51 protein-coding genes and 4 pseudogenes (2 of these 55 cut by a window edge) are annotated in these 57,671 nt (G+C 38.4%); 24 read left to right on the top strand and 31 right to left on the bottom strand.

What is annotated here, in order from left to right; translation table 11 throughout:
• The 5 genes from panD to ACM03V_RS00725 form a co-directional block, all read right to left on the bottom strand.
• Positions 1–133, bottom strand: the 5' portion of a protein-coding gene (gene panD / locus ACM03V_RS00745; RefSeq protein ID WP_414618828.1) for an aspartate 1-decarboxylase. 257 nt of this gene lie to the left of the window's left edge; the window shows 133 of its 390 coding nt (coding positions 1–133); the start codon lies at positions 131–133; its stop codon lies off the left edge, out of view.
• 69 nt (positions 134–202) lie between these two features.
• Positions 203–712, bottom strand: a complete 510-nt coding sequence (locus ACM03V_RS00740; protein WP_414618827.1) for an inorganic diphosphatase — start codon at positions 710–712, stop codon at positions 203–205.
• A 530-nt stretch (positions 713–1,242) separates the two neighbouring features.
• Positions 1,243–1,509: a hypothetical protein gene (locus ACM03V_RS00735; RefSeq protein WP_414618826.1), complete on the bottom strand. Its 267-nt coding sequence runs from the start codon at positions 1,507–1,509 to the stop codon at positions 1,243–1,245.
• A gap of 921 nt (positions 1,510–2,430) precedes the next feature.
• The gene (locus tag ACM03V_RS00730; RefSeq protein ID WP_414618825.1) at positions 2,431–3,402 is read right to left on the bottom strand and encodes a DUF362 domain-containing protein; all 972 of its coding nucleotides are present in this window, start codon (positions 3,400–3,402) and stop codon (positions 2,431–2,433) included.
• Between the two features lie 172 nt (positions 3,403–3,574).
• Entirely contained in the window at positions 3,575–4,981 is a 1,407-nt protein-coding gene (locus ACM03V_RS00725) for an aspartate ammonia-lyase (protein WP_414618824.1), read from the bottom strand.
• Between the two features lie 177 nt (positions 4,982–5,158).
• Here ACM03V_RS00725 and pgsA point away from each other — a divergent pair, with 177 nt between their 5' ends.
• Positions 5,159–5,692, top strand: coding sequence for a CDP-diacylglycerol--glycerol-3-phosphate 3-phosphatidyltransferase (pgsA, locus tag ACM03V_RS00720; RefSeq protein WP_414618823.1), 534 nt, complete (start codon positions 5,159–5,161; stop codon positions 5,690–5,692).
• 633 nt (positions 5,693–6,325) lie between these two features.
• Here pgsA and ACM03V_RS00715 read toward each other — a convergent pair.
• Complete coding sequence (locus ACM03V_RS00715) at positions 6,326–7,540, bottom strand: FAD-dependent monooxygenase (RefSeq protein WP_414618822.1); 1,215 nt, start codon at positions 7,538–7,540, stop codon at positions 6,326–6,328.
• Positions 7,541–7,716: 176 nt separating this feature from the next.
• Positions 7,717–8,655 carry an NAD-dependent epimerase/dehydratase family protein gene (locus tag ACM03V_RS00710; RefSeq protein WP_414618821.1) on the bottom strand — a complete coding sequence of 313 codons (939 nt, stop codon included), beginning with the start codon at positions 8,653–8,655 and terminating at the stop codon, positions 7,717–7,719.
• A gap of 507 nt (positions 8,656–9,162) precedes the next feature.
• On the opposite strand from ACM03V_RS00710, the gene ACM03V_RS00705 reads away from it, so the two are divergent.
• The 4 genes from ACM03V_RS00705 to ACM03V_RS00690 all read left to right on the top strand — a co-directional run bounded on the left by ACM03V_RS00705 (position 9,163) and on the right by ACM03V_RS00690 (position 13,955).
• Entirely contained in the window at positions 9,163–10,314 is a 1,152-nt protein-coding gene (locus ACM03V_RS00705) for a glycosyltransferase (protein ID WP_414618975.1), read from the top strand.
• 111 nt (positions 10,315–10,425) lie between these two features.
• The gene (locus tag ACM03V_RS00700; RefSeq protein WP_414618974.1) at positions 10,426–11,157 is read left to right on the top strand and encodes a sugar transferase; all 732 of its coding nucleotides are present in this window, start codon (positions 10,426–10,428) and stop codon (positions 11,155–11,157) included.
• A 666-nt stretch (positions 11,158–11,823) separates the two neighbouring features.
• The gene (gene gmd, locus ACM03V_RS00695) at positions 11,824–12,903 is read left to right on the top strand and encodes a GDP-mannose 4,6-dehydratase (protein WP_414618820.1); all 1,080 of its coding nucleotides are present in this window, start codon (positions 11,824–11,826) and stop codon (positions 12,901–12,903) included.
• 95 nt (positions 12,904–12,998) lie between these two features.
• Positions 12,999–13,955 carry a GDP-L-fucose synthase family protein gene (locus ACM03V_RS00690; RefSeq protein ID WP_414618819.1) on the top strand — a complete coding sequence of 319 codons (957 nt, stop codon included), beginning with the start codon at positions 12,999–13,001 and terminating at the stop codon, positions 13,953–13,955.
• A 49-nt stretch (positions 13,956–14,004) separates the two neighbouring features.
• Here ACM03V_RS00690 and ACM03V_RS00685 read toward each other — a convergent pair whose 3' ends face one another.
• From ACM03V_RS00685 to ACM03V_RS00675, 3 genes are all read right to left on the bottom strand, one after another.
• Positions 14,005–14,418, bottom strand: coding sequence for a GNAT family N-acetyltransferase (locus ACM03V_RS00685; protein ID WP_414618818.1), 414 nt, complete (start codon positions 14,416–14,418; stop codon positions 14,005–14,007).
• Between the two features lie 71 nt (positions 14,419–14,489).
• Positions 14,490–15,470 (bottom strand): Rieske 2Fe-2S domain-containing protein, encoded by a 981-nt coding sequence (locus ACM03V_RS00680; RefSeq protein ID WP_414618817.1) that lies wholly within the window; start codon positions 15,468–15,470, stop codon positions 14,490–14,492.
• Positions 15,471–15,705: 235 nt separating this feature from the next.
• Positions 15,706–16,629, bottom strand: a complete 924-nt coding sequence (locus ACM03V_RS00675) for a helix-turn-helix domain-containing protein (protein WP_414618816.1) — start codon at positions 16,627–16,629, stop codon at positions 15,706–15,708.
• A gap of 89 nt (positions 16,630–16,718) precedes the next feature.
• On the opposite strand from ACM03V_RS00675, the gene ACM03V_RS00670 reads away from it, so the two are divergent.
• Entirely contained in the window at positions 16,719–17,300 is a 582-nt protein-coding gene (locus ACM03V_RS00670; RefSeq protein WP_414618973.1) for a 5-formyltetrahydrofolate cyclo-ligase, read from the top strand.
• 375 nt (positions 17,301–17,675) lie between these two features.
• Here ACM03V_RS00670 and ACM03V_RS00665 read toward each other — a convergent pair whose 3' ends face one another.
• Positions 17,676–18,323 carry a sugar transferase gene (locus ACM03V_RS00665; protein ID WP_414618972.1) on the bottom strand — a complete coding sequence of 216 codons (648 nt, stop codon included), beginning with the start codon at positions 18,321–18,323 and terminating at the stop codon, positions 17,676–17,678.
• 354 nt (positions 18,324–18,677) lie between these two features.
• A complete protein-coding gene (locus ACM03V_RS00660) occupies positions 18,678–22,667 on the bottom strand; it encodes a hypothetical protein (protein ID WP_414618815.1) in 3,990 nt (1,329 codons plus the stop codon).
• 530 nt (positions 22,668–23,197) lie between these two features.
• Between ACM03V_RS00660 and ACM03V_RS00655 the strand changes: the two genes are divergently transcribed.
• The 3 genes from ACM03V_RS00655 to ACM03V_RS00645 all read left to right on the top strand — a co-directional run bounded on the left by ACM03V_RS00655 (position 23,198) and on the right by ACM03V_RS00645 (position 26,133).
• Positions 23,198–23,896 carry a Crp/Fnr family transcriptional regulator gene (locus ACM03V_RS00655; protein ID WP_414618814.1) on the top strand — a complete coding sequence of 233 codons (699 nt, stop codon included), beginning with the start codon at positions 23,198–23,200 and terminating at the stop codon, positions 23,894–23,896.
• Positions 23,897–23,920: 24 nt separating this feature from the next.
• Positions 23,921–24,658, top strand: coding sequence for a DUF2232 domain-containing protein (locus ACM03V_RS00650; RefSeq protein WP_414618813.1), 738 nt, complete (start codon positions 23,921–23,923; stop codon positions 24,656–24,658).
• Between the two features lie 86 nt (positions 24,659–24,744).
• Positions 24,745–26,133: a TIGR00303 family protein gene (locus ACM03V_RS00645; RefSeq protein ID WP_414618812.1), complete on the top strand. Its 1,389-nt coding sequence runs from the start codon at positions 24,745–24,747 to the stop codon at positions 26,131–26,133.
• An 81-nt stretch (positions 26,134–26,214) separates the two neighbouring features.
• Here ACM03V_RS00645 and ACM03V_RS00640 read toward each other — a convergent pair whose 3' ends face one another.
• Positions 26,215–26,595 carry a hypothetical protein gene (locus tag ACM03V_RS00640; RefSeq protein ID WP_414618811.1) on the bottom strand — a complete coding sequence of 127 codons (381 nt, stop codon included), beginning with the start codon at positions 26,593–26,595 and terminating at the stop codon, positions 26,215–26,217.
• A gap of 753 nt (positions 26,596–27,348) precedes the next feature.
• Between ACM03V_RS00640 and ACM03V_RS00635 the strand changes: the two genes are divergently transcribed.
• A complete protein-coding gene (locus tag ACM03V_RS00635) occupies positions 27,349–28,521 on the top strand; it encodes an extracellular solute-binding protein (protein WP_414618810.1) in 1,173 nt (390 codons plus the stop codon).
• A 57-nt stretch (positions 28,522–28,578) separates the two neighbouring features.
• On the opposite strand, the gene ACM03V_RS00630 is transcribed toward ACM03V_RS00635, so the two are convergent.
• The 3 genes from ACM03V_RS00630 to ACM03V_RS00620 form a co-directional block, all read right to left on the bottom strand.
• Positions 28,579–29,070, bottom strand: a complete 492-nt coding sequence (locus ACM03V_RS00630; protein WP_414618809.1) for a hypothetical protein — start codon at positions 29,068–29,070, stop codon at positions 28,579–28,581.
• Between the two features lie 133 nt (positions 29,071–29,203).
• A complete protein-coding gene (locus tag ACM03V_RS00625) occupies positions 29,204–29,959 on the bottom strand; it encodes a sulfite exporter TauE/SafE family protein (protein WP_414618808.1) in 756 nt (251 codons plus the stop codon).
• A gap of 95 nt (positions 29,960–30,054) precedes the next feature.
• Positions 30,055–30,834 (bottom strand): class I SAM-dependent methyltransferase, encoded by a 780-nt coding sequence (locus tag ACM03V_RS00620; RefSeq protein WP_414618807.1) that lies wholly within the window; start codon positions 30,832–30,834, stop codon positions 30,055–30,057.
• Between the two features lie 234 nt (positions 30,835–31,068).
• On the opposite strand from ACM03V_RS00620, the gene ACM03V_RS00615 reads away from it, so the two are divergent.
• Positions 31,069–31,935 (top strand): LysR family transcriptional regulator, encoded by an 867-nt coding sequence (locus ACM03V_RS00615; RefSeq protein WP_414618806.1) that lies wholly within the window; start codon positions 31,069–31,071, stop codon positions 31,933–31,935.
• A 41-nt stretch (positions 31,936–31,976) separates the two neighbouring features.
• Here the strand turns inward: ACM03V_RS00615 and ACM03V_RS00610 are convergent, their stop codons facing one another.
• From ACM03V_RS00610 to ACM03V_RS00600, 3 genes and pseudogenes are all read right to left on the bottom strand, one after another.
• Complete coding sequence (locus ACM03V_RS00610; RefSeq protein WP_414618805.1) at positions 31,977–32,489, bottom strand: DUF1993 domain-containing protein; 513 nt, start codon at positions 32,487–32,489, stop codon at positions 31,977–31,979.
• 136 nt (positions 32,490–32,625) lie between these two features.
• Positions 32,626–32,868: pseudogene (locus ACM03V_RS00605) on the bottom strand (transposase); the annotation flags it as partial.
• A gap of 75 nt (positions 32,869–32,943) precedes the next feature.
• Positions 32,944–33,577 (bottom strand): annotated as a pseudogene (locus ACM03V_RS00600) (peptidase U32 family protein); the annotation flags it as partial.
• 111 nt (positions 33,578–33,688) lie between these two features.
• Here ACM03V_RS00600 and ACM03V_RS00595 point away from each other — a divergent pair.
• Positions 33,689–34,216, top strand: a complete 528-nt coding sequence (locus ACM03V_RS00595) for a hypothetical protein (protein WP_414618804.1) — start codon at positions 33,689–33,691, stop codon at positions 34,214–34,216.
• Positions 34,217–34,381: 165 nt separating this feature from the next.
• Here the strand turns inward: ACM03V_RS00595 and ACM03V_RS00590 are convergent, their stop codons facing one another.
• The 4 genes and pseudogenes from ACM03V_RS00590 to ACM03V_RS00575 form a co-directional block, all read right to left on the bottom strand.
• Positions 34,382–35,221 carry a DNA cytosine methyltransferase gene (locus tag ACM03V_RS00590; protein WP_414618803.1) on the bottom strand — a complete coding sequence of 280 codons (840 nt, stop codon included), beginning with the start codon at positions 35,219–35,221 and terminating at the stop codon, positions 34,382–34,384.
• A 143-nt stretch (positions 35,222–35,364) separates the two neighbouring features.
• Positions 35,365–35,697: pseudogene (locus ACM03V_RS00585) on the bottom strand (Uma2 family endonuclease); the annotation flags it as partial.
• A 64-nt stretch (positions 35,698–35,761) separates the two neighbouring features.
• The gene (locus ACM03V_RS00580) at positions 35,762–36,889 is read right to left on the bottom strand and encodes an aldo/keto reductase (protein ID WP_414618802.1); all 1,128 of its coding nucleotides are present in this window, start codon (positions 36,887–36,889) and stop codon (positions 35,762–35,764) included.
• 177 nt (positions 36,890–37,066) lie between these two features.
• Positions 37,067–37,570 (bottom strand): bifunctional nuclease family protein, encoded by a 504-nt coding sequence (locus ACM03V_RS00575; protein WP_414618801.1) that lies wholly within the window; start codon positions 37,568–37,570, stop codon positions 37,067–37,069.
• Positions 37,571–37,911: 341 nt separating this feature from the next.
• Between ACM03V_RS00575 and ACM03V_RS00570 the strand changes: the two genes are divergently transcribed.
• Positions 37,912–38,592: a riboflavin synthase gene (locus tag ACM03V_RS00570; protein ID WP_414618800.1), complete on the top strand. Its 681-nt coding sequence runs from the start codon at positions 37,912–37,914 to the stop codon at positions 38,590–38,592.
• Positions 38,593–38,729: 137 nt separating this feature from the next.
• Here the strand turns inward: ACM03V_RS00570 and ACM03V_RS00565 are convergent, their stop codons facing one another.
• Positions 38,730–40,472: a peptidoglycan DD-metalloendopeptidase family protein gene (locus tag ACM03V_RS00565; RefSeq protein ID WP_414618799.1), complete on the bottom strand. Its 1,743-nt coding sequence runs from the start codon at positions 40,470–40,472 to the stop codon at positions 38,730–38,732.
• Between the two features lie 95 nt (positions 40,473–40,567).
• On the bottom strand, positions 40,568–41,383 hold the full coding sequence (locus ACM03V_RS00560; protein ID WP_414618798.1) for a biotin--[acetyl-CoA-carboxylase] ligase: 816 nt from the start codon (positions 41,381–41,383) through the stop codon (positions 40,568–40,570).
• A gap of 88 nt (positions 41,384–41,471) precedes the next feature.
• On the opposite strand from ACM03V_RS00560, the gene pgeF reads away from it, so the two are divergent.
• From pgeF to ACM03V_RS00545, 3 genes are all read left to right on the top strand, one after another.
• Positions 41,472–42,281 (top strand): peptidoglycan editing factor PgeF, encoded by an 810-nt coding sequence (gene pgeF / locus ACM03V_RS00555; RefSeq protein WP_414618797.1) that lies wholly within the window; start codon positions 41,472–41,474, stop codon positions 42,279–42,281.
• A gap of 61 nt (positions 42,282–42,342) precedes the next feature.
• Positions 42,343–42,600, top strand: coding sequence for a TIGR03643 family protein (locus ACM03V_RS00550; RefSeq protein WP_414618796.1), 258 nt, complete (start codon positions 42,343–42,345; stop codon positions 42,598–42,600).
• Positions 42,601–42,854: 254 nt separating this feature from the next.
• Positions 42,855–43,574 (top strand): rubrerythrin family protein, encoded by a 720-nt coding sequence (locus ACM03V_RS00545; protein WP_414618795.1) that lies wholly within the window; start codon positions 42,855–42,857, stop codon positions 43,572–43,574.
• 114 nt (positions 43,575–43,688) lie between these two features.
• Here ACM03V_RS00545 and ACM03V_RS00540 read toward each other — a convergent pair whose 3' ends face one another.
• The 3 genes and pseudogenes from ACM03V_RS00540 to csaB form a co-directional block, all read right to left on the bottom strand.
• Positions 43,689–43,883: a hypothetical protein gene (locus tag ACM03V_RS00540; protein WP_414618794.1), complete on the bottom strand. Its 195-nt coding sequence runs from the start codon at positions 43,881–43,883 to the stop codon at positions 43,689–43,691.
• Between the two features lie 153 nt (positions 43,884–44,036).
• Positions 44,037–44,543: pseudogene (locus tag ACM03V_RS00535) on the bottom strand (DUF6745 domain-containing protein); the annotation flags it as partial.
• A gap of 558 nt (positions 44,544–45,101) precedes the next feature.
• Positions 45,102–46,139: a polysaccharide pyruvyl transferase CsaB gene (csaB, locus tag ACM03V_RS00530; RefSeq protein WP_414618793.1), complete on the bottom strand. Its 1,038-nt coding sequence runs from the start codon at positions 46,137–46,139 to the stop codon at positions 45,102–45,104.
• A 268-nt stretch (positions 46,140–46,407) separates the two neighbouring features.
• Between csaB and ACM03V_RS00525 the strand changes: the two genes are divergently transcribed.
• The 4 genes from ACM03V_RS00525 to ACM03V_RS00510 all read left to right on the top strand — a co-directional run bounded on the left by ACM03V_RS00525 (position 46,408) and on the right by ACM03V_RS00510 (position 48,867).
• Complete coding sequence (locus ACM03V_RS00525) at positions 46,408–46,752, top strand: DUF2499 domain-containing protein (RefSeq protein ID WP_414618792.1); 345 nt, start codon at positions 46,408–46,410, stop codon at positions 46,750–46,752.
• A 141-nt stretch (positions 46,753–46,893) separates the two neighbouring features.
• On the top strand, positions 46,894–47,184 hold the full coding sequence (locus tag ACM03V_RS00520) for a DUF3593 domain-containing protein (protein ID WP_414618791.1): 291 nt from the start codon (positions 46,894–46,896) through the stop codon (positions 47,182–47,184).
• A 95-nt stretch (positions 47,185–47,279) separates the two neighbouring features.
• On the top strand, positions 47,280–48,050 hold the full coding sequence (hisA, locus tag ACM03V_RS00515) for a 1-(5-phosphoribosyl)-5-[(5-phosphoribosylamino)methylideneamino]imidazole-4-carboxamide isomerase (RefSeq protein ID WP_414618790.1): 771 nt from the start codon (positions 47,280–47,282) through the stop codon (positions 48,048–48,050).
• Between the two features lie 691 nt (positions 48,051–48,741).
• Positions 48,742–48,867, top strand: a complete 126-nt coding sequence (locus tag ACM03V_RS00510; protein WP_414618789.1) for a hypothetical protein — start codon at positions 48,742–48,744, stop codon at positions 48,865–48,867.
• A gap of 137 nt (positions 48,868–49,004) precedes the next feature.
• Here ACM03V_RS00510 and ACM03V_RS00505 read toward each other — a convergent pair whose 3' ends face one another.
• Positions 49,005–50,084 carry a hypothetical protein gene (locus ACM03V_RS00505; protein ID WP_414618788.1) on the bottom strand — a complete coding sequence of 360 codons (1,080 nt, stop codon included), beginning with the start codon at positions 50,082–50,084 and terminating at the stop codon, positions 49,005–49,007.
• 82 nt (positions 50,085–50,166) lie between these two features.
• Positions 50,167–51,144 (bottom strand): hypothetical protein, encoded by a 978-nt coding sequence (locus ACM03V_RS00500; RefSeq protein ID WP_414618787.1) that lies wholly within the window; start codon positions 51,142–51,144, stop codon positions 50,167–50,169.
• Between the two features lie 434 nt (positions 51,145–51,578).
• Between ACM03V_RS00500 and ACM03V_RS00495 the strand changes: the two genes are divergently transcribed.
• Genes ACM03V_RS00495 through phoU form a run of 3 tightly spaced genes read left to right on the top strand, consistent with a single transcriptional unit; the run spans position 51,579 to position 54,382 of the window.
• Positions 51,579–52,331, top strand: coding sequence for a response regulator transcription factor (locus tag ACM03V_RS00495; RefSeq protein ID WP_414618786.1), 753 nt, complete (start codon positions 51,579–51,581; stop codon positions 52,329–52,331).
• Positions 52,332–52,378: 47 nt separating this feature from the next.
• Positions 52,379–53,686, top strand: a complete 1,308-nt coding sequence (locus ACM03V_RS00490; RefSeq protein WP_414618785.1) for a sensor histidine kinase — start codon at positions 52,379–52,381, stop codon at positions 53,684–53,686.
• Positions 53,687–53,698: 12 nt separating this feature from the next.
• On the top strand, positions 53,699–54,382 hold the full coding sequence (gene phoU / locus ACM03V_RS00485) for a phosphate signaling complex protein PhoU (RefSeq protein ID WP_414618784.1): 684 nt from the start codon (positions 53,699–53,701) through the stop codon (positions 54,380–54,382).
• Between the two features lie 242 nt (positions 54,383–54,624).
• On the opposite strand, the gene ACM03V_RS00480 is transcribed toward phoU, so the two are convergent.
• On the bottom strand, positions 54,625–55,047 hold the full coding sequence (locus ACM03V_RS00480) for an RNA-guided endonuclease InsQ/TnpB family protein (protein ID WP_414618971.1): 423 nt from the start codon (positions 55,045–55,047) through the stop codon (positions 54,625–54,627).
• Between the two features lie 572 nt (positions 55,048–55,619).
• Here ACM03V_RS00480 and ACM03V_RS00475 point away from each other — a divergent pair.
• Positions 55,620–57,671 carry the 5' portion of a PhoX family protein gene (locus ACM03V_RS00475; RefSeq protein WP_414618783.1) on the top strand. 183 nt of this gene lie beyond the right edge of the window, so the window shows 2,052 of its 2,235 coding nt (coding positions 1–2,052); the start codon lies at positions 55,620–55,622; the stop codon falls past the right edge of the window.

Below are 57,671 nucleotides of genomic sequence, written 5' to 3'. Positions count from 1 at the left end.
GCACCTGCTCGTAAGGCAAGATACCAGCCTTCTCTAAAAGCATTTGGTCTATGGTGATACTACCCACGTAATTAGGATTAACTTCGGTGAGAGTACAATTGTGAATTTTTGCGAAAAGAAGCGTGCGGTGCATTGGGCAATTAGGTTTTGGGAGAAAAAATTTTAACTTGAATTTAATTAGTAGTCAAACTGGCGTTGTTTTCTACTTGACTGCTTTAATACATTGCTCAACTAATGGCGCAACTTTCTCAACATCTTGCCAACCAAGAATCTCGGTTACTTTTTTCTCCAGGTTTTTGTAACTCCGGAAGAATTCTGCGATTTCTTCAAGTCGATGGGGAGCTAAATCCTTAAGAGATTTTACGTGAGCATAACGCGGATCTTTATCGGCAACGCAAAGAATTTTTTCATCGCGATCGCCACCATCAATCATTTCTAACATTCCAATGGGTCGTGCTGCAATTACACAACCGGGAAATGTTGGCTCATCCATTATTACCATACCATCGAGGGGGTCGCCATCATCAGCCAAAGTATTAGGAACGAAACCATAGTCGTAAGGGTATTGTACCGATGAATAAAGCACCCTATCTAAGGTAAAAGCTTGTAAATCTTTGTCGTATTCATATTTATTTTTACTTCCGCCAGTAATTTCAATTAAAACGTTTATCAAACCGGGTTTTGGTTGGGCTGGGATAATGGATAAGTCCACAGATTTACTCCTAAAGAAGAAAGTTAATTATCGGTGAGAGTTTGTTAGCTCCCGTGTAGAATTTTAGGTCAATATGGACTTATCCCAAAGTAGTTTGTCGCAACAGTTACCAATGAGCAGTTAGGAGTTGGGGGTTAGGAGTTAGGAGTTAGGAGTGAAGAGTTGAAAATAAATATTTCCCCTTGTCTCCCCATCTCCCCCTCTCTCTTTAACAAACAATAAACAAAGATGCCCTTGAGAACAAGAGCATCTTTATATCTAAAGTGAAGCTAATTAACGCAGACTGCTTTAAAAAACTTTTGTGAACTCACATTTCAAGCAAAGCGATGAGGCTAGGAGCTTGAAAGGAATTAAAGCGTTGAAGCTGTTGCATTGTAATCGATTAGTTCAAACAACGCTGTTGTATGCGCCACAAGAAATATCTATCTTTCTCGTGCGTATCCGCATTCATATTTTCTCATACTCAACTATAGGTAGAGAGATAATATCAGTTTCATAGTAGAGAAACTTCTGTTAATCGGCACAATAAATTATTTTTTATTCAATAAGCCCGAAGCGTCTTTATTCATTTTATAAATAGAAGAAATTTCACTTTTTATTAGTTCTGCATCATTGTCAGTTTTTTGCAAATTATAGGTTAGTGGTTGCCGATTACCTTGAACACTGCCTGAAGAGTAATGACCAATTACAAACATAGGTAGCGTCAGAGTTAACATAGCAATCGCTGTTCCTACAACGTCTGCCAAACGTTGCGAAGGTAATTCCTCTGTACTGGCAGACTGACTGTTAGAATCCATATAAATTATTTAGCTCTTTACATCATTAGTTGCTACATCTCTCTTGAATGAGAGTGTTGCTATTATTTTAGCTTTTTTTCTGACCGTAAACTCTCTATTCTTTAAGAATTTAAATCAGTTTTGGAAGTTACTTTATATATTTCTTTATACCTGAAACTCTTGATACCAAGTAATAGAGAAATATCTTATTTAACTACTTGTAACTAATCTCGCTTTCTACTTGCGTATTTGCGGTTATAATTGCAGCTTCTATTCATTCAATATCATGCAATAAAACATACATATTTTTTATCCATTAATATTAACTTTAAATTAAAAGCGGGTCAATATCATCTTTCAATAGGAAGATAAATTATTATAGGGTAAGAGTTTTAAACTTTTTTCAGAGATAAATATTTTTTGTTTCATACTTAAAAGTAGTTGAGTATACTTTAAATATTTTATATCATCATCAGTGATTACACCCAAGAATTTTTATTTTCTAAATACTCTCAATAAAATACTTTGATAATAATTCTATACCGCAATAATGCAGTAAATTTAATTTGTTTTTAAGTAACAGAAAGTGACCATTATTGGTTAATAATCTTTATATTTAAATCAGTAAAAATAATTATAAATACGGTTAATATTACGGTTACGGATGTCTCAATCTTAGGCTATTAATATCCGGAAGATTTCCGAAAAATTATCAGATGGTTATGGATGATTAAATATTCTTTTAATAAAACTTAGATAAAGGTTATTCATCTTAAATGTAACAATTTATTATCATTATCCGGACTAAAAAAACCGCCACTAAAATAGGGCGGTCTGGTTAAGCAATCGGAGGGTATTTACAGATTACTCTGCTATTGCTAAAAATTGCTGTAGCTAAGTTTGCACTATAGCCGATAATTTTTGCTGCTTTGAACAATTGATTTAATTTTCGCTATGAGCGCTCATTTTTTCTTTGATAAATCGAATATAAAGATGCTTAAATGTAGATTTGATTACCCGGGGCATTCCAAAATCAATTGGCATATATTTCGAGGGCAATTGCCAATCATCTATTTGCAGTAAGTCGGGATGTAAACTGACGAATTCGATCGCATTAAGTTCCGGACAAATTCCCAATCGCATTGATGCAGCAAGGGTAGGTACTTGTTCGGGAGGAACATTTAGTATTTCTACTATCGCTCTATCTAAAGCAAATACGTCTGTTGAACAACCCAAAATCCCTAAAGGACGGGGTTCGCCACCGCTAGGGCCGTTGCCTTCATGACCGATAATGCCATCTATAATCGTTAAATTAGGGTTAATAGCCTTTGCGGTTTCTACCAACATTTCTGCAAAGCGGTTGGCATCTTTCCCCGCTTCCATATGCCACCAAGCTTTCATTTTGCCCGGTACGCAACCAAACAAATTTTTAACTCCCAAAGTTAATACCAATTGTGCGTGAGACTTAACTTTAGGTAAGTTGATGACTACATCAGCTTCCATCGTCTCCTTGGATAGCAACAAATGGTTAAACTTATCGTTTACGATTTCGTAGCGTTTACCATGAAACTCGATAACGGGAAGATTGAGTTCTTCTAAAATCCTTTCATATCCATTAGCCAAAGCTACTCCTTTAGCGCTACCAAAAGCAGGGCTGTCTCCCAAAAAAGGCTTACCACCAGCTTCAATTACCATAATCGCCACAGCGTAAACCATTTCCGGGCGCGTAGTACATTCCGCCGTTGGACGCGAACCCGTAAGCAGATTAGGTTTGAGTAAAACGCGATCGCCACTTTTAACAAATGCTGTGATTCCACCCAAAGGTTCGAGCAAGGTTTCCAAAGATTCCCTTAATGCTTCCACTTGATAAGAAGTTGCCCTAATTAAACTGACAGATGGTGTTTGAGTCTGCATTGATGTAATTTTCCCCACTGCGGTTTTATCACAGCTTAGCTTAAGAGGAGTTAGGAGTTAGGAGTTAGGAGTTATAGGAGTTAGGAGTTATGGGATTTTGGATTTTAGATTTTGGATTAAGAGTTGTGAGTTATGAGTTAGGAATTATGAGTTAGGAGTTACTGTTCACTGCTCACTGTTCACTGACAATCGTACTCATTTGCTCCAGGTTTAATACTTTGGCTAATTCTTCTTCATTCATCAACTGTTTTTCTAGTACAATTTGTCGTAGAGACTTTCCCGTCTCGATTGATTCTTTGGCTATGGCTGCTGCATTAAGGTATCCTATATGAGGGTTTAATGCCGTTACTAATGCCAAACTCGCTTCGGCATATGCCGAACAACGTTCTGGTAAAGCAGTAATTCCTTTTATGCAGCGGGAAGTCAATGCTTGAACAGTGTTGCCTAATATTTGAATGCTGTGAATAAAATCGTAGGCAATCAACGGCATCATGACATTTAATTCTAATTGCCCTGCTTGTCCGGCGTAACTAATAGCTGTGTCATAACCCATTACTTGAAAACACACCATTGATGTCATCTCAGCCATCACTGGATTGTATTTCCCAGGCATAATCGAGGAACCCGGCTGCACTGGTGGTAATTGAATTTCTTTGAAACCAGTGTTTGGTCCCGAATCCATCAAGCGCAAATCATGAGATATTTTGACTAAATCTTGAGCCAGATTTCGTAAAGCACCGGATACATTAACGAATGGTGCCATGCTTTGCATTGCAGCCATAAGATGGGTTGCCTCCTTCAAAGGAGAATTAACTAGTCCTGAAATAATTTTAATCACACTTACCCGATATCGGGGATGGGTGTTTAACCCCGTACCCGCTGCACTACCTCCTAAACCCAGCACGGCTAAATCCGCAGCAGCGCTATTAATTCTATTTCGATGATCTCTGAGAATCTGCGCCCAAGCAGCAAAAGTATCGCCTAAACGCACGGGCACTGCATCTTGTAAATGAGTCCGACCAGACTTTACAATATCTTTAAATTCCGTCGCTTTTTCTTCTAAAGCATTAATTGCATTATCTAAAGCCGGATACAACGTCTTCGATAGAGCCAATATTCCACCAATTCTAATTGCGGTGGGAATCACATCATTGGTAGACTGGCCGTAGTTAACGTGGTCGTTGGGGCTTACCCGCTTATAGTTACCTTTCTCGTCTCCTAAAATTTCTAAAGCGCGATTTGCTAGTACTTCATTGACATTCATATGATGAGAAGTACCGGCACCTGCTTGGTAAACATCCACAACAAACTGATCGCGAAACTTACCCGCTAGTACTTCATCAGCAGCTTTTACAATAGCTTGACTGACATCTTGAGGTATGCAGTCCAATTCACCATTCACAATTGCTGTAGCCTTTTTGATGATGATGCAGGCATCCACGTAAGTAGGTAAAGGCTTAATGCCGCTGATAGCGAAGTTTTCCATAGCTCGCAGCGTTTGAATACCGTAATAAGCGCTACTCGGAATTTGGCGATCGCCCATTGAATCGCTCTCAGTACGAAATTGTTGATCGGTCATAATAATCAGTTAACAGTCATCAGTTAACAGTTACCAGTTAGCGTGAATAATAGATATTAGTAATTATTAATTCTTAATTAGGGAGTAGGGAACAATTATCAATTATCAATCCCTAACTCCTAACTCCCGTCGTCTTAATTCAAAATCCAAAATCCAACATCCAAAATCCAAAATCGAATGACTCTCCCAAACTTGATTACTTTCTCTCGTCTTTTAGGAATACCGTTTATTATTTACGGTTTGCAAAATCCTACATCCCAAGCAAGATGGATCTGTTTTACGATTTTTGTAGTTGCTGCTTGTACTGACTGGTTAGATGGTTATTTAGCTAGGAAGTTAAACCAAGTCAGCGATTTAGGCAAATTTCTCGATCCATTAGTAGATAAATTGCTGGTGCTTGCTCCTCTACTTTCTTTGATTGAGTTGGGGCAAATTCCAGCGTGGGGAGTATTTCTGATATTAGGAAGGGAATTAGCGATTGCTGGTTGGCGAGTTAGTCAACCGAAAATCAGCGGTGCGAATATTTGGGGAAAACTAAAAACTGTAACTCAAATAATCGCGATCGCGCTTTTGATTGCTCCTTTATCTCCAGAATGGGAATTACCTTCTCTGGTTGCTTTTTGGGTATCTGTAGCTTTGACTTTGATTAGTGGTGCGATTTATCTTTTACCGCAAAAGACAGCAGAAGATAATCAAGTAGCTGCGGAATGAATCCGAAAACAGCAACCCGTAGCGATTGGAAAATACAGCCAATGCTAGAGTTAAAAACTCAGCTACAGGTTGAGTAAATTTTTACTTTGGAAGAATATAAATATCTGACTTGGGGATTCATTCCCGTGTCAACAATCATGATGTTGGGCTACGACACGATTAATATAGCTTTTCGTTACAAATTAAATTGATTTTCGTGTCTAACCCAACCTACTAAGGAGCATCCCAAATGTGTAAATTTATTTTTTTGTAGTGCGAGCTTCTAGCGGAGCTGCGCGTACATTAGGGAGCAAGATGCTCCACCTACTAACTATTTATATTTCATAGCAACAGATTTACTAATTCTCTTCTGAGGACTTTTGCTATGAGACAGAGAATTACATTCTCTGGCGGAATGAGGCTTTTAAAATAATATTATGATAATCATCAAATATCGTCATGATAGGTTACGCAATTTTCAATTTATCAACAACAAGATATTTTGATGTCGTAACATATATTGCTTGTTTATTCACAATCGTGATGTTGGGCTACGACACGATTAATAAAGCTTTTCGTCACAAATTAAATTGATTTTCGTGTCTAACCCAACCTACAAGCTAACTTTTTCTAATTACCAATTACCATATTTATTTAAACTTCCAATTGAACCCGAGTCACACCTTGACGCATTTTCTTCTGTCTCTGTATCCAAGATAAACGAATTGCTTTATTAACTAAACGAGCTAATCTAAAAACAATTTTTCGTAAAAATAGATTTTTGGGCAATAATTCATGTTGCCTACCTTCTTCTTTCTGAAGCTGTTGAATGCGAATAATTTCTGGTTCTCTTTCTTGCTGAATTTGTGAGAATATCCGATCAATTTCTTCGTTTTCAGCTTCTGCAAGTAAGGCGGGTACGAGATGATTTACTGCTACAATTACATCGCGTAAGGCAACATTAATCCCTTGGGCGCGAATGGGAGACATGGGGTGAGCGGCATCACCTAAAAGTAAAACTCCCGGAGTATGCCAAGATGGACAAAGACCTACTACAACTGATAGTTTGATGGGTTTTTCGATAGATTCTGCATGGTTGATAAAATGTTCTGCTAACCACGAAGGTGATATTGATGCAAACATTTGTGCCCATTCAACTTTTGTTTTATCGCTACTATTTGCAGTATTTTTACTATCAGTTAAACTCCAACCAAGATGTAATTTTCCCGCTTCTACTCCATGAAATACTGCAAATGCATTTTCACCGTCTCCAATGGCAGTAAATATATTTTCTTCTAAAAAACGAGGATTTGCAGCTAATTTAAACCAAAGCATATCCATGCTTGTTGGCTGTCGCTCTAATTTTAATCCTGCACGTTGTCTAATGATAGAATTACGCCCATCTGCACCAATTACTATGTCGGCTGCAATTTCTCTTCCGTCTGCTAATTTAACACCTGTTACGCGGTTATCAATTTTTAGTAAATCTTTAACGGCTACTCCTTGGATAAACTCAAAATGATTATATTTTTGAGCTTCTAAAATTAATGCTTCAAGTAAAGGTGGTTGAGAAACTAAAGTACACGGTTGAGTATCTGCTTCTATTGGTTCATCAACTTTAAATAACGGTTTTTTACCTAAAATAAATTCCCATGCATCGAGTTGTCGGTAAGGAATTTTTTCAAGTATTTCCGATAATCTCATTTCCGACAGAGCATTTAAACCACTTGGCATTAATCCTTCGCCACGAAACACTCGCCGGAAGTCGGAAGCTGCTTCAACTAATGTGACTGCAATACCACGCTGTACGAGCATTAAGGCAAGTGTTACACCTGTGGGGCCACCTCCTGCGATTATTACTTTTTTCATGGTTTGGAATTGGGAATGGGGAATTAGGAATAGTTAATAAGGAATAAATTCCTTACTACAAACTTTTATATTTATGATGTTGGGTTATGACACGATAATAAAGATTTTGGTGACAAATTTAATTTATATTCAATTTGGTTTTCGTGTCTAACCCAACCTACAAGTTAGTTAACCATTTAACCTACTGCTTTTAATATCTCCTCGTCAATTGAAAAATCAATTTCTTTTTTATCTCGTTCGGATGGCAAATAATCGTTTTTAAATGAGTCTTTTAATCCAGAAACTAAATCGTAATCTGGATGCCAATCTAATTCTGTCATGGCTTTGTTAACCGATGCGAAGAAGTGCTGCATTCTCATGGGGAAGGCTTTACGTTTGCCAAAATCAAACTTTTTGGGTTCGTAATGCACGATTTGAATGTCGTCGGGAGATTTACCGGCAGCTACTGCACAAGCACGGGCTAAACCGTCAAAAGTGACGTAACGATTTCCCGAAACGTTGTAAATTTGTTTGATTGCTTGAGAGTTGCCGATAATTTGAGTCATTGCTTTGGCTAAGTCTTTGACGTGCCCTAGCTGTGTAATATGTAATCCGTTACCGGGAATGGGAAGCGGACGATTGCGGGTAATTCTGTCAAAAAACCAAGCTTCTAAATCGTTATAATTTTGTGGCCCATAAATATAGGTGGGACGAATTGAGGTAAAAGGAAAGTCCCGAGCTTCAAGGAAACTTTCGGTATGATGTTTACCTTTATGACGACTTTTAGGATCTACTGCGTCTCCTTCTATGTGAGGTAGAGAGTCAGATTTAAGGTAAACTCCAGCAGAACTCATGTATACGAAATGCTGCAAGCGGTTTTGAAAAATTTCTGCTAATGGTTGAGTATCGGTAAGTTCGCGTCCGTTATTATCAAAAATGACATCAAAATTTTCGTTTTTTAACTTTTCTTTTAACTGGTTTGCGTCAGTGCGATCGCCACAGAGGTGCGTGACGTTCTTAACTGGTAAAGGACGGTTGCCGCGATTGAACAATACTACATCATGTCCCTCAGCTACCAATAGTTGAGTCAGGTAAACACCGATAAATCGAGTGCCTCCCATAATTAAAATTCGCATAGAACCCCCGCTATATCTGCTACTTGTTCGCACAATACTTGAAATATCTTCGATATCCTTATTTGAGATTATCAGGATTGGGTAACTACGGGGGAACTTTTATTGTGGAAAGATAGTCACCACAAGGGTTATTAACTTTCCGTTTAATTCAAAAAACGGGAAAATTTTATACTTGATGTTCTCACATACACTACATCTTTTGCTGCTTATGTACCATGCTTGTTCGCGCAAAGGGACGCAATATTGTCGAAAAGCAAAAATTTCGGATTGTTAAGAAAAAACCAGGAGCTAGAAGGATGTCAATCTGAAAATTTTGGGCATGGGGGTTTGAGTTATCTTCATCCGGATATGTGTGTATATACGCTTTAGATATCAAAACCCTACTTTATGTCTCAATGCTTAATTAATCTTCTTTTTTAGTAATTATTAGTTAGTTTTGTAGTCCCGTTTAATTTCAGGCATAACCTTAAACCTTTTGACCTTTGACCTAATTTATAAATGTTAGCTGTGCCTTCAAAGTATGCTTTGGTGCATGAGTGGCTTACACCCGAGGCAACAGGTGGTTCGGAACTCGTAGTTCGAGAAATTTTGAATCATATTGATGCCCAACTGTATGCTCTCATTGATTTTGAGTCTAGTAATCCGGAAAGTTATCTATATAAACGTCAAATTAGCACAACATTTCTTCAGTATTTACCTGTAGCTAAAAAAGGTGTTCAAAAATACTTACCATTACTGCCATTGGCTATTGAACAACTAGATTTACGGCAGCATGATGTGATTCTTTCTTCGTCCCATGCCGTTGCTAAAGGGATTTTAACGACTCCCGACCAATTGCATATTTGTTACTGCCACAGTCCGATGCGTTATGCTTGGGATTTAACTTTTGATTATCTTCGAGAAAGCAAACTAGGAACAGGTATGGCAGGATGGTTAACGCGCTACATACTGCATCGTTTAAGGCAATGGGATGTTGTCAGCGCCAATCGAGTCGATTATTTTATTGCCAATAGCGCTCATACCGCACGCAGAATTTGGCGATGTTATAGAAGAGACGCACAAATTATATATCCACCCGTAAATACCGAAGAGTTTCCGTTTTTATCTCAAAAAGAAGATTTTTACGTTACCGTTTCCCGGTTAGTAAGTTATAAGCAAGTAACTTTAATTGTTAAAGCCTTTAATAAATTACGAAAGCCTTTGGTAATAATTGGTATCGGACCTGATATGGATAAAATTATTAAAATAGCCGAACCTAATATCAAGATACTAGGATGGCAGCCAGACGATATGGTAAAAAAATATATGGCTAGTGCCCGAGGTTTTGTGTATGCTGCTTGTGAAGATTTTGGTATTGCCTTAGTCGAGGCACAAGCTTGCGGTACTCCGGCGATCGCCTATGGTGCTGGTGGAGCTTTGGAAACGGTGCGGGATATTCGTACTCACGGTGATACGGGAACGGGTATATTTTTCCAACAGCAAACGGAAGCATCTTTAATCGAAGCGGTGGAAACTTTTGAAGCAAAAGCTGGAAAATTTAATCCAGAATATGCTAGAAAGCACGCTGCTCAATTCTCAAAGCAAATGTTTGCTTCTCGTTATCTAAATTTTGTCCATCAGTGCGAGGAAAATAATAATAAAAGGAAAATAGTAACTTGATTTTTAACATAGGAATGAGACGATAAAGTAAATTTGCTTCCCAAGCACTTTGAAAAGCTTCTGTAAGCTTTAAGATTGGGACTATGTGTGGTGTGGATTGTAAGGAGTATGATGACGGCACAGACCTCACTCCTCTCCGGTAAAATTGCGCGTACTTTCTTTAAACGCGGTTACAAAAAACAGAAGCCAAAATTCAAACCCCTTGGTTTTTATGAAAAAGCTTTAAACGGAGAGAAAGCTAAGCGACTGTTCGATATAATCTTTTCCCTGTTAGTACTAATTCTGTTTGCTCCTGTTTATTTAATTCTGGCTTTGTTGATAGCTTTAAGCTCGCATGGGCCTATTTTTTACATTCAGGAACGAGTTGGGAAAAATTACAAGCGGTTTAATTGTATTAAATTTCGCACAATGGTGAGCAATGCCGATGAAGTTTTGATACAGATAATGGAAACATCGCCCCAATTCCAACAAGAATGGAAGAGTAATTTTAAACTGAAAAAAGACCCTAGAATTACTACTATCGGTAAGTTCTTGCGAATTACCAGTTTAGATGAATTTCCTCAGTTCTGGAATGTTCTTAAAGGGGATATGAGTGTTGTCGGACCTCGACCTTTAGTAGCAGAAGAATTACCAAAATACGGGTGTCATATCAATGAGATTTTGACTATTAAACCCGGAATAACCGGATTGTGGCAAGTTTCTGGACGCAATGACATACCTTATCCAAGGAGAGTTCAGATAGATTTGTACTATGTAAAATGTAGAAATTTTTGGCTAGATTTATGGATTATTTTGAAAACAATTGCTGTTGTTGTTATACCAACAGATAACGGAGCTTATTAAAAATAAGGCACGATTTTTGATTTTTCGGGGCAGCTTGATTGCCCCTATTTTATGATGAGCGCGATATGTCCAAGGCATCTAGCTGAATCCCAAGGGGACAAGCTGCGCGTATCACCCTCCGGGTGACGCAAGCTACAGCGCGGCACGACTCGTTAGAGTAACGCTAATCGCACTTTTATATTAGATATAATTGAGCTAGCTATTTAATTAAAAGATTATTTAATTTGCTTAGTTAATGCTATTCTAACCCGAATAAGTGCAGCTAATCCGTTACAAATAATACTTTTACAAAATTGCTACGGAGTATTTTCTTTGCATAGTAAAAATACGTATCTTGATTCGGTTTCTATTTGCACTTTGGCAAAAATGTAGATTTAATGTAGATTTAAAATCATTTATAAAAAAATAATTTAATCTTTATAAAGCTATCAAATATATGAAGCATTTATGAAGATTGAAAAAATATACTGGAAACAGAATTAATCTCTCGTTACCGTTTGAAGGGTTTACCTAAAAAAACGCAAGTCAGCATTTTTACCTAGTCTAACGAAATATTACTTAAATAAAACTCGTAGGTTTCCCATTGGGCAACTAAGTGTATTCTTGTTAGCTTATATCCGGGGTACATGTATTAATTTGACTAAAAAATATAAGGAATAGTAGAGAATGACCCAACAAAAGCGAGCGTTGATTACTGGTATTACCGGACAGGATGGTTCTTATCTAAGTGAATTTTTATTAGAACAAGGTTATGAAGTACACGGTATTATTCGCCGTACTTCTACGTTTAATACAGACCGTATCGACCACATATATGAAGATCCTCACAGAGAAGGGGTAAAGTTATTTCTTCACTACGGTGACTTGACTGATGGTACGACGCTACGCCGCATTCTCGAAGAAGTTAAACCTGTAGAAATCTACAATTTGGGCGCTCAATCCCACGTAAGAGTAAGTTTTGATTCACCTGAATACACGGTGGATGCTGTAGGAATGGGAACTCTACGTTTGTTAGAAGCAATCCGCGACTATCAGCAGCGTACTGGGATTGAAGTGCGCTTTTATCAAGCTGGTTCTTCAGAAATGTTCGGTTTGGTACAGGCAGTACCGCAAAAGGAAACAACTCCTTTTTACCCACGTAGCCCATATGCTTGTGCTAAGGTTTACAGCCATTGGCAAACCATTAATTACCGTGAATCTTATAATATGTTCGCGTGTAATGGTATTTTGTTTAACCACGAATCACCCCGGCGCGGTGAAACCTTCGTAACTCGCAAAATTACTAGAGCGGTTGCTCGGATTGTTGCTGGTAAGCAGAAGAGCATTTACATGGGTAATCTAGACTCCAAGAGAGACTGGGGTTACGCAAAAGATTACGTGCGGGCAATGTGGATGATGTTGCAGCAAGAACATCCCGACGATTATGTAATTGCAACAAACGAAACTCATTCTGTACGCGACTTCCTCGAATTAGCATTTAATTACGTAAATCTTGATTGGCAAGAGTATGTAGAATTTGACAAGCGTTATTTACGTCCTGCGGAAGTAGACTTGTTGATTGGAGATTCTACTAAAGCTAGAACAGAGTTGGGTTGGACTCCATCTGTAACTTTTGAACAATTAGTTGCTTTGATGGTAGAAGCAGATTTACAAGCTTTGGGTTTAACTTCCCCTGGTGATAAAGTAGGCGAGGCAATTAAAGATAATGCGATGATTCGTCAGGAATTGGGCGCACTACATATGTAAATTTATACAGCCAGCGATTATCTTTTATTAAAGAAGAGCTGGCTTAATTATTTTGATTGCTTAATACTTTTAATACCTTGAAGGACGAAAAAAATATGAGCGCATTAGACTTAAAGAATAAAAGAATTTTAGTTACTGGTGGTGCGGGCTTTTTAGGTCGTCAGGTAGTTTCGCAACTGATTAAAGCAGGTGCAGAACAAGATAAAATTACTGTACCTCGTTCTAAAGATTACGACTTGTGCGTGATGGAAAACTGCAAGCGTGCAGTCGATCAACAAGATATCGTAATTCACTTAGCCGCTCACGTTGGTGGTATCGGACTTAACCGTGAAAAACCTGCCGAGTTGTTTTACGACAACTTGATGATGGGAACCCAGTTGATTCATGCTGCCCATCTTGCTGGTGTGGAAAAGTTTACTTGTGTAGGCACCATTTGCGCTTATCCCAAGTTTACTCCCGTACCATTTAAGGAAGATGACATTTGGGATGGTTATCCAGAGGAAACCAACGCACCTTATGGTATTGCTAAAAAAGCTTTATTAGTCCAGTTACAGGCTTACCGTCAGCAGTACGGTTTTAACGGAATATATTTATTACCAGTAAACTTATATGGCCCGGAAGATAACTTCGATCCTAAAAGTTCTCACGTTATCCCGGCATTAATTCGTAAAGTTCAGGAAGCCCAAGAGAGAGGAGACAAAGAGATTCCTGTTTGGGGTGATGGCAGCCCTACCCGCGAGTTTTTATATTCTGAAGATGCAGCGCGGGGTATTGTAATGGGTACTCAATCTTACAATGGTTTGGAGCCAGTTAATTTAGGAACTGGTTATGAAATCTCCATTCGTGATTTGATTACTACAATTTGCGAAGTCATGGAATTTAACGGTGAAATTGTATGGCAAACTGATAAGCCAAACGGACAACCTCGCCGCTGTTTGGATACCGAAAGAGCCAAGAAAGAATTTGATTTCACCGCTCAAGTAGGCTTCAAAGAAGGTTTGAAAAATACTGTTAAATGGTGGCGTGAAAATGCAGATCAACCTGTAGCGTAGAAACCTCACCCTTTTTCCCTCCCCTTATTAAGGAGAGGGATGTATATTTCTAATTTTCTCCTTGATAAATCCACATTGCTTGCGTATCACCTGCTTTGCGAAAACCGCATTTATGATAAAAATCAACAGTTTCAGCTTCTGCAACTAATATCTGTTGATGGAATTCTTGATATTGTTTAGTAATTATTTTTAATAAATTTAAACCGATACCTTGTTTTTGGTATTTCGGTATAACTAATAAATGCGGGTAATAAACAACTAAATAACAGTCGGTAATTGAATTTACTAAGCCTACTAATTTTTCTTTATCCCAAGCTGTTACGAGTGAATGAGAATTCATTAAACCATTGTATAGTTCGTTCGGTTTTTTTGCTGACGACCAATTATTAGCGTTATAAAGATTTAAAATATCATCGATAGATAAATTGCGCGTTTGTTTGTATTCGATATTATTTTGATTCATCGATTTGACTTATAAAAATTAAAATTATCAATAGTGCGGGCATATTGCTAGCAGTACTATTTTAGGGCTGATTATTTCCAACTTTCAAAGTTACGTTTAACCCAATCCATCCCAACTTCATTATTTAACTTTATTTTTTGCGGTGCATTAGGGTAAATTTTATGTAAAATATCTGCATCTTGTTCTACTACTGTTTTACTTAAGCCTAAAAATTGCTTTTTTAATAATCTGGCTAAAGAATTGTTTAATTTCGCAAATAATAAAATATAGGTTCGAGTGTTTGTTAATGATTCTGGAACAAAAAGATGGCATTGAGCAAGTTTCCCTGCATAGTTATCACCATGAAAAATAACTAAGGAAGGAAAATAGTTTTCTAAGTGAGCTTCAATTACATCAGGAAGTAAAAATTGCTTGGGTTGCTTGAGCTTTTCCCACAAAGTTTTAGGTGCAGTAGGAGCATTGAAAAAAGCTTCGGAATGATAGCCATTATCAATAAACTTCTCAAATCTAACTTCAGTAATTTCAAATAAATCACGATGGGTACCATTTTGATGATTATAATCGTGCATATTTAACAGCATCGATAGCAAATTTGTTTTGACGCTAGTATCTGCCGTATAGCCGATAAATTCGTATTCTTGAGCAATTTTATCTAAAATATCGGGAATGGGAATTTGAGGTTTATAATCGCCATAGCTCCAAATAAAATCATCTTTAATCATTAATTCTAAAGGCTGCATTTGAGATAAGGTTTTTTTATCTGTTCCCGGTAAAATCGTACAGCCATCGCGATCAAATTTTAGGGCATGAAACGGACAAACAATTTCACTTGTGCCATCTGATTTCGCTTCACACCACCCTTCCGATAACATTGCTCCCATATGAGGACAAATATTTGGTAGAGCTTGAATATTTCCGTTGCTATCCTTCCAAATTACATAGTCTTTACCGTAAAGAGATATTTTATATGGTTTATTTCTTTGCAGCATCGATTTATGCGCCAATAGCCAAGGGGCACCTTCTAACATTTGGGTTTTGGTTTCTGTTTTCATGATTAGTGATGGATTTTAATAATTGTTTTAAGAGGATTTTTTTAAGTATCTGGCGGTTGAAACCGCGTCTAAACTTGACATTAGTCCACCTGCGTGGACTAATGTCAAGTTTAACTTCCTTAAAAGTCCTCTAATAAAAAGTATTAAAAAATGTGCCGAAATTAGCTTGTAAATTATTCCGATTTTTGGATATTCTTGCTATTTGCTATGTTTAAATTCGTTTTTATTCTATTCCCTAACTTCTATATTGTTGTGAAAAAGTCTTTGGAGTAATACCAACATATCGTTTAAAACAGCGGTGGAGATGACTTTGATCTACAAAACCCACTTCTTTTGCTATTTCGGCAATAGATAGTTTTCCCTGCTTCAATAAATCTTTAGCTCGTTCGATGCGACAATTAATTACATATTGATGGGGTGTGAATCCTGTAGTTTCTTTAAATAGTCGGGAAAAATAATGGGGACTCATTTGCACGGAAGCTGCTATTCTATTCAAGCTTAAATCGCTATCGAGACAAGCATGAATGTAATCAATTGTTTGCTGTAATTTATATTTAGGTAATGTTCCGGCTATCGGTTCAAAAGAGTTTTGACGAGTGGTTGAATAATTTTCTAATAAGTGAATGATGAGCGCATTAATTAAAGTTTCGGCATAAAGACGGCTGCTGGTACCATGTTTTAATAAAGCCGATTTAAGCGCTACTCCTATTTGGTAAACAAATGGATCTGGAGTTGCAAACTGCGGTAAAAGTTCAATTCTCTCTGGATCGACTACTTCGTAAATAGTTTGAGCAAAAACTGTAGGATCTATCGCGATAGCAACCGAAGCTCCTTCCCCATACCATGCTGCTTGATGAGTTGTGTTAGCAGGAACAATTATTAAATCTCCTTGGATATTATGTTCTTCTACGAAACGTCCATCAATTATTCTGTCTGTTTGAATGGTTGATGGGATATCGGTCAAAATTCCAATGCAATGCTGTTTTAAAGAAGTTTTGGGTAATTCGATTGCTGGCTGTCTGTCGTAGATAATACTAAGGTTATCCCAGCCTACAGATTGACTAGAAACCAAAGGAGAGCGTTGAAAAACTTTTTTATAAGCTCCTTCTTTGTCTTGATTAAAATCTATTGAAAGGGACTGTAATGAGTTATGATTCATATTAAAATTTAAAGATTAAAAGCAAAAACTAACTTTTTTATACTATAAAATTATTCAAAGCTTCGACAAATCAATTTCCTGAAAAAATGATGAATCCCACCAAAAATAAATCAGAAAAAGCAGAATTACGTCGAAATATTATAAAACAGCGTCAATCTCTCTCAGAAGAAGAATGGCGGACAAAAAGTCAAGCTATTTGTAAAAATATTTCCAATTCAAATTTATTTACCAATGCTAAAACGGTACTTGCTTATTTTAGCTTTCGACAAGAACCGGATTTAAGTTATTTATTTTTGGATGATACACTAACTAATACACAAAATTGGGGATTTCCTCGCTGCGTTGATAAATCCTTAATTTGGCATATTTGGAAGGCTAAAGATAAATTAATAACTGGTAAATATGGGATTAAGGAACCAACACCCGATGCACTAATAATTAAACCCCATAAAGTCGATTTAATTCTAGTTCCTTGCGTTGCTTGCGATTATCAGAGCTATCGTTTGGGTTACGGTGGGGGATATTATGACCGTTTGTTAAGTTCTCCAGAATGGGAATTAATTCCAACAATCGGTATTGTGTTTGCAAACGCTTATTTACCTCAAGTACCTGTAGAAGCTTGGGATAAAAAGTTGGATAATATTTGTACGGAAACTGGTTTAATAAACTGACTTTGGCATTGAGCTATAAATATCTGAAAAACTATTTTGTTACAATTTTCACCAACACAATTTATATAACCGCCGGTTTTTCTCACTAAAAATACGGCTTTATGATTTTATGAGTAATTTGGAATACATAGATTATTTTTGTTTTAACATGAGATAAGTAGGATAATCTAAAATCCAAAATCCAAAATTAAAGTGACCCCCGAATCTTCCTAATAACTAAGGAGACTAAAGGGTCAAATTTGAGCAAAATTTCATAGAAGGTGGTATAACCCTGAATATTTATAATTTTGTCGTTCTCCTTACTAACAGCACAGAAGGCAACTATTGTTTCTATCAAAGCCAAAAATAAATCACAACCATCAATACAAAACTAATTTAACAAGCACCACTTTTGTTGAACACGACCCAAATTGTTTTAAATATCAAAAATAAATCGTAAGATATAGACCACTTACGCTGATAGTCTAAATCCATTTTGACTATATCTTCAAAATCTTTGATGCCCGAACGTCCGTTAACTTGCCATTCTCCGGTCATTCCGGGCTTGACTCGCAATCTTTCCCAGTGATGTGGTTGATATTTAATTACCTCATCGGGAGTTGGTGGACGAGTTCCTACTAAACTCATTTCACCTTTTAGTACGTTCCAAAATTGAGGTAGTTCATCTAAACTGGTACGACGCAAAAATTTACCCACGCGGGTTATACGTGGATCTTCTGTACATTTGAATATATGACCGCTGGCTTCGTTCTTGACTAAATGTTTGAGTTTGTCGGCATCTTTAATCATGGAACGAAATTTCCATATACGGAAAGCCTTTCCATTATGACCGCAGCGAATTTGGCTGTAAAACACGGGGCCGGGATTATCCAATAAACTGACAATTGCGACTGGAATCGCGATCGCAGCAGTTATCATCAATCCAACAATTGCCCCTACTATGTCAATCAATCTTTTAGCGATACTTGTTTGCGAAGGATGAGTCAATTGATAACTCAAACCAAATGATTCGGGCGGACTCATTAAAACCAAGTCTAGATTCTTAGCACGTTCTGGTGCAGAAGTAATGTTGAAAACCATGTTTACGTACTATTACTTATTTTCAAGGATTCTCAGTGCTAATATAAATAACTTCTTTGCGTAAGTGTAAGTAAAAAAGCCAAATTCACACAATCTTCTAATCACATCCCATAATTATAAAATTTACGTATTTTTTATAATTTTTGTACGCAAAATATGTAAGGCAGTTAAGAGTTGGGAATTGGGAATCGGGCATGGGGCATGGGTAATTGGTAATTGGTAATTGGTAATGATTATTTATTCTCCCCCTCTAAAAAAGTTTCCTTATCTCTCCATCTCCCCCGAACCCCCGAACCCTTACTCCCTGACTCCCACGGCAAAATTAACAGTATAGGGTTCTTCCAAAGACTGATGGGCGCTGGCTTTGATTGCGTCAAGGTAATTGCGTAAATGCTGCAATTGTCGTAGGTTGGGACGGTAGGAAAGACTTCCTTGTTTGTCAAATAATGGCGATGCGCTAATTGATTTGTAGTTGGAGTTTTGTACGGAACTTTTGTTTAGCCACTGCATATCTTGACTGCTTGGTACTAAACCTGGTGGTATTTCTCCTTCTAAAAAGGCTAATAAACGTTGCTGACAACTGCGAGTGTTGATGCCACGGGATTCAAATAGCCCGATTACTTCACCGAAGGTGGTGGCTTTTTCTGGTATTAATCGCAGTAATTCGGTAAATAAGAAATAATCGGTGTATTGTTGTCTGGGAATTTCCAATACTAAAGGATGTAGCGGCAGCAGGCATAATCCTTGTGCAACGCGGGAAGTTGCGGGAGTGCCGTTTTCTCCGAGATATTTTTCTTGAATAATTTTGGCGCTGGGAAGTTTTTGCTGTAGCCAACGACTAATTGCATTTATGGATGAAACTCCACCGCTAAGAATAATTTGATTGATGGCTTCTGTGGGTATACCGCGTGCTACTAATAGTTTATTTAGTTCGCGGTTGATGCGGCGCACAAACGGGACAAATACTTGAGATTCTAAATCTCTTCGCTGCAATTCCCATCTTTGATCAGCTAGTTCGATCAGGAAAGATTCTTGGTGCTGCAAAATTAATTTTAGGGCGATCGCTGCATCTAATAGGGCTTTACCCAAAGGTGAGCTTTCGAGTCTTTGCTGTAAGCGAATGCGTTGACTGATATCCGGTTCGCCAGCACGAGGTAGTTCTAATTGTTCTAATTCTAAGCTGGAAAAACGTACTTTATCTAAGCCGGGAATATTTGGTTTCCAATGTAAGGGATTATTGTCAATATTCGGCTCTTCGGATTGAGAGTTACGAGATTTGCGCCATTTTTCGGGTAGCAGTAATTGAGTGATTATGTCTTGTTCCATTGCTTTTCCACCGCAGGTAAAGCCGTGGAGCATGAACTCATTGTGTGATAAATCTAGCAAGTCTTCAGGTATATCTACTAATGTCATTTCGGTGGCACTGGCTCCGATATTGATGACTAAAGTATTGCCTGTAAGATGGCGATCGCTCGTGATTACGGGAGCGTAATTTTCGTTTTGTACTAGTTTAACTATTTCACCGTTAGCACCTTCAAGTTCCCCTAGTAAGCTGGCTATAGCTTCCTCGACAAAAAAGACTTGCTGGGGATGTTCTACTAATTGAGAAATAAGTAATGATTCTCGGATATTAAAGCGATATTGTTCTGACCACTCGGAAGGGCAAGTACAAATTATACCGGCTATGTTATTAATGATGTTGCTAAATTGCTCTTTTTCAATACGGATTGCAGTAGCGGTTAATCCCAAAGTGGTGCTATTAGAATCAGATTTTAAAGTTAATAGCAATTTTGAAAGGGAACGTATAATCCAGACTAAGGGAACTGCGGAGAATTCGTTAAGTTGCAGTATTGGTTCCCATTTTTGACGTACTTCGCTTGAAGCCGTTTCTGAAATGCTTTTGTAAGGAAGGGAAATTGGTAAATATGGTTTTAAATATGCTGAATAAATATTTTGTTCGGCACAATCCCCTTTATCTTGGCTAATAGAAGTTTTAGGAAGATAAACTTCAGCAGGTAAACGGAAATTTCGATTTTGAGAATTTGTTTGGGATTGGTTTTCCTGTGCCCAGTAAATCGGATGTATTTCTGTTGTGGAACGATTTAACAATGCAGCGGAAATCCCGGTGGTGCCTATATCTAGTCCCAAATACCAAACGGTATGGCTGGAGTTTATGGAAGGAATTTCGGTACTGGTAACATATGAAGAATTATCTTGCGAGTTTTCTTCGTCTGGAGCAATAGTTTTTTCGGTTTGGGGGAGTGAATCTAAGGTACTAGTTTCGGTAGTCGCTTCAGTAATCGCTTCTTCATTTTTATCTGGTTGACGAAGGGAAGTAGCCCGAAGGCTAATTTCCTTTAACTGTGGTTGATCTGAAGTTGGTTGAATAACGGCTTCTGGTGTCGTAGCTTCTTGTTCTGCTGGAGCCGCAACTTCTTGCTGTACTTCGGGTGTAGCGGTTTCTTGTTCAGAGGGCGCTTCAACTGGTGTAACAATTTCTTCCGATGCTACTTCTGTTGCTGCTTCTTCTTCAAACAAAAGTTCTGTAAGTGTTGTAACTGTATCTTCACTTGCAGCTTGTGTTTTCCGTTTATAGGTTTTTGCAGCAGCTTGATTTAACTGTGGTGGATTTTGTGTAGATTCAATAGTAGATTCACTATCGGCGGCTGAATCTTTATTATCACCATTCCAAGGATCTGTTATTGGCGATCGCTCTTCTGTTGATGACTCGCGAACATATTCAAAAACTACTTCTGATGAAACAACTTCTTTTTCTTCTTCTATGGGTGTTTGTAGTAACTGCGAATCAATTTCTGTGGATGTGTCAGCAGATGTGGCAAGATTTTCCACGTCAATTGCTTGAGTTATAACTTGCTGTGGAGGTTGAGGATTGGAGGTAGTAGTCCGATCGCTATCGAATAAGCTAGCGTAAAGTTCATCAACTTCGTCTTCATTGTCTGAAAAAATATCTGCTGGTAATTCTTCCTGAGATGTTGATTTTTTCAACTCAGTCAATACTGCTTGCATTTTTTCGGGAGAATCAAAAGCATCTTCTTCGACTAGTTCTTTTTTTTCTGTTTCTTGTTTTTCTTCTCTTTCTTGTTCTCTTTTTTCTGGAAACTCTACTTCTAAATGATTGTCCGGTTCTAATAGTTGATTGCTTGCTTCACTTAACTCTTCGCTGACAGAATTATCCGGTTCTAATAGTTGATTGCTTGCTTCACTTAAATCTTCGCTGACAGAATCTTCTTCAAGTTGGGAAATAATTTTTTCTAAATCAAAGGTACTAGAAGAATCATCTGAACTCTGTTGAGCTTGAGAGAATTCAATATTATCAATAGTTTCGTCGGGAGTAACTAAATTATCGTTAGTATCTTGATTGTATTCAACATTTTTAATTTTATCGCTTTCAACAGGTTGAAAATCTTGTTTTAATTGACTATTAGTTTGATTATTAATTTGAGTTGATTCAACACTTTGAGCATCAATAGTCTCGACGGTGATGTCATCTGTTGCTTGCTTGATGAATTCCGCTGAGTTAATTTGAGCAGGTGAGAGATTAGCAACATTCTTAATAAAACTTTCTAGTAGCTGCTCTCCTTGTACTCCCTTATAATGCATTCTTGATAATGCTTGGGATAAGGAATCATGATAAGCGTGAATGTTGCGCTGTAATCCTTCAAAAACAACATTTACCGTACCATCTAAAGCGACCAAACGTTGGTCTAAATCGTTGGTTAATTTTGTTAAATTTTCTACCCGCCCAGAATCTACTCGATCGCTAGAAGCAGGGAGAGCCTTCCTAATCGTGGTATCAGCACTACCATCAAACGATGATACAGAATTTCCGACTACAATATTATCTTGCAAGCGACTTTGTAGCACCTGCATGAATTCGGAAATTATTTTCTCTTGAGAAGCCAACTGTTGCGCTAGAGAATAATCATGTAGTCGCTTTTTTTCCAAGTCACGGATTTCGCTAACCAAATTGGCTCTTTCTTCATATAAAGTTTTTAATTCTAATTTAAGCGGCTGTATTAACTCAGAAAGCAGATTATCAGTTGATTGTGGCTGTTGTAAGTCTTCACTATTGTGTCCTTCCTCCATGAATTTTGCTACCAAAGGAGGTATTTGTGCTTGTGAAGAACTATTGGCACTACCTTCGCTTTCATTTGCGAGGAAATCCCGAACCCGTTGTAAAACTTCACGTGGTTCTTCTTGAGAAGAAATCACCCCCCACAACCGCTTACCTTTGTGAGCAAGTAATTTATCAATATCTGCAATCATACTTTGGATTTGGTTTGCGCGGGGAGTCACGTTAATTTTCCTTTTTGTGAACTTTACAGGTGTAATGACGAACGTAGCACTGCAAAACGTTAGTGAATCCAATCAATTTACAACTACTAGCCCGATATGATCTATCAGGTAGGCTTTCTTGTTTGTCAAGAGAATAATACGAATATGGTTATGTTCATCTAAGTATAGTAATAACAACTAAGCTGTCGCGATATTACGCCCAAACATTTAAAAATTAAAGGTTAGCAAAAATCATTTAAGTTGAGTATTATTAACCGAGTAAGTACGCAGTAGGGGACAAGGGGATATTCTAAAAGTAGCCAGTAGCGAGTCGCGAATATTTGTTTATACCCGAAGCCTATGACAATCAATATCAAAGGTATTTTCTTAACTCCTAACTCTTAACTCCTAACTCCTAATTATTCGCTATTCCTCATTCCCCTGATTTACTTTGATAGCTTGGGCCACAAACTGATAGTTTAAAAAGTAATTTGTATTACAAATAATATAAAAATGTCCTAATGGAAGACAGGTATAGCTTGCATCCCTCCGTCAAAGATATTACACTCTCAACTCTTTTTTTTGAAGGGCTACCGAAAAATGCCATCAAATTAGCTTTGAGTAATCTTGTTAGTCGTTCTCACCCAGCCAATCAAGTAATTTTGCTGGAAAATGACTGGGGAGGTTCCGTATATTTTATTTTAGAAGGCTGGGTCAAAATTCGTACTTACAATTTAGAAGGTAAAGAATTAACGTTAAATATTCTTGGTAGAGGGGAATTATTTGGTGAAATGGCTGCATTAGATGAAGTACCTCGCTCTACCGATGTCATCACTTTAACTTCTACAGAAATCGGTAGTTTACCATCACAAGATTTTCTTAAGTTACTTAACACCGAACCTTTAGCGGGAGTTCGATTAGCACAGTTAATGGCACGCCGCTTGCGACAAGTTAACCGACGTTTGCGATTGCGCGAATCGGATTCAGCTTCTCGCGTAGCTGACACTTTGTTATTTTTAGCAGAAGGACAAGGAATACAAAATACCACGGGTGTGGAAATTCCCAATCTACCCCATCGAGAGATAAGTAGTTTGAGCGGATTGGCAAGAGAAACTGTAACTAGAGTATTAACTAAGTTAGAAAAGAAAAAATTGATCAAACGCAATGGGGAGGTTATTTGTATTCCTGATGTATCAGCGTTAGAAAAGATGATAGCTTAACGAATTACAGAGCGCGTTTTTCACATGGATATTCTTAGTTCTTCGTCAGATGATAAAGGAGGAAACAATTCTTTTAACTCCAAAAAACCCAACTCCGAATCGGACAATCCTACCCAAAACCAACATTTAGCGAAACCTCAACTTCAAACCGATGCGCCATTAAAAATGGTAGAAACGGCATTTTTGGCAAGTACCGCTAGTTTGATTTGGTTTATTAATTTTTATTTCCCTTTGGGTTTATTAAAAGTATTCTTCCCCATACCCATTGCTTTAGTCTACCTCCGCTGGAATAGCAGAGCAGCATGGATGTCAGCATTAACCTCTGGTTTGCTGCTATTGGTATTAATGGGACCTACTAGGAGTATGCTATTTGTAATGCCCTATGCTTTTATGGGAGTACTTTTAGGTGCAACATGGCACCGCCGCGTTCCCTGGATTGTTTCCATGAGTCTGGCTACCCTTCTAGGCACAATAGGTGTATTTTTTAGGTTATTCTTACTATCCTTACTCTCAGGTGAAGACCTATGGATTTACCTAATTAATCAAGTAACCAACTTTTTAGAATGGTTGTTTGTCAACTTAGGAATCCTCACAACTCCCAACCCCTTCCTAATTCAAATAGGAGCCATTGGCTTAATATTGCTCAACAACTTTATCTATTTATTCGTAGTACACATAGCAGCATGGTTATTATTAGACCGTTTAGGCAACCCCATACCCCGTCCACCCCAGTGGGTACAGGTTTTGATGGATTATGAGTAATGGGTAATGGGTAATAGGAGAGGGGGAGAGGGGGGAGAAAAAACTTGCTACTCTTACCAATTACCAATTACCAATTACCTAATACAATGCTTCGCATACATACAAACATTGCTCAAGGTGAAACTTGGGTTTCTAAGTATAAAGGTAAAAAACCTGCATTTGCTTGCGTTTTAGGTTTTACCGAAACAGCTTTGATTCCTGGAATTTCTGCGGCTGGCAGTACTCCAGAGGATCGAAAATATACGGCTTTGGCTGATGCTGAGTTTTTATACTATGGAGCAGATAAAAGAGGGCAATATCCTTTACCTCCACTGATTGCTGGTGCTTCCCCAGTGTTTATTACTCGCGCTGTAGTGGAGGAACTAAAGATTCCAGTTTACTTGTTTAATGCAGGTTTGCCCGAAGCGCCAACTGTTCCAACTATCGATCTTGAAGGTGTAGCGGCTAAATGCTTAAGTCAAGGTGCGGCGATGGATTTAGCTACGGTACGGCATTTGTTCGAGCAAGGCTTGATTTGGGGTGAAAAACTTTCTCGTAACAAGGAAAATGATTATTTAGTTATAGGTGAGTGCGTTGTTGGTGGAACTACTACTGCTCTAGCAATTCTAAGTGGTTTGGGTATTGCCGCTCAAGGCATGGTTAATAGTTCTCATCCCGTTTGCAATCACGCACAAAAATGGGAAATTGTCCAAGCAGGATTGGGGAAGATGAGGGGATGGGGAGATGGGGAGATGGGGAGATGGGGAGATGGGGGGACAAGGGGACAAGGGGACAAGGGGACAAGGAGATGGGGAGATGGTGAATCCACTTTCGTGGGTCGTCTCCCTCCGTTGAGAGAAGTGGTGTTAGCGAAGCGTCTCCGGAGGAGATACCTGAAAGGGGAGATGGGGAGACAAGAGCAAATCCAAAATCCAAAAGAAACGCATCCGTTGTTAAAATCCAAAATCCGTCTTGGAAAGTTTGCTGGGACGGAAACCGACCCCAGCAACTTTCCGCAAAATCGAATAGATCCGCTGCGGTTAGTTGCTGCTGTGGGAGATCCGATGCAGGTTGCTGTGGCTGGAATGGCGATCGCCGCAAGTCGTGATGGGGGTGTGTTACTTGCTGGCGGTACGCAAATGCTGGCTGTATTTGCTTTGGCTAGTGCAATCTGCGAATTTTATAATCTGTCGTGGCAACCGTCACAAGTAGTTGTGGGTACTACTCGCTGGGTTGCAGATGATTCTAGTGGCAAAACCGTAGAATTAGCCCAGCAGATAGGTAGAAAAGGCGCTATAGAACCTTCTCTATTTTCCACTGAGCTATCTTTTGATAATTCTCGTTATTTTCAGTTACAAGCTTACGAACAAGGTTTTGTTAAGGAGGGTATGGGTGCTGGAGGTGCTTGCATTGCTGCCTATTTAAGCGAAAATTGGCAGCAGCACCAATTATTAAAGGCAATTGAAGCCCAATTAGACCGTTATTGGCAAGCTTAATTTTTTTTTAGTTACCAAAAACAGTGTCAGCAGCAGCCGATACTAAGTTAGTTCGGGTAAGTTCTTATTTACTTAGTTTGCTTAAGAATTAATTCTTTTGAGTAATAATTGCTCTTCTAAGGCGGCAATGCGATTGTATGCTGCTGTTAATTGTGCTGTAAGCCGCTGAATCTGAATATCTGGCGTTAAATATTTATCTCCTGCTTCAAAAGTTCCATCTAGATAAACGTCATCTACTAATACATCTTTGTGTTCCAGTTCGGAATTTAAACCAATCGAATTCTTTAGTTGATATTCTCCTAAATCGCCAACTGTTTGATTCTTGTCTTGACTCTGACAAGCCGCTGCTAAATGACAATCTGTTAAAGCTTGAGAAACTTTACCATCTAGCTGCTCAACCACTTGGTAAAGTTTGTCAAGCTTACTACTCAGGCTCGACACTTGATGGTTTAACTGCTCCATTTCATACCCTCGTCTAATATGTCTCTCTATATTATTCTTTCTACGACTAAACTTAACTATACTTATGATTTATTTAACGTTCAAGCTTTTATTTTTCAACTCTATACTTAACTCATTCATGAGCAATAAATCTAAACAATCACTTATAGCAGTTACTCAAGTTAACTTGTAAAAAAATTACGATAATACTTATGACTTGATAATCTAAAATTAGGAGCAAAAAAAGATTGACTACAACCGATATACATCAATAGTTTTCAGCAAATCTAAAGAAAAGTTTAATTTAGAAGAGCTAGTAATTATAAGAGACTTTTTGCAACAGTGATTTATTTATATAAGCTAGATATATTATGGCTTTTAGCAGTTTTACCTTCGAGTTTGGTCGATTGTTTGATTGCTAATCCTAAAAAGGTAAAATTTGGTATGTACTAACGATTTTGATAACTATAATTATCCGAGAATAGAGATAAATTATTCAGAACTAAAGATAGAGCTTGATTGAGCTTACCGCGAGTAACTGGGCAAATTTTTACAGAGTATGATGTTAAAAAACCGATATAGATATAAATTTAATTTTTCAATATCTAAAGATTGTACTAACTATAAGAAAAATAAATCAATATATATAGCAGGATAGGTATTAAAAACTCACCTATGATAATTAATTCTATTGTTCCCAGCTAGCCGAACATATCAGTTACAATCGGCAAAAGCGGTTCTCACAATATACAAAAAGCACTAAAACTGATAAGTATGCACAGACGCTCATTTTTGTTCGGTACATCTACACTTTTTATTTCGCAACTGCTTGTAGGGTGTAATGCGAACATACAGCCCCAATTAACAGTACAGGTACTCAAAGGTTCTATTCCAGGAAGAATACTTAAAGGATTTGAGAATCAACTTCAGAAAAAATTGTCGCAAAAAGTACAGTTAAAATTCTCGCCAGTAGTACAGTTACAGGAATTATTCAAGCGATTGAAAAGCTTGAAGAAAAACAAAACAGCAACAAATAAACCTGAAGGCTTTGATATCAGGCGATTGTTTGGCAAATCTCAACCAAAAAATATTGATTTAGTTACTTTAGGAGATTTCTGGTTAAAAGATGCAATTGAAGGCGAGCTTATTCAACCGTTGTCTCGCGAAAAGCTAGAAAATTGGTCTAAATTATCTCCTAAATGGCAAGAATTGGTAACGCGCAATGATCGAGGTTTAGTAGATAAACAAGGGAATATTTGGGCGGCACCTTATCGTTGGGGTAGTACAGTAATAATTTATCGTCGCGATAAGTTAGAAACATTTGATTGGAAATTGCAAGATTGGAGCGATTTGTGGCGAGAGGAATTAAAAGGCAAGATTTCTTTAGTTAATCAGCCACGGGAAGTTGTTGGTTTAACGTTAAAAAAATTAGGAAAATCTTACAACACCGAGAATTTAAACCAGATTGCATCTTTAGAAGAAGAATTACAAAAGTTAAATCAGCAGGTAAAATTTTATAATTCAGCTAGCTATATCGAACCGTTAATTCTTGGGGATACCTGGTTAGCAGTAGGTTGGTCAAATGATATTGTTTCTTTACTTTCCCGTTATCCGCAACTTAGCATAATTGTTCCAAATTCCGGAACTGCACTTTGGGCAGATTTATGGGTACAGCCCAAAGGCAACGAGAAAGAAGATTTATCAAGTAAGTGGATTGATTATTGCTGGGAACCAAAGATAGCAAAACAAATCGCTTTACTTACCAAAGCTAATTCTCCTATTTCTACAGATATAACAAAAATAACAGCATCTGAAATTCCCCAACCATTACAAAATCTATTATTACCAAATCCTGATATTTTTAATAAAAGTGAATTTTTAATTCCTTTATCAAAAACAACAACCGAGCAGTATGATTCGTTTTTTAATAAAATGAAAAGTAGTTAGGTAATGGGGAATGGGGCATTAGGCATTGGATAGTTATCAATTGTTAATTGATAATTGTTACAAAAGACCTGTAGCATTCATATCTATACTGCACAAAGGTGTTTTAAGATTTAAGTTACAGGTATAAGTTGCTAAAGGTTCTTTTTCATAATTAAAAACGCGAATATTGTAACCGTAAGTTCGTGCTTCGGTGCCCAAAAGATTAACAAACTTATAACGTTCTAAATAATCTAATACGTTCCAAATTTGTTCGTTGACAATTAAATCTACTCTTCCCGCTTGAGCATTATTAGCGGGGTATGCTATCCAGTTATCTAAAAGTTTATTTTCAGATTGTTCCTGCGCCCACCATAAACTAGGAACGGTTAACTGTTTTTGATAAATAGTATCCGCAGTAATTATATTGTCTCTAGGATTAATTAACAAATCTAATTCCAAAGGTTCTTGAGAAGGTGCAGGAATCCGAGAATCTCGTGCTTGAACAAATTGAACGGGAAATATTGAAAGTGTAGTAATACAGATACTAAAAAGTATTGAAAGTTGGCGCATGATAGTTTATTAATTTGCTAATAAATAACTAAAAATATATTGACTTGCTTTTTATATTAGAGTGTTCCCTTGTAATTATAATCTTAAAATATTATTTTTACGAGTATAGGAATTAAGTTAAAATCTGATTGATTTATTGAATGAATAAGTAGCAGGTCATGCTTATACTAACGATAATGATAAAACTACGTATCCATAAGGGATGCAGTTTACGCGCTAGATAAACACTACTGTAAGCACCAATAATTGCACCTACAGCCATAATTATTGCTTCAAACCAAAAGATTTTACCAGCAAAAGTAAAGTGAATAATAGCTGCCGCATTAATACAGGTTGCTAACCAACTTTTATAAGCATTCAAAGTGTGAATATTTTGCAAACCCGTAAAATTCAAGAGAGCTAACATCAAGATTCCGCTACCACCACCAAAATAACCTCCATAAGTTGCAATTAATAACTGTAAAGGTAAAATAATCGTTAATGGTAAGCTAATTTGTCCGGGATTTTGATTGCGTTTATTTAACCATTTGATTAATGGCTGACTGAAAATAAATAAAAGCGTTGCTATCAGCATCAAATATGGAACCAAAGCGGAAAATTTAGCTTGTGATGTATGTAAAAGCAGATAAGAACCAAAAATTCCTCCCATCACGCTGACACAACTTAGTAATAGTAACAAGTGCCGTTTGCTCGAAAATTCCCGACGATAAGCCACAGTACTAGCAACAGTGCCAAACCAAAGTGCTGCTGCATTAGTAGCATTAGCATTAATAGCAGGAATTCCCGATATTAAAAGCGCGGGAAAAGCAATCAAACCGCCACCACCAGCTACACCATTCACGATTCCTGCAAGCAATGATGCGGTGAATAAGAAAAATATTGATTCCACGATCGAATTTTAGATTTTGGATTTTAGATTAAAAATTGTAGAGACGTAGCACTGCTACGTCTCTTAGGAGGGAGGCATTATCAATTCCTAATGCTCTATTTTTTAATTGCTTTAACCTGAATTCTTCGATAATCTGCAAACCAATTTCCTTCTTGATATAACTTTAGTTTTAACTGCTTCTCTACATCGTTAATTACCTGAATTATTTCTTCTTCCGATAACCCTTTAAAGAAAGCTCCACAAAACATTTTTATCCAATTTGCCAAACCAGCATCTTTGTCTTGTAATAAAGATAGACGATAAAATAACTGGCTGTAGGTAACTTCAAAGCCTTGTTTTTCTAATTTTGAAGCATATTCGCCGATGCTGGGAAAGTACCAAGGATTTAGTTTTGATGGATTATCAAAACCAATTTTTTCTAATGCTACGTACAAAGCTTTAACAATTGATTCTACGTTTCCTTTTCCACCAAATTCTGCAATAAAACGTCCGTCAATTTTAAGCGATTTATTAATACTACTAATTACAGCATCCGCTTCTGGGATCCAATGTAATGTAGCGTTGGAAAATACAGCATCTACGGATTGGGATAACTGAAAATTCTTGGCATCGGCAAGTTTAAACTGTAATTGAGGATAATTTTGTTGTGCTTGCTCAATCATTTCATCTGAGCTATCAATTCCGATTACTTCAGCACCAGCTTCTGCTATTTTCGCTGTTAATTGCCCTGTACCGCATCCTAAATCTAAAATGCGCTCGTTTGGCTGTGGGTTAAGAAATAAGAGTAAATTTTCGCCGTAATGCCAAACAAAAGCGTGTTTTTCTTGGTAGAGCGAACTATTCCAATCTTGATTGGATGTTGATGTTTGATTCATTTAGATTATATTACTTGTTTACAAATGGACGGGCAGAGATGCCCATCCCACAAGAGTGTTAGGAAATAGCCAGATATTTGATTTGAATAAATACCGCTATATTTATTACTCTAAGGAAGGCTTGAAATTATGTCCAATACATATTTGATGCACTATCAATACATCAAAAATATATATCGTAAACAGTGAAATTAAATAACCAATCTTTGACCTTTAACCTCTAACCTTTAAATAATGGAACTAAGACATTTACGTTATTTTGTAACTTTGGCTGAGGAATTGCATTTTGGCAGGGCTGCGGAAAGATTGCATATTGCTCAACCTCCGCTAAGTCAACAAATCCGTCAGTTAGAAAATGAGTTAGGTTTTGAATTATTTCACCGTACTAAACGTAAGGTGGAGTTAAGTGAAGCCGGAAAGCTTTTTCTAATTGAAGTACAGCAAATCTTCCGACAACTACAACAAGCAATTTTTTTAGGAAAACAAATTAGTCGGGGAGAAATCGGAAAGTTGATTCTTGGGTTTGTAAGTTCGGCGGCGTATAATATTTTGCCCGATTTCTTACTACACTTTCGTAATAACAATCCCAACATAAATTTAGAATTACACGAATTAACTACAGATGAACAATTACGCTGGTTGCAGTCGGGTAGAATTGATGTTGGTTTTATACGTCCGCCTGTAAATGAAAATACTTATGAATCAAAGATAATTTTTCAAGAATCGTTAATAATTGCTCTTCCTGAAAATCATCCTTTAGCAAATCAAGAAAAAGTGAGTTTACAATATTTGAAGAATGAATCCTTTATATTATTTCCTCGTTTATTAGCACCGGGACTTTACGATTTAATTATTAGCTTTTGTCAGCAAGTAGGTTTTAGTCCTCACTTGGCTCAAGAAGCAATTCAAATGCAGACAATAGTTAGTTTAGTTGCTGCCGAGATAGGCGTTGCGATCGTTCCAGAATCATTACAAAATTTGCAGCGTACAGGTGTAGTTTATAAATCGTTTGTTGAAGAAACACCGCAGGTTAGTATTGCGATGATTTGGCGGAAAGATGATATTTCGCCGATTTTGAAAAGGTTTTTGGAGGTATTTTAAGATATTGCTTTTATATACCTCCACCTATCTCAGAAATTCCTCTAAGACTCAGGTTTTCCTAGAAAGTCCATTTTACCTAGCTCTACACCGCAATGTCTGAGAATGTCATAAGCAGTGGTGACGTGAAAATAGACGTTAGGCAGAACAAAGTAAAGCAAAAAAGGCATTCCCTCAAACGTCATTGTGTCTTTACCAACTGGAAGAGAAATCGATTTTTCCTCTGTGCCATCAATGAGATTGGGTGTTAAAGTTTCTAGGTAAGAAGTGGTTTTTTGAAGACGAGCGATTAGTTCGGGAAAAGTTGTTTCATTATCTTCAATGTTTGGTGCTTCCGATTCCGCTAATCTTGCTGCACCTCTTCTAGCAATGTCTGAAGCAATTTGAACTTGCTTAACTAAAGGGAACATATCTGGATACAAACGGCTACCAATCAGTACGGAAGGATCGATTTTTTTGGCTTCAGCATGAGCAGCACCTTTTTCAAGAATCGCTGCAAGGTTATTCAGCGAGCGAACAAGCGGAGGTACTGAAGCTTGATACATGGAAATTGTCATGAATTTTATCCTAGTAAGTAAGTCGGCGGAGAAATTTACAACTATGTAACAAAAGGTTAAGAATTAGTGCTTGAGTAGAATTTAACACGCTGTGTACTTATGTTGTTTCTTTCCCCTCTGGTTTGAATACCATCAATTACTGTGTATGCAAGGCAAGGTCTAGTTCGTCTTCAAACATCTTCCCTGCTAATTCGTCTTTCTTTAGGTGCTGCCACTCCAATTCGATTGGGTTCATCTCTGAGCAATATTTAGGCAGAAAAAATACGTATAAGCCTTTATTTTCCCATTGCGGCCATAACTGTTGAACTTCTTTGCATCGGTGTATTGAGCCATTATCCTGTACTATGACTCGGATTCGTCCGGCTGTTTGTGCTTCCCTCGCTTCTTATCCCCTGCTTTTAAGGGGGCTTCCTGCTTCTTATCCCCCCCCTTTACAAGGGGGGCTAGGGGGGATCTCAACCTTTAACCTGTCCAACGCTTCCCGATAAACCTTAGTCGCATTCGCGACATACTCCGGCGACTTCAAACGTCCTTCGATTTTCAAACAACTGACACCAGATTTAACCAAATCCGGCAAAACCTCAAGCCCAGCTAAGTCTTGAGGACTAAGGAGATATTTGCGATCGCCTAAATTTACAGTTTCCTCATCTGCGATTAACTCGTAGGTCATCCGGCAAGCTTGGGCACATTCACCACGGTTACCCGAACGTCCTCTCAAAGCCTCACTAGTCAAACATTGTCCGGAATAAGCAACGCACAAAGCACCATGAACAAACACTTCCAAAGGTAAAGAACTTTCTTGTGTCTGCTGCTGTATCTTATTAATTTCCTTAATCGAACATTCTCGAGCCAACACCACCAAATTACAACCAAGCTCCTTCGCAATAACCCTTGACTCCACGGAGGTGAAGAAACTCCATTAACTCCGGTAAATCTGCTTCAGTGAAATTTTCCGCACGCATTCTAGCGTTGAATTTATCTAAGCCGAAGTAAATTGCATCAGCACCATTTTCGACAGCAGCTTTGGCGCATTCCCAGTTACCAGCAGGAGCGAGAAGTTCGGGTATTTGTGAGGAGTTGGTTTTCATCGTGGGTTGGGGGAAATTCGGATAGCACCAATGTGATTGTATCGTTGGTGGTGGGGGATGGAGAATTATGTCATAAACATATAATCTGTAGACTGATAGTTACAAATAAAAATGGATGATATTCAACTACAGCTATATAGAATAGTTAGTAATTTAAAACCTACTCAAATAGCTCTCCTTCTTGAAATGGCAAGAGCTATGACAGTAGAGATTGAAGAGTACGTTAATGAAAATAGCGATATAATATCTTCTGAATTTGCAACAAACTTCTCTAATCGTCTTTTAATTCATCACGCTACTCATACAGAAAAATTTGGTAAAAAAGCATTTGAATACGCTTTTGCTAATGCATCAATTGCAACAGGTAAATCGGCACAAATAATATCTAGTTCAACTAATCCAGGTACAGATGTTGTAGTAGACGGAATTAATTTTTCTCTGAAAACGGAAGCTTCAGCACGTATTAATCGAAAAAAGATTACAATTTCAAAGCTAATGGAAGCTCGATGGATTCGAGAATGTAATACTCGTGAAGATTTTGCAAATGGTGTCGTAAATCGCGTTGTCAGACATTTACAACAATACCAAAGAATATTAATTTTGAGAGCATATAGTGTATCTGAAACTAAAATTAAATAGGTTCTTCAGCACTTGGTATGCTAATTAAATAGTCGTAAAAAGGCAGAAGGCAGAAGGCAGAGGGCAGAAGGGAAAAATAGTTGTAGAAGGTATTTTATATGAATAAATACTTTAAAGTTCTTACATAACAAGTGTTTCGGGCTTTTTAACTGAAGATTTAGCATACTATGTAATGAAGAGCCAAATTTTTTCGGCTTCTGGATAGTCTTTAATATCCCTCCAAGAACCTCCATTTTTGGGAATTAATTGCAATCTTCTTAAATTAGTTAAGGAAGAAAAATTCGGTGCAAAATGTAAAGCATCATCTTGATGAACTTTGCCCGCATCTACAGGTGGCAAATTAGAAATAGCTCTTCTAACATGAGTAGCTTCTGAATTTACCTCAAAACCAGCCCATAATTCATCGAAAGTTCTTAGCTGTAAATCCTTTTTAACCGCAATAATAAATGCTCTTTCTCGACGTTGTGGAAGTCCAAATTTATTAAGTAGATGAACTTTACTGTGAACTTTATATCCTAGTTGAGCAAGTTTTTCTTGAAGCTTTTTGTAATGGTGAGTAAACTTTCCAACTATTAGCTCCCTAGCATTTTCCATTAAAAAGATTTCTGGCTTCAATTCTTCTACAAATAAACCGCAACGAGTCACCAGTGAATTACGAGAATCGTCTACTAAATGATTACTCGGCAAAGTTCTAGAAAACCCCGTACAAGGAGGACAAGCAATCAAAATTGTTGGCGTTTTGTTAGCTAAATCTGAAGCGATAATATTTCTTAAAGTCTTTGGCTCTAATAATCTCAGATCGGCGTTTATAGGTTCTATTCCAATATTTTCTTGATAGCTCAGATTACACTTTAGAGAACCTTTTCTACTACTTGGCTTAGCAATTTGAGCATCAACAGCAGCCACCACTTTAAAATTCCGATGAGCGTGGAAACCATAACTCATTCCCCCTGCACCTGAAAATAAATCGATTACAGTCCATTTATGATTTAAATATTTTTGCATATGAATATGTTGTTTATCTTGACTATAAACATTATCATTTGTGAATATCAAAAATACACTTAAAAATTAAACTTATTTGTCATCACTCTTCAAATCCGCTTCAAACTTCACTTTGCGATACAAATCTTGTAGCGAGATATCAAAAGGTACGCTATAATTACTTGTGGATTTAAAATCGTATCCGTGCGGTTGTTATAATATTCTGCTTCACCAGCCACAATCATTACATTTAGATAAGTGTAAATCCGTCGTTTGGGTATCCACAAACGCACATCACTTATAAAAGCTTCGTAATTTTCTTGTCTAAAAGCAAAGTTCGCAGCAGAATATAAATTACCCGCTATACGATTATGATTTGTAGATGCACCTGCCATCGGAATAATTTCTCCGTCAATATATTCGCTTTTGTCGTTAGCAGTTTCTTCTAATTCCAGATATTCTTCGGTGCTGTAATAGCGCTGTTGGGTTATTTGCATGATTGGGAATGAAATAAACTAAAATAATTACTTTTATCTATAAAATAACAATCCAAAATCCCTCTCACTCCCACAACCTTCTCCCTTCTTTCCCCTTCAACCGCTGATGAGTATCCTTCAACAAAGCCGGAATATCTAATTCTTCGGGACACTTCGGTAAACATTCCCCACATTCGGTACACCGATTCCCCTTCATTCCCGGAAACCAATGTCCGGCATTTTCAAACATTCCGTAGCGATATTTTCCGTAATCTTCCATATCGTATGCAACCGCTAAATTTCGCAGTCGCAATACTTCGGGAATGTTGATATTTTCGGGGCAGGGTAAGCATTCGTAACACTGACTGCATTTTTCAGTATCTAAAGCTGTATCAAAGTGATTATAAAGTCTTTCAAATACCGCAATCTCTTCTAAATTAAGTTCCCCATCGCGATCGCATTTTAAAGGCTCAATTAATTCCTCGGGAGTTGCAGCGCCGACACTCAATGTTGTGATACGAGAGTCACTGAGTAAAAAACGATAGTTTAATTCTAAGGGAGAAAACGGATCGGATAATTCTTTTAATTTTTCTGGCGGTGTATATAATCTTCCTCCTTTATCGGCAGGAGAAATGATGAAAATACCCATGTCTTTTTCTGCTGCTAACTCAACCGCTTTCTGATTACGCTGAAAAAAATAGTAATAATGCAGATTGATAAATTCAAATAAATCGGTGTTTATCGCTGCCAAAATTATTTCTAAGGGTGCATGGGTAGAAAAACCTACGTGACGTACTCTACCATCGGTAACGGCTTCTCTTACCGCTTGCATACAGCCGTTTTCAGCCAGCACCCATTCCAGATGTTCCCATGTATTTAAGCCATGAATACCTAAACAATCAAGATAATCTAGCTGCAAATTTTCTAAAGATTTATCGATGCACCGACGCATGGTATCGGCATCAACTGTGGGTGGAATTTTGCTAGTGATATGTAGCTTGTCGCGGGATACAGACAACCCAGCTTTAAGCGCTTCACCTAAATACTCCTCACTTTTTCCATAACCACTAGCAGTTTCGATATGATTAATTCCTTGCGCTACTGCTTCACTAATAACTTGTCTTGCATTCGCAGGTGAAGCCAGATAGCGCATTGTTCCCAAGGAAAACACCGATAAATGTAGATTTGTTTTCCCGAAGCGTCGGTATTGCATCTTTCTAATTTTGGATTTTGGATTTTAGATTTTAGATTTTAGATTTTAGGCTATTGAATGGGAAGTTTAAAGAGGAATATTTATAGCAGCATAGCCCAATCCAAAATCCCGGACACTTGCTGTACTTTCGGGGAACCCGCCCAACGCAGTGTCCTCAAAATCCCCAATCTAAAATCGTTAGCTATTGCTAGTACTATCACCAAAACGCTTGATCAAATCTTCTGGACGGAGATTAGAAACGAATTCCCGGAAGGCTTCTCTTTCGGCTTCATCTGCATCTCTATCTACCGGAATTGAAGCTTCTGCAACCACTTCTTCCATCACCCAAATTGGTGCATTTGTACGCAACGCAACGGCGATCGCATCGCTAGGACGAGCATCAACTTCCTTATGGGTGTCACCTTGCTTTAAAATTAAAGATGCATAGAAGGTGTCTTTTTGCAGGGTATGGATAATTATTTTATCTAAAACCATATCCAACCCCTCTAAGATATTCACAATCAAATCGTGGGTTAATGGTCTAGGAGCCTTTTGATTCTCCTGTGCTGCCATAATTGCTCTTGCCTGTTCTTGACCAATGTAAATTGGCAAAGCGCGGCGGTCTGTTGCATCTTTTAAAAGTACTATCGGACTGCGAGTAATTGCATCCAACGCGATGCCAGCAACTTTCATTTCAATCATTGGCTATGCCTCTACGTTCCTTTGAGCGCTTTTAGAACTTCGGTAACAAATAATACTCTTGCCTGAGCAAGTTTGAAAAACCATTAACATAAGTCTCTCTGCTTCTATAATTGCTTATATTAAACTCCTAAAGGTTGCGAACACCAGCGGTTATTCTAACCTTATTGGTTCTACAATAGTCTACTTACCTGCCTTTTGCCCTGTGTTAGTTGTAAATGTGTTTATATTTTCATCCGACACTACGTAATAATTGATACTTAATAATAATAAATTATGGCAGAATTACTAATTAATTTAAGTTGAAAATAAGCAATATATAAAGTTAGTCGCACAAAAAAGCCGTGTTTACAGGAATAATTCAAGCATTAGGAACAATGAAACCCATAGGGGATGATTTTTGGCAGATTACTTGCCAGGACTCTTCATGGTCGGCAATTATGCAAGACTTAGCTTATGGAGACAGCGTAGCAGTCGATGGGGTTTGCTTAACAGTAGAAGATATTACCAAAGACGGTTTTATTGCCACTGCTTCCCCAGAAACTTTGCGTCGCACCATTTTAGGAGAACTAGTAGATCGACACCGCTATGTCAATCTAGAAACTTCTTTGCGGGTTGGTGGTAAAGTCGGCGGTCATTTTGTGATGGGACACGTTGACGGTATTGGTAAATTAATTTGTGCCGAACAGACAGCGACTTCTTGGGAAATGACATTTAGCGCATCTGATACGATTGACCGTTATATAGTGCCCAAAGGCAGTATTGCTATCAATGGTATCAGCCTGACTGTGGCTGAATACAACCCAGAGATTTCCCAGTTTAAAGTAGCGGTGATTCCCGTAACTTATGCCGAAACAAATCTTCGCGATTTAATTCCCGGAAGTTTAGTAAATTTAGAAGGTGATGTCCTCGGTAAATACGTAGAAAAATTTATTTATTTTGGCAAAGAAAATAATTCTGCTTCATCTGGATCTACCCAAAATGAAATTTCACCCACATTCCTAGCCGAACATGGGTATTTGTGAACAGTGAACAGTGAACAGTTACCAGTTAGGAGTTGGGAGTTGGGAGTTGTTAAGGTTAAAGGTTAAAGGTTAAAGGTCAAAGGTTAAAATTTCCCTTGTCCCCTTGTCCCCCCATCTCCCCATCTCCCTATCCTTTTTTAACTGCCAGGATCTTCGACGACTTGCGCTGTCTGTAAAGATTGCAGGAACTGGCTAAGCGCTTGCTGTAATTGTGCGCCTGGATTTGTTGCCACCCAACCGTTTGGAGTTAGCTGACGTGTTTCAAAGTGCAGGTGGGGGCCGGTAGAATTACCTGTACTGCCCACGCGACCGATAACGCTTCCTCGTTCTACCCATTGACCTGGACGAACAAATAATTCCGACATATGACCGTAGAGTGTTTGTTGGGCGCTGTTGTGGTTTAAGACAACGGTTAAACCGTAACCGCCTACCCAATCAGAAATTTCCACTTGTCCTGAATAAGCTGCTAAAACAGGAGTTCCCTCTGCCGCAGCCAAATCCATACCCGAATGAAAACGCCGAGTGCCAGTTAAAGGATGCTGTCTCCAACCAAATACGGAACTGATTGCAGAAGGCACGGAAAGAGGAAATGCTAATCCGGTGGCATTATAGTTAGAACTGTAAGCAGGGCTACTATAAGCAACTTTTGGTAGTGCAGATGCAAGCGGAATATCGTAAGCAACAGCACTCGGACGAGGTGCGGAGTTGTTAGCCATAATTGGCGCACTTAGCATTCCACCACTTGGCGCAATAGCTTCTTCACTAACTGTAGTCTGGGGAGTAAAGCTGCTAGGTTGTGGAATAAAGCGATTGGAACTATATGCTTGCTTGGGTATGCTGCGAGAAGCAACTCTAGAGGCAGTATTAGAACGAATAGCTGGAGTGACAGACTTCACAGCTTTCTTCACTACATTCGGAGTAGCGGAAGTAACGCGCTGTAGGGTTTTGGTTGCCTGATAAGTCTTAGCTGCCGCAGATGGTAATACAGTTTTAGCTACTTCTGTTGAAGTTACCTTGTTAGGGGATACATCTGTATTATACGGTTTAGCAGCAACGCTTCTTGAAGGTGTAACCTTGGTAATGGAAGCGTTTTGACTTGCTTTTAACCAGCTAGGTGTTGTTTTCTTCGCAGTTTGAGTCTTTTTAGAAGCAGTTTGACCAGAAGCACCGCAATTGCCGGAAATTCCTTGTCCGCTTGCAACCGACGTACAACCACTTTTACGCCCTGTAATCACTACAGAATTAGGAGTTTGATACTTTTTGCCGTAATTTGTTGGGTCAATTAAAGCGTTATTGTAATCTTTCTTCGGTGTACTAGCAGTATCGATTTGAGGAAGAATTGTTCGGGTTTTCTTGGGTGAAGAAACGCGAACTGTTGATGCAGTAGGTTTTGATTGAGTAGGTTTCTGTTTAATTACTACTCTTGGGCTGGTAGTCGGCGTTTTCTTTTTAAGCTTGACGACTACAGAATTAGTGGGAGAACGCTTTAATCTACTTCTTAAAGTATTGGCACCTTTTTCATTAGTCGTAACTTTTACTGTTGGTGCGGGCTTTTTAGTACTTGAAGCCGAAGATTTTTTAACCGATAATATTTCTCTTAGCTTAGCTCGACGTTGAGAAAATTCGGTTTTAGGTTTAGACGACTCCGGTTTGGGAGTGCCACTGATAATAACAGCTTTACCTGTTGTGACTTTTTTTGCGCTCCTTGCCTGTGTTTTCACAGTAGGAACAATATTGTCTATTCCCGGAGATGTTTGAGCAACTACAAAGCCGCTGCTTAGTAAGCTAAAGCTACCAAGCCAACAAAGGCTTTGCGCTGGTAGCGACCGCTGCCATGCGGACTGCGAATTGTTATCGCCAGAGTTTTTGCGCTGCGTCATTGTGTTTAAATAATCTTCTTAGTGTAACTATGACTTTTCAGATAATCTCAGTAAATTCTCGTCCAAGTTTAAAATTTTGGATAAGAAGCGGCAACTTAATCCTTATATTTACGGTAGCCTAAACTGATTGTACCGGGCTGGAGGTAAATAGATGCAGGTGCTACAGATAAGGTATCTGAAGCCGAGCTACGAACATGAAGATTTCCTGTCGCAGTAACGCCGACTACGGTTCCAGAAAAATCACCATTAACGTGAACTTGTTCGCCCATATTAGAAAGTAATTTGATATAGCGAGACAATAATATATTGACTCCTTCTCTCTCCAAACACTGTATACCGGAATCTATTCCGAGCAAAACAATGCCAGCTAATTTTTCTAAACAAGAAATTTGAGTTGGATTTCCTCTATTATTCCAGGAGTATAAATTAATCCCAGTAGAGGGAACCGGATTTTTCCAGTTAATTCCAACCCCAATTACTGCTTGAGTAATTTTACCAGCACTAACTTTGGTTTCGGTGAGAATGCCGCCCAATTTACGACCATCTAAGACTAGATCGTTAGGCCACTTGATTTCAACATCAACACCATACTTTCTCAGTTGTTCGGCAATCCCCCATGCTGTTGCTAAAGTTAACTGATAGCCTGAATTTATATCTAATTGAGGAGCAAAGCCGAAAGAAAGATACAGTCCATCTTGCCTAGATACCCACTGACGACCCCATTGTCCGCGTCCGGCAGTTTGTTCGGCTGCAATTACTACACATCTCGAACCAGGTTTTTGAGCTAACAATTCCCACAAAGTTTTGTTTGTTGAAGCGACGCTTTCAAAAATATGCAAGCCAAAAGGGAACTCAGTATTTTTACCTTCTACCGAAAGAACTGCTTGCAGCTTTTGTTTATTTAATACCACAGTTACTAACCGAAACTAGCCTATTCAAGCTAGCATGAATTGACGATATTGATTTTTATTAAGACAAATACTAAAAAGGTAAACTATTATGCATACTTGGCACTGGCGCAGTTGGCAGGAATTGCCTTATTTGAGTTGTAGTCTGCTCGAAGAATTTCCTCATGGCTTCTTTACCCAACAGTTCTGGTCTCATAGTCTCGAAGATATGACCAAGATACTTCATGCAGAAGCTTCACCTTATCGTCTTAGACAAGTACATGGCAATAAGGTTTTCACCCCACGAGAAATTGAACACATATTAAGCGTAGGTGGAGATGAAGTAGAGCAAATAGGCGAAAAAACCTTTGCTAAAGCAGACGGTTTGATCGGCGATCGCCCTTTACAAGCTGTGTGGACTGCTAGTGCGGACTGCACTCCCGCATTAATTGGCGATATCAAGACAGGACTTGTAGCAGCAGTTCATGCCGGATGGCGCGGTACGGCACAAAAAATCGTTCCTCAAGCCATTTCTCGGATGCAATCTCAAGGATGCAAACTGCAAGACTTACGAATTGCAATGGGGCCATCTATTGCCGGAGAAGTTTATCAAGTAAGTGAAGACGTTGCAGTTCAATTGGGGTCAACTCTAATACCTCACGAAGACGAAAAAGCAATTATCAACGGCTTACAAGAAATAGATAATTCCCCTTTGCTTCCCGACTCAGAACCCGGAAAGGTTCGTATAGACGTGCGACAAGTCAGCGCTTTACAACTCGAACAATTAGGAATTAGTCCCGAACAAATTTCCCTAGCACCATACTGTACCTACCAAAACCCCGAAAACTTCTTTTCCCACCGTCGCGCTAAACAAGGAAAAGTTCAATGGTCTGGAATTGTCAGTATGGCAAATGGGGCATAGGGAATTGGTAATTGGTAATTGAGAGTTATGAGTTATTTAATATTATTAACTGTTCACTGTTATGAGTAAATTACCAGAATTAAGTCCCGAAACTATCGATCGCGTAGTTGAAATGGCGTGGGAAGATAGAACGCCGTTTGAAGCAATTGAAACTCAATTCGGTTTGAACGAAAAAGAAGTTATAGCTATCATGCGTCGCTATATGAAAGAATCCAGCTTTAAAATGTGGCGTAAAAGAGTCAGCGGACGCGATACCAAGCATTTACAAAAGCGCGATTTTGTCGAAGGAAGATTTAAGTCGGATAATCAAAAGACTTGAGAGGTTAAAGGTATTAAGTTAGGAGTGCGAGCGTCTCGCTCGCAGATTGCTTACTTGTCTCCTCATCTCCCCATCCCCCCATCTCCCAATCTCCCCCTCTACCCCCTCTCCTGTTATCCCTTCACAAAAAATATTCATATCTCACAGTCATAATGACTTCACATAAGCTATAGTTAATTCATAACGACTACGCATTACATGAAATGCTAAAACAGTAATCTTGTCTGCGTACTATTAAAGAGAGGTTGCACAGTATGGATTTATCAAATTCCAACACCGCTAAAAACTTGGAAGCGGCTTTTGGTGGGGAATCGATGGCAAATCGGAAGTATTTGTTTTTTGCGGAAGTTACTAAAAAGTTGGGAATGAAAGAACTTTCCAAGCTTTTTAAGGATACAGCGAATCAAGAAACCGAACACGCTTTCGCTCACTTTCGGTTGATGCATCCAGAGTTGATGGTGGATGATGCTGACTCTTTAACCGAATCAGAAAAAAAGGCGATCGCCGAACGCTGTTTGGAATTAGCGGTGGAAGGTGAAACTTACGAATACGAAACTATGTATCCGGGTTTTGCAAAAGAAGCGCGTGCGGATAGAGATGGTAAAGCTGAAGAAGAGTTTAAAACTCAGGAAGAAGAATCCCGCGAACACGCCGATATGTTCCGCAAAGCTACGCATACATTTGGTTTATTGACTAGCGTAGAACACCATCACGCACGTCAATATACGGAAGCATTGGAAGCCCTAGATGGAAAAAAAGCCGCTGAAAAGAAAGCTAGTGGCGACCCAGCGACACAAAAATGGATTTGCCGTCAATGTTCGATGATATACGACCCCTCCAGCGGCGATCCAGATTCTGGAATTGCACCGGGAACAGCATTTGAGGATATTCCCGAAGACTGGCATTGTCCGATCTGTAACGCAACCAAGAAAACATTTATGCCTTATGAAGAAGAGGCTGCTGTTGCTGCATAGGTAATATTGCATTGCTAAATCATTTATAAACATATAGAAACCCGATATCTTCGAGATACCGGGTTTCTGTATTTTCATAAACTGTAAATAATTAAATTTTGCTTATTGAGTTTGCTAATATTGTCTTTTTCTTCTGTTTCCGGTTCTCCATTCCCCTTCATCTAAATAAAAATCTGGATCTGGTGCATAGTGAGGACATGAGCTATCTTCCGGGCCATTAGGATACATCTTGCAGACAATCATATTGCCTTGATAAAAGCGACATTGGATGCACTTTGGCATTTTGCGTTTGATTTTTGGCTTAATCATAAGAAATTTGAGCTAAAGTGCATTTTTCAATCAATAATCAATCTCGGAAACCTAACCCCTAACCCCTTCCCTACTAGGGAAGGGGGATAATAAGCCTCTCTCCTTGCAGGAGAGAGGTTTGGAGAGAGGTCAAAAAACCTGTCAACTTTACCTCTAACTTTCTACAGCGAACTCTTGTGGATCTATATCCCAATTTACCCAAGTAATCGCTTTTCTTGCGGATGACCTATTAGGAGGAACCCGTAAAACATGAGTATATCCGGTGCTGGAACAAATCATCTTCAGTAATACTATCGGTTCGACATCGGCATCCGCATCAATTTTTATTAAGTCATATTCCCTAAAAAAATCAAGGTGAATCGCTTGTAATTCGTCACAAATACGGTTGTAACCGATAGCTTGAATTAAAATTCGGCGTAATTCAGTATTATTTTCTGACAATAACCATTTTGCTTGCCATTGATTGGGATGAATTTTACCGTACTTTTCAGGTAAAGCAACCCCGCGATAGTAATATAAACCGTATCCGTCAGCAAACTGAATTGCTGGTTCCCCTTCAGCATGGAGACGAGTTTCTGAATCTAGGGAAAATTTTGAAGGTCTATCGCACACAATGCAAACGTCTTCAAAGGGAATAAACCAACCGCAGTTTTCAAAAAGTTGGTTTAAGCAGTCGTACTATTGTTGGGTTTTTTCATCGAGGGGGATTTTTAGTAGGGATTGGTAGACTTCGATGAGGTAGATTTTGTGAAGTATATCTTGGGTGGTGATTATACGATGTAAAGAAAGTCCTGATTGTGAAAATTTTGAATTATTAACGACATGATAACCAATATTTTTGACTCTTTCACATAGCGCACCTTTTCCGCTTCCAAACAATCATTAGTACCAGCAACCCTTAACAACACCTCAACAGTATGTCTCGTCTCCGGTGGCAACTCATCCTTATGAAAACAATACTCAGAGAAACTATTGTAATTAATAGATTTATTATGCTTTAATTCAGACATATCAACGCACCACCAACAAACAGCTAACAGTTAATAAAAATACCACTGCTCATTCTTAACACATAGATTAAATATCCCCGTTTCGTACCTCCGCGCAAACCTCCGCGCACCTTTGCGTTGAAAAAGAAAATTATTTGATTACGAGGCTACCCCAAATCCCTCTTACCTCACCCCAACCCTCTCCTTGTCAAGGAGAGGGAGCAAGATTTCACGTCAACGCTTTCTGCAAAACCTCTTTATGTATCAAAGCCCTATCGGTAAAAAACTTAATTTTATCCTCTGACAGCGCTTCCCCATTAGCGAAATGCTCAATCCAAGCCATACTCATCACATTCGCATCATCAGGTAAATTATCAATATCCCATCCCGGCATTTCTAATTCTTCCATCAACCGATTAATTTTAGGATCGTAACTCAACGCAAAACAGCGACACCCTTTACTTGCTGCCATTATCAAACTGTGCAAGCGCATTCCAATCGCCATTTCGACACCGTTATATATTCCTTTTAATATTGTGGGTTCTTCTATGGTGATAATTTTACTGACATCTTTTAATGCTGGTTCAATTGCTTGAGCTATAGCCAAATCTGTACTTTTTTGAAACGGTATCAGCAAAATAAAGGTTTTTGTAGCCTTTTGAAAATCAACCAAAGCTTTAGTTAAATTACCCAAGCGCGTTGGTGTCAGTTGGGGATGAGCGCGTAATGTTACCGCAACTCTGGGAGCCGGAGTATCCCAAATACCCGGTATAGACTGAGATTCCAGCGCCCAAACCGGATCTGGTGCCAACACATAAGGAACTTCCCATTCATTTAATAAAGCAGCAGAAGCCGAATCGCGAACACTAACCCCAGTACAGCCAATAAAATTCTGACGCGCCAACCACTTAGTAGCATTACGTTTCAAAGGGCCAATACCTTGCGCCCAAGCCACTGTTTTCATCCCTCTTTTTTGAGCGATCGCCATTAACCCAGAATAGTAAAATGGACTAATAGCGCTAGTAGCATCTTGAATCAAACTACCACCACCCCAAATGAAAGCATCGGAAGAACGTAAAGACTGCATCACCGTATTAAAAGCCTTACGCTCGCAAGCTTCAACACCGTAACGCCGTTGCGTTTCCTCCGGATTGCCAGAAAGAACCACAGGAGTTACCGACGACGGAAGCATTTGTAAAAGCGTAGCCAACAAAGCCTCATCACCACCATTTCCTTGCCCGTAATACCCAGATAATAAAGCACGCATAATTATTTTAGATTTTAGATTTTGACAACGGATGCGTTTGTGCAGGGATTTTAGATTAATAAACGGAAAAATATTTATTCTCCACCCTGACTGTATTTCCCACGAATCGCGACACACAGCAAGTTACTTCCGCAACAAGTTTCCCTAAAAAAAGTTAGGAGTTAAGAGTTATGAGTTAGAAGTCATGAACGACAAACTATGAAATCATAATTAGTAACTGGTAATTGATAATTGATAACTGTTCACTGTTAACTGTTAACTGATTGATATGCACGTACTTTCAATTCCCACTTGGATAATTCATGTTTCCAGCGTTATCGAATGGATTGCCGCGATATGGTTAATCTGGAAATATGGCGAAGTTATAGGTAATCGTGCTTGGGGAGCTTTATCCTTTGGTATGCTACCAGCATTAGTCAGCGCCATGTGTGCTTGTACCTGGCACTTTTTCGAGAATTCCCCATCTCTCGAATGGCTAGTAACATTACAAGCAAGCATGACAGTAATTGGTAACTTCACCCTTTTCGCAGCAGCTTGGTGGATATATCGTTCCACACAAATAAATGATGTAGAAACAAATCAAGCATCCGCAAAAGCTGTAAAATCAGAATAATTATTAAATTGGGAATGGGGAATAGGGCATTGGGCATTGGGCATTGGGAATTAAAAATAAAAGAAAAAACTCCCAACTCCTAACTTCCAACTCTTAACTCCTAACTGCTCACTGCTCACTGCTCACTGTTAACTGTTCAAAATGATTTCCAAAGAAACCCTATTCGCACTATCGTTATTTCCATACTTAGGTTTCTTGTGGTTTATCAGTCGTACCCCCGAAACCCCGAAATTAGCTTTGTATGGATTTTACGGTACTTTAGTATTTGTCGCCGTCACGATTCCAGCAGGTATTTATGCACAAGTACATTACGGTGAAACTTTAGCTAATGTCGATTGGCTGCACGGAAGCGCAGAAGTATTTTTAACTCTTTCAAATATTTTAGTTGTATTAGGCTTTCGTCAAGCAATAATATCTAAGGTTAAAGGTTAAAGGTTAAAGGTCAAAGGATTTTGGATTATTTCTTTATCTTCCTATGCCCAATGCCCTAACCCCTAACAACTAACAACTAACCACTAACAATTAAAATGCAAGTAATTCCAGCGATAGATTTACTAGAAGGTCGTTGCGTGCGGCTTTATCAAGGTGATTACGATAAATCCGAAGTATTTGGCGAAAATCCTGCCGATACTGCCAAACAATGGGTTGAACAAGGTGCAACTAGGATACACGTTGTTGATTTAGATGGTGCGAAAGCTGGTAAAGTCGTTAATTTATCCGCAATTGAAACTATTGTGAATGCAGTTTCCATACCTGTGGAAGTTGGTGGTGGATTGCGCGGTAAGGAAAGCGTGCAACAATTATTTAATATTGGTGTGGAATGGGCAATTTTGGGAACGGTTGCTGTTGAACAACCCCAGTTAGTGCAGGAACTTGCTGAACAATTTCCCCAGAAAATTATCGTTGGTATTGATGCTCGTAATGGTAAAGTTGCAACTCGCGGATGGTTGGAAACTTCGGAAGTTTTAGCAACACAACTCGCGGTACAAATGCAAGAATTCGGAGCAGCAGAGGTAATTTACACCGATATTCACCGCGATGGTACTCTCAGCGGCCCGAATTTAGACGCTTTACGGGAACTCGCTGCTGTTGTCGATATACCGATTATTGCTTCTGGTGGAGTAAGTTCTGTGACGGATTTACTGAGCTTATTAGCGTTGGAACCCCAAGGCGTAACAGGTGCAATTGTCGGACGTGCTTTGTATACTGGCGATATTTCTCTTCGTGAAGCAGTAAGAGCAGTAGGAGATGGGCGCATTCAAGATATACCTCCTCATGGTTTTTCAACCTTCGCTTGATAACTATGTAGTAATATTTCTTCTAATTGAAAATTTTATTATGTTCGTAGTAGCGCTTCAGCGCCGGGCGGAATCCGGATGCGCTGAAGCGCTACTACAAGCAAACCCAGCCCGCCTCTTCTAGAATCCTGTTAAGTGCGATCGCTACTAATAGACATCTCCGGAAAACATTTAGGTAGTTTTATTTTATACATAGACCTAACCCCCCTACCCCCCTTCCCTACAAGGGAAGTGGGGTTTTAAAGCCTCTCACCCTGTGGGGGAGAGGTTTGGAGAGGGGTTTTTTTCATTTCCGGAGATGTCTAATTAATAAAAATTATATTCGTGATTTTTCCGGATTCGTCATTATTACTACTGTATCCAAAGTCGTAGGGAGTTACATTTACACGAATAGTGCTTATTAAAACTCTCAACGAATAAGAAATAAATAAATAAACATATATACAAAATCAAAATTTTCAATTTTTGAATATAAACATTCAGAGTTTTCAAATATTGGGTTTCCTATACAGAGATGCTAAAATGCGTCTCTGTTTTTGTCTTTATAAACATAAGTTTAAGCAAGATAAAGAAACAATAAAGTTTAATTAAATCAGTTATTTATTCTGGAATCAACATCAAGACAATGTAGACAAATACAGAGACAACAAAAAACAATCCAAATTCAAACGAATAAAAAAGGAGAAAACATATGGCTAGTGCAAGAAGAAGGAAACCAGTACCCGATTACGGTAGACCAAAAAGAAGAGAACTCGGTTTCGCACAATATGTTAGTAATCGAAAAAAAGCTAAAAAACAGAATAAAAATATAGTTTAATTAATATGTTTTTTTACTAATATAGTTGCATTACAACGCCTCTTATTATCTAATAAATAAATCAGAAACCCGGTATCTTCAAGATAGCGGGTTTCTCTTATTACTATTCCCTATGCCCTTGCCCTATGCCCAATTCCCTATTTATTCTTCACCTGATTTTTAGCTTGTTCTAAAGCAATTTCTTTCATTGCTTGATATGTATTAACGTTAGCAGAACCTTCAATTGCTTTAACTGCTAAATCCTGAACTTGTTTCAGTGCTGATTCAAGCTGTTTAGAAAGGGTTTGGACTCTTTGTTCCTGACTGTTAATTGTCTGTTCCAAAGATTGTATTCTTTGTTGGTAGGAAGCTTTTTCTCCTTCCACTTCTTTTGCAAATAAATTGGCTTTGATTTTGGCTTGATACTCGGCTATACCTTTTCCTTGCTCTGTACCTTTTTTAATAGCTGATTCTTTTTGTCCAGAGAAGGCTTCGACTTTAACTTTTAATTCTTCAAATTCTTTTTCCTTTTCTGCAATCGTCGTTTCTCTTTCGTTCCATTCTTTTTCAGTTTCCTGCTGAAATTCATCTAAATTTCGATACAATTCTTTCTGCTGCTGTTCGTATTCATCTACTTCTAGATTACGTTCCCGCTCTAAATCGTATTTATATGTTGAAGTATCTCGCTGACGATTTTTAGTTAAATTATCATTTCGTTCTTTAATGCTGCGCTGATAATCTTCTTGTTCTTTTCTCCAAACTTCTCTTAATTCTTGTATTTCTTGATTTAATGTTTCGGAAACTTGGTTAAACTCTTCTTGATAAGCTGAATTATTCTCTTCGTAACTTGCAATCAAATGATCTAAAGTATCGTCAGCAACTTCTAAATCGTGCAGTTGCTGTAATTGCTCTAATTGTTCTTCTACAACTTGCTTAATTTCAGCTAATCTATATGCTTTTGTAGTTAACTGTTCGGATAATTCATTCGCCGCACTACCAAAACCCAATTGAATCTTTGCTAAACTTTCAATAGTAAAATTCATTTTCTGCTGCACTTTTGAGTATTGAGCTACTGGTGTTTTATCAGTTTTTTGAAAGTTCTCAGCTTTAACAGAATTACCGGCTTTCACCAGTTGATCCACTTGCTTTTTTAATTCTAATCTTTCCTTAGTTAACTCATCATAAGCTTCTAAAATTTCGTTTTTGGTATTTCTTTGATTAATTTTATTCGCAGACATAATAATCCCCCAAATCTTTTGTAATTATTCTAATTTGAATGCTTATTGCACAGGAATTCCCTAGTCCCTACTCCCCAATTCCCTATTTAGAATTTCCAAAAGCTCTCATCGACAAATCTTGAGATTGTTTCAAAGTTTCTTGTAGCTGATTTGAGATACTTTCAATCTGTTCTTTTTGTCTTTCAATAGTTTGCTGTAAGGAAGTAATTTTTAATTCGTAACTTTGCTTGCTACCTTCCCATTCTTTCTCAAATAAATCGGATTCAACTTTGGTTCTTTGAGAAGTATTTTTTATTGCATCTTCTTGTGCTTTTTTATATGCTGTATCTAACTCAGCAGGAAAAGATGCTACTTTTTTCCTCGCTTCTTCTAATAAAGGTTGACGCTGTTGATTAACTCTCTCTCTTTCTACCCAATCTTTTTCTTTATCGCGAGTTGCTAGCTGTAAATCCCTTTCCAACTGACGCTTTGTTTCTTGGTAGCTATCTTCATTGATTTTGCGCGAATTTTCTAACTTATATTGATATTCTTCTGCTTCTTTTTCGCGATTTTTAGTTGATAATTCGCTGTATTCCTGCTCGGAGAAAGTAAATTTAGCCTGCTCTTTTTCCCACTCTTTGAGTATTTGCTGCTTCTCTTTCTCTAATGCTTCTTTTTTCTGAGTAATATCTGCTTCAATTTTACTCAAATTCTCTTGATGCTCTTGAGTTAAAACATCTAAAGTATCTGCAACAATTCGGATTTTTTGCAATTCCTGTAAATATTGAGTTTCAACTTCTATCGCACAATTCAACTCGTCTAATTTCGAGTTTTCAGTCTTCAGCTTTTCTGAAAGCTGGTTAACTATAGTACCAAACTCTAACTGTAAATCAGCTAAACCTTTGACAATTCCATCAACGGTGTATGCCGAAGCTGCGGTTAATATTTCTTTATCTTTCTCCTTCTCCGCTTTCTCCTGCTTGGTAGCAATTTTTGAATTTAACTTTTGCTTTTCTGCAAGAATTTGCTCAAATGCTTGCATCAATTGTTGTTTACTGTCTTTAGCGGCAACTGTATTCACCTTTCAATTTCTCCGTCAGTATGTTTGATGATTTTCGTTTAATGAACATCACAAAGACATACTCCTTGCTGTTCATTAGAGTAGCCTTTTTGACGTATTCAAAAGCGCAGTAAAAACACTGAAATAGTTTCTTTACCTGCGATTGAAGATTCTTACTCAAAAGTCTTTTTCTTTTATAGTACAAATATACTAAAAATGAAATGCTTTTGTCAAGAATTAATTGGATTTTGTTGTAACATGGCAAAAAAAAGTAAAGCAAACCCTAGTCTTTGACTGCTTTTTGCGGTGATGCTTTATAATAATGTGGGTGCTGTTACAGATGTTACATTTTTCTCTTTTTGAACAAGATAGTAATTAGTACTAGACAAAAGTAAATATACTCATAAAGCACAGTTTAAAAGCTACAATTAAAACCTCAATATTTTTGTAAGTCAATGTATACCAACGAATCGACTAAGTATGCTCACACGACTGACATGGCACAAAAGAATCGTGTTTTGGTAGTAGAGGATGAAGAATTAATTAGGGAAATGCTGGTTTTGGCTTTGGAAGGAGAAGGTTATGAGGTGAATATTGCTACTGACGGACGTTTAGCTGTTGAACAACTCCAAGGTTTTGATACAAATAATAATGAGGCTACTTTCGATTTAGTTATTTTAGATTTAATGTTGCCTCAAATTAATGGATTAGATATTTGTCGCTTGGTGCGTCATCAAGGAAACCCGGTACCAATTTTAATGCTGAGTGCCAAAGGTAGCGAAACTGACCGGGTTTTAGGTTTAGAAGTGGGAGCGGATGACTATTTAAGTAAACCTTTTAGCATGAGGGAGTTAGTAGCACGCTGTCGCGCTCTGTTGCGCCGTCAGCGGTTAATTACGACTACCGAACCTCCTGTTTTAAATTACAAAGAAATTACTTTATATCCTCAAGAATGTCGCGTGTTGGTTCGTGGAGGGGAAGTTAATTTATCCCCAAAGGAATTCCGCTTGCTGGAATTATTTATGAGCTATACTCGTCGCGTATGGTCGCGAGAGCAGTTGCTCGATCAGGTATGGGGACCGGATTTTGTCGGAGACAGCAAAACCGTAGACGTTCACATCCGCTGGTTGCGAGAAAAATTAGAGCAAGAGCCTTCCCGCCCCGAATATATTGTTACTGTTCGGGGTTTCGGGTATCGCTTCGGATAATTATTCGCTATCATTGTCAGTTGTCCCAAAGTAACTTACGAATTGTGATGCTGTTACTGGGAATTTTGATCGGATTAGGGTTAAGCGTCTGCTTATGGCTCTGGTATACAATACAGTTCCACCGCTATTTCGGACGCGACTATCCAAAAAGAAAGTATGGAGTTGTTGGATGGCCCTATAACTTTGCCAAATTGAAAGAACGGCAGCAGTGCTTGGAGCAGCAACTGTTTTCACTGCAAAATTTGTTGGAAAATGCGCCTTTAGGTTACTTGCAAGTTGACGAAGAAAATCAACTATTGTGGTGTAACCTTGAAGCCCGTCAAATGCTGTCGTTAGAAAAATGGCAACCCGGACAAGTGCGCTTGTTGTTAGAGGTGGTACGTTCTTACGAACTCGACCGTTTAATCGAGAAAACTCGCGATCGCCATTCTTCCCAACAGAAAGAGTGGGTGTTTCACCCCTCTTGTGAGAATGCAGAAGCCATGTTAGAACAAAAGTCTGTGGTTTTACGGGCTACGGGGTTGCCTTTACCTCAAGGTCAGGTAGGAGTATTTCTGGAAAATCGGCAGCAGTTATTGGAAATTAGCCAATCGCGCGATCGAGCCTTTTCAGACCTCGCTCACGAACTCAGAACGCCATTAACTTCAATGCGTTTAGTTGTGGAAACTTTACAAGACCGTGTAAATCCACCAATTGTACGCTGGGTTAACCTTCTTCTCAAGGAAGTTGACCGACTGATTGACTTAGTACAAAGCTGGTTAGATTTAACTCGACTTGAAAGTAATCCTGCGACTCAGTTAAATTGCCAGCCTTTAGAAATAAAAACATTAATAAACTCAGTTTGGGAAAGTTTAGAACCGATAGCGCAGCGCCAAAAAGTTCAACTAGTCTTTACCGACACCGATAATGGTTGGATAAATGCCGATAAAGCCCGACTTCACCAAGTATTTTTTAACTTAATTCATAACAGTATTAAATATAGCCCCTCTGACGGAGTTGTCCGAGTAGAAGCTAATGTTAATATACCTTTAGACGATAAAAATCAAAACGAGTCTGAAAGTCTCTCATTACTTGAAATAAATATTATAGACTCCGGCGTAGGCTTTGCTCAAGAAGATTTGCCATATATATTTCAGCGATTTTACCGAGGAGATAAAGCACGCTCTCGCTCTATAAAAGGGGAGGGAGATTCAACTTTGGATGGAAGCGGCTTAGGTTTGGCTATTGTTCATGAGATTTTAGCCGCTCACGGGGGAACTATTAAAGCAATGAATCATCCACAAACAGGAGGTGCATGGCTACAAATTCATCTTCCTCAAGTAATGGCAAAATCCGTAGTTCAAGATTATATTTAAGAAATTCACTTCATGTTTGAAACTGCAAGCGTGAAAGCTATCCTAACTAGTCCTAATTTTGCAAAGCCTCAACTAGCACGCGACATCAGGCGGTTAGAAAGGGATATTTTGCGAATGGGTGCCTTAGTGGAACAATCCTTCCGCTTTTCGCACCAGGCATTATTTGCTCGCGATTTATCAATAGTCGAGCAGCTGCCTTTATTAGAACAAAAAATTGATAGATTCTATAAGCAAATCGAATCGGAATGCACGGCGATTATGACCTTGCATTCGCCTAACGAACAAGATTTGCGCTGCTTAAGTGCTTTTATGCAGCTAGTGCGCGATTTAGAACGCATTGGCGATTATGCTGAAGATTTAAGCGAAATTGCCGTAAAACTCTTTCCCTACGAGTCACATTCTTGCATACCAGAAATTGCAGTCATGTCTCGTCACGGGCAAGCAATGTTAGCAACTAGCTTGGGAGCTTTAGCCGATTTAGACGAAATTAGTGCAAGCAGCATAAAATCACTAGATGATGCTGTAGACGAAGCTTACGATCGAGTTTACGATACTTTGACCAATCAAAGAGATGTCCGAGGCTCTGTAGAACCGATTGTACTGTTAGCATTAGCAATTCGTTGTTTAGAACGGATGGCAGATCATGCAACCAATATTGGTAAAAGAGTAGCCTATATTGTTACAGGACAGCGTTGATAATTATTTCTTTATATTTAGGTGTCATTTAATCGTCAATAGTACAAGGCGAAATTTTAATTATTGATTGTTGTTAAGTTAAATTGCTTCCTGAATGGATATTACCCCCAGCCCTTTTCTTTATTAAGGGAATGGGGGTTTTTAATTTTCTTGAAGGGAAGGGACAGTTAGCAGTTATTAGTTATCAGTTACAAGTTAATACGGGGATTTGACACTCCCCTTCAATTTATTGATGGGGATTCTTAGTTCGCAGGGATTCCAACGAATTTACCCTCACTAAGCATCTTGACCGTATGTCCTACGGCTGCAAGTCCACGAAGAAGAACTACTTGAGCGGCTGCAACATCTCTATCAGTTTGATAGCCGCAATTATCACATTTATGAAGGCGTTCGGCTAATATCTTTTTTCCTGTTTCGTGCTGGCAACTAGGACATATTTGAGAAGTATTCTTCGCATCAACTTTTTGGAAGAAAACACCACGCTTAAAACAAATTTGTTCCAAGATATTAAAAAACTGACCAAAACCAGCGTCTAAGCAATGCTTTCCTAACATCCCTGCTTTCAACCCCACAAGGTTCAAATCTTCTACAAATATCATCCCGTTGTTATCATATAACTGATGTGCTAACTTCCTATGCCAGTCTTTACGACAATTAGCATTGATTTATTTATTTATTTATTGATTTATTATTCCATCAATCTTAAATTAGCGCGATCGCCAAGATAATTTTAATATTTCTATAGATAGATGTACTTATAACCAAACTCCTAAATACGTAATGCAATAGTAAGAAAATAAACATAAGGAAATATATTTTTGCTTCTAAATTGCAAATATGGAGTTACATATAATACATATTTGCAGTTTTGAGATAAGAATAAATACTTCTTTTAATAGTAAATAAGAATGACAGGTTACAGTTAGATTACATTCTGCGAAAAGCTTAATATACCTAGATTCTTAGTCTCTCCCAAAAACAAATTAAAATTGAAAAATAGTTGACATTTTAAAGATTCATCTGTTTAAATGTACACATAATTCCTAAGTAATTAAATCGGTAATTACTTAATAAAAACTTGAAGCCGAGATAAAAGATACCCGTAAATGCTTTGTAAACTAACTTACTTTTTGCAAAAAGCTTACCTATTCTTAAACTTTCGCGACTAAAGTAACAAAGGCGATATAAAATTGTTTCCTATCTAACTAAAAACGCTGGTGTAATAAGAAATAAACTGATGAGTATCAAACGTCGTGATTTTTTGTTGTTGATGGGAGGAAGCGCGGGTGCGGTAGCACTAAGTTCGCTGTCTGGGTGCGATAAAAATGTAACAACTAAACCAAATACGCCACAAAATAAGGCGTTATCCGTATTTAAACCTGTAAAAGGTCCCCTTCCATTGCAAAATGCTGGGTTTACTCCAGAACAACAGCAAGAAGCTTACCGCAACTATGAAGTAGTTGATGATTTGGTATTACCAAATGGTTTTGAGTATCAAGTTATTGCTGCTTGGGGCGATAAAGTCGGTGATTCCCGATTTGGTTACAACAATGATTATTTATCATTTGTTCCTACGGGAGAAAATGAAGGATATCTCTCAGTTAATTTTGAATACATTAGCGCTATTCCTTGGATGCAAACTTATGCCGAGGTGATAGGAAAATCGTTACCTTTTGATGAGGTGATAAGCAAGCTGAATACCGATTCCCAAGGGAAAGGTGAGGTAAATGCTTATGCTTTAAAGGAAGACGATCCGTTGAAAGCTAAAATACGAGAAATTAGTTCCGAAGCATTATTAGATCAGGGTTTAGGTATTATTTCTATTCGCAAAAATAGCGATGGAAAATGGGAACGTACTAATAGCAATGTAGATAGACGTATTAGCGGAATTTCCGGTTTAGAAGACGGACGCTACCTGAAAGCAACAGGCCCCGCCGTACTGGTATTTCGCAAACAGCAAGGGCTTGGCTACACTGACAAACTTGGCGATCGCATAATTGGTTCGTTTGCTAATTGCGCTGGTGGAACAACACCTTGGGGAACGGTATTAAGTGCGGAAGAAAATTTTCAGGCACAGGTACCAGAACCAGTATATGCTGATGGAACATCCTTTGAACCAGAAAAGGTTCCTTTCTTATTAAGTAAGGGAGACTTGTACGGTCAAGGTAACGTTTTTGGACTAGCTGGTAATAAATACGGTTGGATAGTTGAAGTAGATCCAGCTAACCCCGACGATTACGGCACAAAACACACTTGGTTGGGACGATATCACCATGAAGCCGTAGGCGTGCGTGTCGAATCAGGAAAGCCTCTAGCGTTTTATTCAGGGTGCGATAGAAGAGGTGGACACGTTTATAAATTCGTTAGTCGGGACAAAGTTTCTAACCCCGAAGACAAAGCGAATTCTCAGCTTCTTTCTGAAGGAATGCTTTACGCAGCCAAATTCGACTCTAACGGCACGGGTAGCTGGATACCTTTAAATGCAGATACCTCAATAAATCCAGATCTTCCGAGCAATATCGATGGAAAACTACTTCATTTACCATTAGGTTCGCGATCGTCAGGAGATAAGCAAACATTATTTGAAGTACCAAAACCCATCGAAGGCAATTATTTACCTGCGTCAAAAGACGAAGAAGTTGCTCGATATAAGCAACAATTCAAAAAGCTGGGCGATTTATACACGGGTAACGCAGAAGAAAAGCAGGGTGCAATATTAATTGATGCACATTACGCCGGTAATGCCGCAGGTGCAACTTGTACGGCTCGTCCGGAGGACACTGAAATTGCACCGAATGGAGATTTGTATATTAGCTTTACCTCTGGTTCTCCTGGTGAAGATGGGGGTCCCGATAGCAGAATTTTTAAAGGTCCCAAAGGCGAAGTTAGTTACGAATATGGATGGGTAATGCGTTTGACGGAAGACGGCAATAACCCAGCAGCCAAGACTTTTAAATGGGAAATGCTTGCTACTGGTGGCGAACCTGCGAGCGGTGGAATGGGTTTCGCAAACCCCGATAACCTGCTTTTAGATAAAGGTGGGAATGTGTGGATGGTAACGGATACTTCAACATCCAAGTTAAATAATTCCGTAAAAAGTCGTACCGACGATGAAGGTAAAACTGCAAATATATCGGGACTATTCGGTAACAATACTATTTGGTATATTCCAACTTCCGGTGAAAATGCTGGCCAAGCCTTGTTATTTGGTATCGGACCGATGGAGTGTGAAACAACTGGCCCCTGCTTTACTCCTGACGAGCAAACCATGTTTTTAGCCATCCAGCAT

The organism is Calothrix sp. CCY 0018 (assembly GCF_963920925.1).
GTDB lineage: Bacteria > Cyanobacteriota > Cyanobacteriia > Cyanobacteriales > Nostocaceae > Rivularia.
This window is presented reverse-complemented; position numbering and strand designations above follow the sequence as displayed.

Bases quoted from the DNA above. Each gene is read 5' to 3' on its own strand.
- ACM03V_RS00680 (WP_414618817.1), bottom strand. From the start codon at position 15,470: ATGAAAACAGAAACCAAAACCCAAATGTTAGAAGGTGCCCCTTGGCTA.
- ACM03V_RS00710 (WP_414618821.1), bottom strand. From the start codon at position 8,655: ATGCGAATTTTAATTATGGGAGGCACTCGATTTATCGGTGTTTACCTG.
- gmd (WP_414618820.1), top strand. From the start codon at position 11,824: ATGACCCAACAAAAGCGAGCGTTGATTACTGGTATTACCGGACAGGAT.
- ACM03V_RS00690 (WP_414618819.1), top strand. From the start codon at position 12,999: ATGAGCGCATTAGACTTAAAGAATAAAAGAATTTTAGTTACTGGTGGT.
- ACM03V_RS00540 (WP_414618794.1), bottom strand. From the start codon at position 43,883: ATGATTAAGCCAAAAATCAAACGCAAAATGCCAAAGTGCATCCAATGT.
- pgsA (WP_414618823.1), top strand. From the start codon at position 5,159: ATGACTCTCCCAAACTTGATTACTTTCTCTCGTCTTTTAGGAATACCG.
- ACM03V_RS00730 (WP_414618825.1), bottom strand. From the start codon at position 3,402: ATGCAGACTCAAACACCATCTGTCAGTTTAATTAGGGCAACTTCTTAT.
- ACM03V_RS00620 (WP_414618807.1), bottom strand. From the start codon at position 30,834: ATGAATCAAACATCAACATCCAATCAAGATTGGAATAGTTCGCTCTAC.
- ACM03V_RS00660 (WP_414618815.1), bottom strand. From the start codon at position 22,667: ATGATTGCAGATATTGATAAATTACTTGCTCACAAAGGTAAGCGGTTG.
- ACM03V_RS00640 (WP_414618811.1), bottom strand. From the start codon at position 26,595: ATGGAGCAGTTAAACCATCAAGTGTCGAGCCTGAGTAGTAAGCTTGAC.
- ACM03V_RS00590 (WP_414618803.1), bottom strand. From the start codon at position 35,221: ATGCAAAAATATTTAAATCATAAATGGACTGTAATCGATTTATTTTCA.
- ACM03V_RS00630 (WP_414618809.1), bottom strand. From the start codon at position 29,070: ATGCGCCAACTTTCAATACTTTTTAGTATCTGTATTACTACACTTTCA.
- ACM03V_RS00725 (WP_414618824.1), bottom strand. From the start codon at position 4,981: ATGACCGATCAACAATTTCGTACTGAGAGCGATTCAATGGGCGATCGC.
- ACM03V_RS00545 (WP_414618795.1), top strand. From the start codon at position 42,855: ATGGATTTATCAAATTCCAACACCGCTAAAAACTTGGAAGCGGCTTTT.
- hisA (WP_414618790.1), top strand. From the start codon at position 47,280: ATGCAAGTAATTCCAGCGATAGATTTACTAGAAGGTCGTTGCGTGCGG.
- ACM03V_RS00700 (WP_414618974.1), top strand. From the start codon at position 10,426: ATGACGGCACAGACCTCACTCCTCTCCGGTAAAATTGCGCGTACTTTC.
- ACM03V_RS00665 (WP_414618972.1), bottom strand. From the start codon at position 18,323: ATGAGTCCGCCCGAATCATTTGGTTTGAGTTATCAATTGACTCATCCT.
- ACM03V_RS00685 (WP_414618818.1), bottom strand. From the start codon at position 14,418: ATGAATCAAAATAATATCGAATACAAACAAACGCGCAATTTATCTATC.
- ACM03V_RS00495 (WP_414618786.1), top strand. From the start codon at position 51,579: ATGTATACCAACGAATCGACTAAGTATGCTCACACGACTGACATGGCA.
- ACM03V_RS00645 (WP_414618812.1), top strand. From the start codon at position 24,745: ATGCTTCGCATACATACAAACATTGCTCAAGGTGAAACTTGGGTTTCT.
- ACM03V_RS00670 (WP_414618973.1), top strand. From the start codon at position 16,719: ATGAATCCCACCAAAAATAAATCAGAAAAAGCAGAATTACGTCGAAAT.
- ACM03V_RS00715 (WP_414618822.1), bottom strand. From the start codon at position 7,540: ATGAAAAAAGTAATAATCGCAGGAGGTGGCCCCACAGGTGTAACACTT.
- ACM03V_RS00575 (WP_414618801.1), bottom strand. From the start codon at position 37,570: ATGATTGAAATGAAAGTTGCTGGCATCGCGTTGGATGCAATTACTCGC.
- ACM03V_RS00595 (WP_414618804.1), top strand. From the start codon at position 33,689: ATGGATGATATTCAACTACAGCTATATAGAATAGTTAGTAATTTAAAA.
- ACM03V_RS00490 (WP_414618785.1), top strand. From the start codon at position 52,379: ATGCTGTTACTGGGAATTTTGATCGGATTAGGGTTAAGCGTCTGCTTA.
- ACM03V_RS00550 (WP_414618796.1), top strand. From the start codon at position 42,343: ATGAGTAAATTACCAGAATTAAGTCCCGAAACTATCGATCGCGTAGTT.
- ACM03V_RS00735 (WP_414618826.1), bottom strand. From the start codon at position 1,509: ATGGATTCTAACAGTCAGTCTGCCAGTACAGAGGAATTACCTTCGCAA.
- ACM03V_RS00675 (WP_414618816.1), bottom strand. From the start codon at position 16,629: ATGAATCATAACTCATTACAGTCCCTTTCAATAGATTTTAATCAAGAC.
- ACM03V_RS00520 (WP_414618791.1), top strand. From the start codon at position 46,894: ATGATTTCCAAAGAAACCCTATTCGCACTATCGTTATTTCCATACTTA.
- phoU (WP_414618784.1), top strand. From the start codon at position 53,699: ATGTTTGAAACTGCAAGCGTGAAAGCTATCCTAACTAGTCCTAATTTT.
- csaB (WP_414618793.1), bottom strand. From the start codon at position 46,139: ATGCGTGCTTTATTATCTGGGTATTACGGGCAAGGAAATGGTGGTGAT.
- ACM03V_RS00510 (WP_414618789.1), top strand. From the start codon at position 48,742: ATGGCTAGTGCAAGAAGAAGGAAACCAGTACCCGATTACGGTAGACCA.
- ACM03V_RS00650 (WP_414618813.1), top strand. From the start codon at position 23,921: ATGGATATTCTTAGTTCTTCGTCAGATGATAAAGGAGGAAACAATTCT.
- ACM03V_RS00635 (WP_414618810.1), top strand. From the start codon at position 27,349: ATGCACAGACGCTCATTTTTGTTCGGTACATCTACACTTTTTATTTCG.
- ACM03V_RS00610 (WP_414618805.1), bottom strand. From the start codon at position 32,489: ATGACAATTTCCATGTATCAAGCTTCAGTACCTCCGCTTGTTCGCTCG.
- ACM03V_RS00615 (WP_414618806.1), top strand. From the start codon at position 31,069: ATGGAACTAAGACATTTACGTTATTTTGTAACTTTGGCTGAGGAATTG.
- ACM03V_RS00525 (WP_414618792.1), top strand. From the start codon at position 46,408: ATGCACGTACTTTCAATTCCCACTTGGATAATTCATGTTTCCAGCGTT.
- ACM03V_RS00505 (WP_414618788.1), bottom strand. From the start codon at position 50,084: ATGTCTGCGAATAAAATTAATCAAAGAAATACCAAAAACGAAATTTTA.
- ACM03V_RS00655 (WP_414618814.1), top strand. From the start codon at position 23,198: ATGGAAGACAGGTATAGCTTGCATCCCTCCGTCAAAGATATTACACTC.
- ACM03V_RS00565 (WP_414618799.1), bottom strand. From the start codon at position 40,472: ATGACGCAGCGCAAAAACTCTGGCGATAACAATTCGCAGTCCGCATGG.
- pgeF (WP_414618797.1), top strand. From the start codon at position 41,472: ATGCATACTTGGCACTGGCGCAGTTGGCAGGAATTGCCTTATTTGAGT.
- ACM03V_RS00580 (WP_414618802.1), bottom strand. From the start codon at position 36,889: ATGCAATACCGACGCTTCGGGAAAACAAATCTACATTTATCGGTGTTT.